General features: G+C 63.4%; 36 protein-coding genes, 2 tRNA genes and 1 pseudogene. 18 read left to right on the top strand and 21 right to left on the bottom strand.

Annotated features, from left to right (window positions below; all coding sequences use genetic code 11):
- Positions 1-69 precede the first annotated feature (69 nt).
- Positions 70-1176 (bottom strand): quinolinate synthase NadA, encoded by a 1107-nt coding sequence (nadA, locus tag IVB13_RS21750; protein ID WP_247384304.1) that lies wholly within the window; start codon positions 1174-1176, stop codon positions 70-72.
- Between the two features lie 325 nt (positions 1177-1501).
- Between nadA and IVB13_RS21755 the strand changes: the two genes are divergently transcribed.
- From IVB13_RS21755 to IVB13_RS21790, 8 genes are all read left to right on the top strand, one after another.
- Positions 1502-2755: an MFS transporter gene (locus IVB13_RS21755; RefSeq protein ID WP_085352605.1), complete on the top strand. Its 1254-nt coding sequence runs from the start codon at positions 1502-1504 to the stop codon at positions 2753-2755.
- A 40-nt stretch (positions 2756-2795) separates the two neighbouring features.
- Complete coding sequence (locus tag IVB13_RS21760) at positions 2796-3782, top strand: MDR family oxidoreductase (RefSeq protein WP_085352604.1); 987 nt, start codon at positions 2796-2798, stop codon at positions 3780-3782.
- Between the two features lie 112 nt (positions 3783-3894).
- On the top strand, positions 3895-4494 hold the full coding sequence (locus IVB13_RS21765) for a hypothetical protein (RefSeq protein ID WP_247490387.1): 600 nt from the start codon (positions 3895-3897) through the stop codon (positions 4492-4494).
- A 162-nt stretch (positions 4495-4656) separates the two neighbouring features.
- Entirely contained in the window at positions 4657-4908 is a 252-nt protein-coding gene (locus tag IVB13_RS21770) for a hypothetical protein (protein WP_007594936.1), read from the top strand.
- A gap of 207 nt (positions 4909-5115) precedes the next feature.
- Positions 5116-6849 carry a methyl-accepting chemotaxis protein gene (locus IVB13_RS21775; RefSeq protein ID WP_231188787.1) on the top strand — a complete coding sequence of 578 codons (1734 nt, stop codon included), beginning with the start codon at positions 5116-5118 and terminating at the stop codon, positions 6847-6849.
- A gap of 415 nt (positions 6850-7264) precedes the next feature.
- A complete protein-coding gene (locus tag IVB13_RS21780) occupies positions 7265-9334 on the top strand; it encodes a methyl-accepting chemotaxis protein (protein WP_247490390.1) in 2070 nt (689 codons plus the stop codon).
- Positions 9335-9540: 206 nt separating this feature from the next.
- Entirely contained in the window at positions 9541-11511 is a 1971-nt protein-coding gene (locus IVB13_RS21785; RefSeq protein ID WP_247490392.1) for a HAMP domain-containing methyl-accepting chemotaxis protein, read from the top strand.
- Between the two features lie 282 nt (positions 11512-11793).
- Positions 11794-13482: a methyl-accepting chemotaxis protein gene (locus IVB13_RS21790; RefSeq protein ID WP_247490394.1), complete on the top strand. Its 1689-nt coding sequence runs from the start codon at positions 11794-11796 to the stop codon at positions 13480-13482.
- A 3-nt stretch (positions 13483-13485) separates the two neighbouring features.
- Here the strand turns inward: IVB13_RS21790 and IVB13_RS21795 are convergent, their stop codons facing one another.
- The 6 genes from IVB13_RS21795 to IVB13_RS21820 form a co-directional block, all read right to left on the bottom strand.
- On the bottom strand, positions 13486-16194 hold the full coding sequence (locus tag IVB13_RS21795) for a DUF2339 domain-containing protein (protein ID WP_247490395.1): 2709 nt from the start codon (positions 16192-16194) through the stop codon (positions 13486-13488).
- A gap of 49 nt (positions 16195-16243) precedes the next feature.
- Positions 16244-17212 carry an NAD regulator gene (locus tag IVB13_RS21800; RefSeq protein ID WP_085352597.1) on the bottom strand — a complete coding sequence of 323 codons (969 nt, stop codon included), beginning with the start codon at positions 17210-17212 and terminating at the stop codon, positions 16244-16246.
- 118 nt (positions 17213-17330) lie between these two features.
- Positions 17331-17837 carry a protein-tyrosine phosphatase family protein gene (locus IVB13_RS21805; RefSeq protein ID WP_007607206.1) on the bottom strand — a complete coding sequence of 169 codons (507 nt, stop codon included), beginning with the start codon at positions 17835-17837 and terminating at the stop codon, positions 17331-17333.
- Between the two features lie 144 nt (positions 17838-17981).
- Complete coding sequence (locus IVB13_RS21810) at positions 17982-18596, bottom strand: HD family hydrolase (RefSeq protein ID WP_085352596.1); 615 nt, start codon at positions 18594-18596, stop codon at positions 17982-17984.
- A complete protein-coding gene (locus IVB13_RS21815; protein ID WP_085361347.1) occupies positions 18593-19219 on the bottom strand; it encodes a DNA-3-methyladenine glycosylase I in 627 nt (208 codons plus the stop codon). The genes IVB13_RS21810 and IVB13_RS21815 overlap by 4 nt, the downstream gene beginning before the upstream one ends.
- On the bottom strand, positions 19216-20097 hold the full coding sequence (locus IVB13_RS21820) for a folate-binding protein (RefSeq protein ID WP_247369285.1): 882 nt from the start codon (positions 20095-20097) through the stop codon (positions 19216-19218). Before IVB13_RS21820 ends, IVB13_RS21815 begins: the two co-directional genes overlap by 4 nt.
- Before the next feature lie 101 nt (positions 20098-20198).
- Here IVB13_RS21820 and IVB13_RS21825 point away from each other — a divergent pair, with 101 nt between their 5' ends.
- The 5 genes and pseudogenes from IVB13_RS21825 to IVB13_RS21845 all read left to right on the top strand — a co-directional run bounded on the left by IVB13_RS21825 (position 20199) and on the right by IVB13_RS21845 (position 24167).
- Positions 20199-21536 (top strand): dihydroorotase, encoded by a 1338-nt coding sequence (locus IVB13_RS21825; protein ID WP_018458826.1) that lies wholly within the window; start codon positions 20199-20201, stop codon positions 21534-21536.
- Positions 21537-22405: pseudogene (locus IVB13_RS21830) on the top strand (sulfurtransferase).
- 105 nt (positions 22406-22510) lie between these two features.
- The gene (locus tag IVB13_RS21835; RefSeq protein WP_247490397.1) at positions 22511-23215 is read left to right on the top strand and encodes an RNA polymerase sigma factor; all 705 of its coding nucleotides are present in this window, start codon (positions 22511-22513) and stop codon (positions 23213-23215) included.
- Between the two features lie 90 nt (positions 23216-23305).
- Positions 23306-23839 carry a DUF4142 domain-containing protein gene (locus tag IVB13_RS21840; protein WP_085352592.1) on the top strand — a complete coding sequence of 178 codons (534 nt, stop codon included), beginning with the start codon at positions 23306-23308 and terminating at the stop codon, positions 23837-23839.
- A 10-nt stretch (positions 23840-23849) separates the two neighbouring features.
- Positions 23850-24167: a cupredoxin domain-containing protein gene (locus IVB13_RS21845; RefSeq protein WP_204513864.1), complete on the top strand. Its 318-nt coding sequence runs from the start codon at positions 23850-23852 to the stop codon at positions 24165-24167.
- Positions 24168-24259: 92 nt separating this feature from the next.
- Here IVB13_RS21845 and IVB13_RS21850 read toward each other — a convergent pair whose 3' ends face one another.
- The 4 genes from IVB13_RS21850 to IVB13_RS21865 form a co-directional block, all read right to left on the bottom strand.
- Complete coding sequence (locus IVB13_RS21850; protein ID WP_007594892.1) at positions 24260-24526, bottom strand: hypothetical protein; 267 nt, start codon at positions 24524-24526, stop codon at positions 24260-24262.
- A 142-nt stretch (positions 24527-24668) separates the two neighbouring features.
- Complete coding sequence (locus IVB13_RS21855) at positions 24669-25046, bottom strand: TIGR02301 family protein (protein ID WP_007607220.1); 378 nt, start codon at positions 25044-25046, stop codon at positions 24669-24671.
- Between the two features lie 47 nt (positions 25047-25093).
- Positions 25094-25528 carry an NUDIX hydrolase gene (locus IVB13_RS21860; protein WP_085352591.1) on the bottom strand — a complete coding sequence of 145 codons (435 nt, stop codon included), beginning with the start codon at positions 25526-25528 and terminating at the stop codon, positions 25094-25096.
- An 18-nt stretch (positions 25529-25546) separates the two neighbouring features.
- Positions 25547-26047 carry a hypothetical protein gene (locus IVB13_RS21865; RefSeq protein ID WP_247473553.1) on the bottom strand — a complete coding sequence of 167 codons (501 nt, stop codon included), beginning with the start codon at positions 26045-26047 and terminating at the stop codon, positions 25547-25549.
- Positions 26048-26110: 63 nt separating this feature from the next.
- Here IVB13_RS21865 and IVB13_RS21870 point away from each other — a divergent pair, with 63 nt between their 5' ends.
- Positions 26111-26866 carry an SOS response-associated peptidase gene (locus IVB13_RS21870; protein WP_247473549.1) on the top strand — a complete coding sequence of 252 codons (756 nt, stop codon included), beginning with the start codon at positions 26111-26113 and terminating at the stop codon, positions 26864-26866.
- Positions 26867-26877: 11 nt separating this feature from the next.
- Here the strand turns inward: IVB13_RS21870 and IVB13_RS21875 are convergent, their stop codons facing one another.
- The 6 genes from IVB13_RS21875 to IVB13_RS21900 form a co-directional block, all read right to left on the bottom strand.
- Positions 26878-28071: a CoA transferase gene (locus tag IVB13_RS21875; RefSeq protein ID WP_247490400.1), complete on the bottom strand. Its 1194-nt coding sequence runs from the start codon at positions 28069-28071 to the stop codon at positions 26878-26880.
- A gap of 35 nt (positions 28072-28106) precedes the next feature.
- The gene (locus IVB13_RS21880) at positions 28107-29036 is read right to left on the bottom strand and encodes a glycine reductase (protein WP_247490402.1); all 930 of its coding nucleotides are present in this window, start codon (positions 29034-29036) and stop codon (positions 28107-28109) included.
- Between the two features lie 279 nt (positions 29037-29315).
- Entirely contained in the window at positions 29316-29897 is a 582-nt protein-coding gene (locus tag IVB13_RS21885; protein ID WP_085352586.1) for an NUDIX domain-containing protein, read from the bottom strand.
- Between the two features lie 9 nt (positions 29898-29906).
- Positions 29907-30350, bottom strand: coding sequence for a GNAT family acetyltransferase (locus IVB13_RS21890; RefSeq protein ID WP_247490404.1), 444 nt, complete (start codon positions 30348-30350; stop codon positions 29907-29909).
- Positions 30347-31774, bottom strand: coding sequence for an FAD-binding oxidoreductase (locus IVB13_RS21895; RefSeq protein ID WP_247490405.1), 1428 nt, complete (start codon positions 31772-31774; stop codon positions 30347-30349). The genes IVB13_RS21890 and IVB13_RS21895 overlap by 4 nt, the downstream gene beginning before the upstream one ends.
- 22 nt (positions 31775-31796) lie before the next feature.
- The gene (locus IVB13_RS21900; protein ID WP_026233666.1) at positions 31797-32786 is read right to left on the bottom strand and encodes an L-threonylcarbamoyladenylate synthase; all 990 of its coding nucleotides are present in this window, start codon (positions 32784-32786) and stop codon (positions 31797-31799) included.
- A gap of 68 nt (positions 32787-32854) precedes the next feature.
- On the opposite strand from IVB13_RS21900, the gene IVB13_RS21905 reads away from it, so the two are divergent.
- The 3 genes from IVB13_RS21905 (at position 32855) to IVB13_RS21915 (ending at position 34733) form a co-directional block, all read left to right on the top strand.
- Positions 32855-32931: transfer RNA gene (locus tag IVB13_RS21905), tRNA-Pro, on the top strand.
- A 144-nt stretch (positions 32932-33075) separates the two neighbouring features.
- Entirely contained in the window at positions 33076-34149 is a 1074-nt protein-coding gene (locus IVB13_RS21910) for a hypothetical protein (RefSeq protein WP_247490407.1), read from the top strand.
- Between the two features lie 5 nt (positions 34150-34154).
- A complete protein-coding gene (locus IVB13_RS21915; RefSeq protein ID WP_247490409.1) occupies positions 34155-34733 on the top strand; it encodes a hypothetical protein in 579 nt (192 codons plus the stop codon).
- Here IVB13_RS21915 and IVB13_RS21920 read toward each other — a convergent pair.
- Positions 34730-35986 (bottom strand): tyrosine-type recombinase/integrase, encoded by a 1257-nt coding sequence (locus IVB13_RS21920; RefSeq protein WP_247490411.1) that lies wholly within the window; start codon positions 35984-35986, stop codon positions 34730-34732. The two genes, IVB13_RS21915 and IVB13_RS21920, sit on opposite strands and share 4 nt — an antisense overlap.
- A 629-nt stretch (positions 35987-36615) precedes the next feature.
- On the opposite strand from IVB13_RS21920, the gene IVB13_RS21925 reads away from it, so the two are divergent.
- Positions 36616-36685, top strand: a tRNA-Glu gene (locus tag IVB13_RS21925).
- 148 nt (positions 36686-36833) lie between these two features.
- Here IVB13_RS21925 and IVB13_RS21930 read toward each other — a convergent pair.
- From IVB13_RS21930 to IVB13_RS21940, 3 genes are all read right to left on the bottom strand, one after another.
- A complete protein-coding gene (locus IVB13_RS21930; RefSeq protein ID WP_247490413.1) occupies positions 36834-38852 on the bottom strand; it encodes a 5'-methylthioadenosine/S-adenosylhomocysteine nucleosidase in 2019 nt (672 codons plus the stop codon).
- Positions 38833-39780, bottom strand: coding sequence for a winged helix-turn-helix domain-containing protein (locus IVB13_RS21935; RefSeq protein WP_247490415.1), 948 nt, complete (start codon positions 39778-39780; stop codon positions 38833-38835). Before IVB13_RS21935 ends, IVB13_RS21930 begins: the two co-directional genes overlap by 20 nt.
- Before the next feature lie 275 nt (positions 39781-40055).
- On the bottom strand, positions 40056-40416 hold a 361-nt coding region (locus tag IVB13_RS21940; RefSeq protein ID WP_247490417.1), incomplete at its 5' end, for a transposase.

Below are 40416 nucleotides of genomic sequence, written 5' to 3' on the forward strand. Positions count from 1 at the left end.
GCCGCCGCCGACGATGATGACGTCGTCGGAGCGGGGGAGCGTGTTGATGTTGTTTGTCATGGCTTTATCTCAATTCTTCAAATTGATCATCCGCACGACCGAGCGCCTCGCGCGTTCCGCGAGCGCGGGATCGATCGTCACTTCCTCGCGAAGCGTCAGCAGGCTCTCCAGAATGTTGGCGAGCGTGATGCGTTTCATGTGCGGGCAGATGTTGCAGGGGCGCAGCATCTCCACATCGGGCAGCTCGGCGCGGACATTGTCGGCCATCGAGCATTCCGTGATCATCACCAGCCGCCGCGGCCGCCGCTCGCGCACCCAGTTGATCATGTGCGCGGTCGAGCCCGTGAAATCGGCCTCGGCCAGCACGTCCGGCGGGCATTCGGGATGAGCGATGATCTGCACGGAGGGATCGGCCTCGCGGTAGCTGCGCAGCTCGGCGCCAGTGAAACGCTCGTGCACCTCGCAGGCGCCCTTCCAGGCAATGATCTTCACGTCGGTCTTCGAGGCCACGTAAGTGGCGAGATAGCGGTCGGGCAGGAAGATCACGCTTGGTGCGCCGAGGCTTTCGACCACCTGCACCGCGTTCGACGAGGTGCAGCAGATATCGACCTCGGCCTTCACCTCCGCGGAGGTGTTGACATAGGCAACGACAGGCACGCCGGGGAATTTTTCGCGGAGCAGGCGGACGTCGGCGCCGGTGATGCTGGCAGCGAGCGAGCAGCCGGCGCGCGTATCAGGAATAAGCACCGTCTTGTCCGGATTGAGCAGTTTCGACGTCTCCGCCATGAAGTGCACGCCGCACTGGACGATGATGCCGGCCTTCACCCTGGTGGCTTCGACCGCGAGCTGGAGCGAATCACCGCCGATGTCGGCGACGCAGTGGAAGATCTCCGGCGTCTGGTAATTGTGCGCGAGGATCACCGCGCCCCGGGCCTGCTTCAGCTCGTTGATCGCCTTGATCGTCGGGGCCATCAGCGGCCATTCGATCGGCGGGATGACACGTTTCACGCGCTCGTAAAGCGGTGCGGTGGCTCGCTCGACCTCCGGCGTCCATTCCAGTGAAGGCATCGGCAGCGAAGGTCCGGTTCGCGACTGCTTGGCCTGTGCCGGGGTGATGACGTGGCCCTGCGGCCGGTTGGCAAAGTCGTCGGGGCCGTAAATTCCAGTTAGCGGCATCCAAGCCTCCCGTGCATGTCATTTGTACTCATTTTGAGCATATATAAAGCCTGAGAAATCCGGCCGACAGGCCGGGGGATCATTCGATATGCTCGATATGAGCAAATATAAAATAACACGTCGTGTTGGGAGCCGCCAGATCTTGCCGCACACGTTTCCGTTAAGTCGCGCCCGGCGCGTCGGCTGAGGCCGCGAGGAAATGCAATGCTCCCGCGCCAGCTCTTCGCGGAATGCAATCGTTTTTGACTTGGGGTTTCCATGCAGATGCATTAAACGAGCTCGCTCGCGGCCATTTGCGAATCCGCGACCACGCACGAGGAACAGCATGTCGATACAGATGGGTGAGCTCGGTTCGGTCTCCCGTTCCTCCTCCTGGCGCACGCCGGCGATCATCATTCTCTGCGGCTGCGCGATCGGGATGCTCGGGTTCGGCCCGCGCTCGGCGCTGGGCTTCTTCGTACAGCCGATGAGCCATGAATATGCCTGGGGCCGCGACGTGTTCGGCCTCGCGATCGCGTTTCAGAATTTGCTGTGGGGACTGGGCCAGCCCGTCGCCGGCGCGGTCGCCGATCGCTTCGGCCTGTTCCGGGTGATGTGCGTCGGCGCTCTGCTCTATGCCGGGGGCTTGCTCCTGATGCGCTACTCATCGACGCCGCTGTCGCTCAACATCGGCGCTGGTGTCATGGTCGGCTTCGGTCTCGCCGGCTGCTCGTTCAATCTGGTGCTCTCGGCCTTCACCAAGCTCTTGCCGGCCGAGAAGCGCGGCCTTGCGCTCGGCGCCGGCACTGCGGCGGGATCGTTCGGGCAATTCCTGTTCGCGCCGATCGGTGTGGCCCTGATCGACAATTTCGGCTGGCAGCAGGCGCTCACCGTGTTCGGCTTCCTGATGCTGCTGATCATCCCGTTGTCGCTGGCGCTCTCGACGCCGCCGGTCGCAAGCGCGGCAAATGCGGCGCCTGCGGACCAGCAGACCTTCACCAAAGCGCTCGCGGAAGCCTTCGGCCATCGCTCCTACGTGCTGCTTGTCCTCGGCTTCTTCACCTGCGGCTTCCAGCTTGCCTTCATCACGGTGCATCTGCCGGCCTTCCTGGTCGATAGCGGCATCTCCACGCAGATCGGCGGCTGGGTGATCGCGGCGATCGGCCTGTTCAACATCATGGGATCGCTCAGCGTCGGCTATCTCCAGAACAGCCTGCCCAAGCGCTACATCCTCTCGACCATCTATTTCACCCGCGCGCTTGCGACGCTTGCCTTCATCTCGTTTCCGATCACGCCGTTCTCGGCGATTGCGTTCGGCGCGGTCTCCGGCCTGACCTGGCTGTCGACCGTGCCACCGACCTCGGCACTGGTCGCGATCATGTTCGGCACGCGCTGGTTCGCCACGCTCTATGGCTTCGCCTTCGTCAGCCATCAGGTCGGCGGCTTCCTCGGCGTCTGGCTCGGCGGCATCGTGTTCGAGCGGTTCGGTTCCTACACGCCGATCTGGTGGCTCTCGATCCTGTTCGGCGTGCTCTCGGCGCTGATCAATCTTCCGATCGTGGAGAAACCGGTCCAGCGGACGGTTGCGCAGCCTGCCTGATCGGCTAAACATCCCCTGAAACAAGTCAGGGAGTTTTGCTGTGGCGACGTTCAAGGCGATCCGGATCGACAAGGCGGACAAGGGCACCACCGCGCAGCTCACGCAGTTCGACGAAGCCGAACTGATGGAGGGCGACGTCACCGTCCGCGTGGAATGGTCGACGTTGAACTACAAGGACGGCCTTGCGCTCACCGGCAAGGCGCCGGTGGTGCGCCGCTTCCCGATGATTGCCGGCATCGACTTCGCCGGCACCGTCGAGCAGTCCTCGCATCCGCAATGGAAGGCGGGCGATAAGGTCGTCTGCACCGGCTGGGGCATGGGCGAGACCCATCTTGGCGCCTATGCCGAGAAGGCGCGGGTGAAAGGCGACTGGCTGGTCGCTCTTCCGCAGGGCCTATCGGCGCGCGACGCCATGGCGATCGGCACTGCCGGCTTCACCGCGATGCTGTCCGTGCTGGCGCTGGAGAAGCACGGAGTGTCGCCGAACAGCGGTCCGGTCGTGGTGACGGGGGCTGCTGGCGGCGTCGGCTCGGTTGCGACCGCCGTGCTCTCGAAGCTCGGCTATCACGTCATCGCCTCCACCGGACGTGCGTCCGAAGCGGACTATCTGAAAGAGATCGGCGCGGCTGAGGTGATCGACCGCAACGAATTGTCGGCGGCCGCCAAGCCCATCGCCAAGGAGCGCTGGGCGGGCGGCGTCGACAGCGTCGGCTCGACCACGCTCGCAAACCTCCTGTCGATGACGAAGTACGGCGGCGCGATCGCGGCCTGCGGCTTGGCTGCCGGCATGGACCTGCCGTCTTCCGTCGCACCCTTCATTTTGCGCGGGGTGTGCCTTCTCGGCATCGATTCCGTGATGTGCCCGATCGAGCCGCGGAAAGCTGCCTGGCAACGCCTGGCGTCCGATCTGGACCGGTCAAAACTAGCTGAAATTACTCACGAAATTCCGCTTTCTGAAGTTCCGGAGTGGGGCGCGAAAATCCTCGCCGGCCAGGTCCGCGGTCGCACCGTTGTAAAAATTGTCTAACGGCGTTCAGACTTTACCAACCATGCTGCTTCAATGTCGCCATGGTTAGTATGGTAAGCAGCAGGTAAAGAGATAAGGCATAGCCCGCTGCGGGGTTGGTTCGGAGTTGAGCATGCTTGCGCGTATTGTGTTGGGGGCGGTCACGGCGGTAGCGACGCTTACGCCGGCCATTGCTGGAAGCATGAACGCCGATGAGGCGCGCCGCTTCGTCGCCGGGAAGGTGTTTGCTTTCACCTGCTTTGACGGCACCCGGGGCGCGGGCCGCATCATGGACGACCTCGGCGCCGCCGGCGCCGTGCAGTTCTCGGGTGCAGGTCCGGTGAAACATCTCCGCCTGCCCGGCAACACGCTGCAGATCCGCGGCCAGAACGTCTGCGCCTCGATCAAGGGCATTCCGTTCGAGCCCTGTTTCGACCTTGAAAAGACCGACGATCGCAGTTTCCGCGGCTCGGTATCGGGGATGGGCTTCGCCTATTGCGACTTCCATCACCAGGGCGGCAACCAGATGCTGATGGCGCGGGCCGTCGCGCGGCCGCGCTCGCTGCGCACCTCGGAACACACGGGTTCGGTCGGCACGCCCAACACCGAAGTCGCCGCGCGTGTCGAGACCCCGCGCGTCGAGAGTAGCCGGCTCGAGCCGGTGAAGCCGCAGGTCAAATCGGAGCCCGCCAGGGACGACGCCCCGCTGGAGCTGCGCCGCTCCACCCAGTGAGTTGGTGCGCGGGACAGTCCGCGCACTTTGTCGTTGAGAGCTGCCATCAGACACGAAGCCGCCGCGCCGTAGTCATACGGACGGCGGCTTTCATGCGTTGGTAGCTGTTCGCGCCCCAGTTTGCGTACGGCCGGGGGCGCGGCCCGATAAAAGGGTTCAACGATGTCGCTGTACTTCTTCCGTATCAGCACGGGCCGCTATTCCGGTGCTGCCGACCAGCCATATGAGTTCGAGGACCGCGCCGCGGCCTGGACCGAGATGACCGAAGTCTGTGCCAATTTGCTCGGCGGCATCTCGCGCGGCCTGAAACAGGATGCCGAATGGCGCATGGAGCTGCTCGACGAGAACAAGGAGCCGGTGTTCCGGATCAGCTTGATTGGCGAGAGCCAAAAGGCCCTTGGTCGCACTGGCTAGAAATCGGGCATCCTACCGCCGCGTGTGGTTAACCTGTTAAGCGCGCGGACCGTGCCGTTTTTCAAGGGATTTTCCGGTAAGTCCGGTATTTGTCCGGGGGCGATCGTTAACCAGATCACCACACCTGAAGCTCAGTTTTTAGGCAAGGGCGATCAACGCCGAGGGCGGCCGACAATGACTTGGCCGCGCAACCCGGGAAACGCCCTCATGTCGAGACTCATCCAGAATCTGCAAATCGGTACCAAGCTCGCGCTCGCTTCGGCGTTCGGCGTTGTTCTCGTCGGCGCCATGATCGCGAGCCAGGTCATCGGCAACAACAACGTGGGGCATTCCAACCAGGCCGCGCTTGCGCAGCAGGAATTGGTGCGCGAGGCTACCGAAGCCAAGCTTGGGATACGCGGCTTGCAACTCGCCGTACGGGACATGCGTCTCGCCAACAATCAGGGTGACTTGCAAAAGGCGAGCGAGCTTCTGCTGGAGCGGTCGAAAGCACTGAACGGCGTTGTCGATTCCATGCTCAGGTTGTCGCACGCCCCGGAAAACCGCGCGCGGATGGAGAAGCTCAAGTCTACGTCGGCCGATTACCTGAAGGGCGCGCAGCAGAACGCCTCTGTTCGCAGCGAGGCCATTGCGGTTGCGGCCACGGACCCCGTCCGCGCCGCCAAGATTTCCGAGGAAGGCGCGCGCCAGATCCGCGAGGTGACGCTGCCGCTTGCCACACAGCTGGACAATTTGACCAGCGAGATTGCCGATTTCGCCAAGCACAAGAGCGATGAAGAAATCGCTGCCGCGAGCCAGGAGATGGCCGTGAGCGAGCGTCTCGGCATGGTGGTCGGTGCGTGCGCCGTGCTCGTCCTCATCGGTTCGTGGCTGATGTCCTTCCTGACCATCGCGCGGCCGATCCGCGCGCTCACGGTTGCCATGGACAAGCTCGCTGGTGGTGACTTCTCTGTTGTCCTGCCGGGTCTCGGCCGCAAGGACGAGGTCGGCGGTGTCACCGCGGCCGTCGAGAAATTCAAGGTCGTGTCGGAGCAGAAGGCGCGCCAGGAAGCGGAAGCCAAGATGCGGCAGGACCAGGTGGCGGCCGAGCAGCGCAAGGCCGATATGCGCAAGCTTGCTGATAGTTTCGAAGGCGCCGTCGGCGAGATCGTCGATACGGTGTCGTCGGCCGCGACGGAGCTCGAGGCTTCGGCCTCGACGTTGACCTCGACGGCGGAGCGGGCACAGGAACTGACGATAGTTGTGGCTGCGGCCTCCGAGGAGGCGTCGACCAACGTGCAATCGGTGGCGTCGGCCACGGAAGAGCTGTCGTCTTCAATTACGGAGATTAGCCGCCAAGTGCAGGAATCGGCGCGGGTCGCGAGCGAGGCGGTTACCCAAGCCCGAACCACGACCGACCGTGTCGGAGAATTGTCCAAGGCGGCGGCTCGCATTGGCGACGTGGTCGAGCTGATCAACACCATCGCCGGCCAGACCAACCTGCTGGCGCTTAATGCCACCATCGAGGCGGCACGCGCCGGCGAGGCCGGTCGCGGTTTTGCGGTGGTGGCTTCCGAAGTGAAGGCGCTTGCCGAGCAGACCGCGAAGGCGACCGGCGAGATCGGCCAGCAGATTTCCGGCATTCAGGCCGCGACGCAGGACTCCGTCGCCGCCATCAGCGCCATCAGCAACACCATTGAAAAGCTGTCCGAGATATCGTCCACGATCGCGGCGGCCGTCGAGGAGCAGGGCGCGGCGACGCAGGAGATCTCGCGCAACGTGCAGCAGGCGGCCGAAGGCACCCATCAGGTCTCGTCCAACATCACCGACGTGCAGCGCGGTGCAGGCGAAACCGGCTCGGCATCGTCGCAGGTGCTGGCAGCCGCGCGGTCATTGTCCGGCGACAGCAACCGCCTCAAGCTCGAGGTCGGCAAGTTCCTCGACACCGTGCGCGCCGCCTAAGAACCTCGTTCCAGACAGTTCGGAAGACGCCCTGCCTCCTCAGGCGGGCGTTTTTGCATCCTGATCTTCGCCGCGAACGTCTCGCGCATGACTTCGGCGAACGTCGGCTGCAAAAGCAAACAGTGGCGACCTCAAGCTGAAATTCACAACTTTCTGGCGAGATTATCTCTTCCATTTCAACTGTTTGGGTTGAAATCTCAGTATTTCTCCGAGCCCTCCCGTTAACCAGAATGAGTAACCCCAAGGAATAGATTCTCCGGCAAGGGCGATCAACGTCCATGCAGCCGGCAAGGACTTGGCTGCGTGTTTCCTTTGGGGGAAACGTACCATGTTGAGCCCTGCTCATCATCAGCAGGTCCGAACTCAGTCCGCCAGCGCGTGGAGTCGGCTCGGACATGTTCGGATCGGCACGATCTTGCCGATCATCATCTCTGCCCTGGTCTTGCTTGGGTTGGCCTCGGCCGGATTCATCGCCTATGAGGCCGTCCTCAAGAGGCGAGAGTCCGAGGCATTCCTGAAGGTCAATGCAGTTGCCCAACTGCTGCTGCGCAGCGCAGGACATTGGGCGATTGAACGCGGGCTGACCAACGCCGTGCTGAAGTCTCCTGATGTCGTCAGTGCCGAGCGCCGTGCGGAAATCGCAAAGGCGCGCGCGACGGCCGAAAAGGCCTTTCGCCAAGCCGTCCTCGATATCAGCGCGATTCCCGAAATGACGGCGGGGCAAAGACAGATTGCGGACGCAGCGACGAAATTCGAGGCGCTGCGTCTCCTGCGTGAGAAAGCCGACGCGGGAATGTCGCGCTCGCGCGTTGAACGCGAGCCTGACCTCGTAGATGGCTTCGCGCCAACGATTACGGAGGTGATCGACGTCGCGAGCAACCGCTTGCGGCTGACGCTCGAAACACTCACCAGCCCGCCCGTGGCAAGGCTGGCCCAGCTCATCGGCTTGCGACATCTGACAGCTCAGATGGCCGAGAATGCCGGAAGGGAGCGGGCCCTGCTGGCTGGGGTCGTCGGTGCGCGCGCGAAGCTCGGGATGGAGGGCTATGAGCGCCTTTCGGCGCTGCGGGCCAAGGTCGAACTCGCATGGGACACGGTATTGCCGGTGCGGCTGCGTTCGGACCTCGCCCTGCAGATCGGCGAGGCGATGACGGAGGTCGAGAAATCCTATTTTGGTGCCTACGGTGAAACGCGGGTGACTGTGCTCGCCGGTGGCGAAGGCGGGGACTACAGAATCACGGGACCCGAGTACTTCACGCGGGCCACCGCCGGCATCAATGCAGTGCTGAAGCTCGGTGAAGCCATTGGCGCGGCCGCTGACCGCGAAGCCACGATGCAGGCAGAGGTCAGCACTCGTAATGTTGTTTTCACGGTCGTGTTGCTCTGCGCCTCGGTGATGCTCGCTGGCCTCAGTTTCTGGATCACCTTTGGCCGGATCCTCAAGCCGCTTTCAGCCATTTCGGTTGCGATGGGTGGGCTCGCCAATGGCGACTTCACGACGGTCGTGCCTGGCACCTGCCGAGGTGACGAGGTCGGCGAGATGGCGCGGACCGTTGAAGTCTTCAAGCAAAACGGGCTCGAAGTCGAACGCATGCGGGGCGATCACGCTGCGGCCGAGAGCCGGGCAGCCGAGCAGCGCAAGGCGGAGATGCGGAAGCTGGCCGACGGCTTCGAAGCCGCGATCGGGGAGATCGTCGACACCGTCTCCTCGGCAGCGACCGAGCTCGAAGCCTCGGCGTCGACCCTCACATCGACCGCGGAGCGTGGGCAGCAGCTCACGACCATGGTTGCTGCGGCCTCCGAGGAGGCGTCCACCGACGTGCAAGCGGTGGCGTCGGCCACCGAGGAGCTGTCGTCTTCTATCACCGAGATCAGCAGGCAGGTGCAGGAATCGGCCCGCGTGGCCAACGAAGCTGTCGGCCAGGCGCGTGTCACCACTGAGCGCGTCAGCGAATTGTCCAGGGCGGCGACGCGGATCGGCGACGTGGTCGAGCTGATCAACACCATCGCGGGTCAGACCAATCTCCTGGCGCTCAACGCGACCATCGAGGCCGCGCGCGCCGGCGAAGCCGGTCGCGGCTTTGCGGTTGTGGCCTCCGAGGTCAAGGCACTCGCCGAACAGACCGCGAAGGCCACTGGCGAGATCGGGCAGCAGATCGCCAGCATCCAGACCGCGACCGAGCATTCGGTCGGCGCAATCAAGGACATCAGCGGCACTATCGAGAAGCTCTCGGAGATTTCCTCTACCATCGCGGCTGCCGTGGAAGAGCAGGGCGCGGCGACACAGGAAATCTCCCGCAACGTGCAGCAGGCGGCGGAAGGCACCCATCAGGTCTCGGCCAACATCACCGATGTGCAGCGCGGCGCGAACGAGACCGGCTCGGCGTCGTCGCAGGTGCTGGCGGCGGCCCAGTCGCTCTCTGGCGACAGCAACCGCCTCAAGCTCGAGGTCGGCAACTTCCTCGATACCGTGCGCGCAGCATGACGCGGTCGCCGTCACCAATCATCGATCGACTACAACCGCCGCGCGAAGACGCGCGGTGGTTCGCATGCGTTCGCAGTTGGATGTCGCGGCGCGATGAGCCGCACGGTTAACCTTCCGGAAAACCGATGCAGTCATGATCTCCGCAATATTCCGGGTGCCGAGTCGCCCTCCTCGTATTGCGTATCAATCGTATTGGAGCACATTCCATGAGTGGCCCTTCCATTCGTCTCACCCATAAGGTCATGGCGATCGGACTGTTCGGATTGTTGGGTCTCGTCGCCTTCGGCGCGATCTACGAGATCGGCAGTCTCTCCCAGGACGCCTCCCGCGAGATTGCTAACCGCGCTCGTGCGATCGCTGACCTCGACAAGCAGCTCTCGATCGAGATGCTGGAGGCCCGCCGCAACGAGAAGAACTTTCAGCAGCGCCGCAACGAGAGCTACGCCAAGGCACATGCCGAATTGATCGGGCCGATCAATCGCGACTTCGACGAGGTGGAGCGGCTGATGTCGGCCGGCGGCTTGGGCGCGCTGTCCGACCGGATGAAGCAGGGCCAGGACGGCTTCAAGCGATACGCGTCGGACTTTGGCGCATTGGTGGCCGCGGAGACCCGGCTCGGCCTAAACGAGACTCTGGGCCTCTCCGGCTCGCTCCGCGCCGCCGTGCACGACATTGAGGCCAAGCTCAAGGAGATCGACGATCCCAGGTCCACGAGCTGGATGCTGATGATGCGCCGGCACGAGAAGGACTTCATGCTGCGGCGCGACCCAAAATACATCGCCGAGATGAAGAAGGCCGCGGTCGAATTCTCCAAGGCGATAGAGGTCGTCGCAATCCCTACGGCAGTGATGAACGACATCACAGCCAAGCTGCAGAAATATCAATCCGAGTTCACGGCGTGGGTGGAGACGGCGCAGCAAACTGCGGCCCTCGACGCCAGCATGATGAAAACGTTCCGTGGGTTAGAACCGAGCATGATCGAGGTGCGCAACACAGTCGAAGACCTCTACAGGAAGGCCGACGTTGCGGAAGCTGCGACCCGCGATGCCGTGCGCATGTGGATGATGGTCGCCTTCGCCATTGCCGTCGTCGTGCTCGCCGCGGTGGGCTTCCTTCTGGGACGTTCGATCTCGAAGGCGCTTGCCGGCATGGTCGGCGCGATGACGCGGCTTGCGCGCGGCGAGCTTTCGATATCCGTTCCGGGCATCGGGCGCAAAGACGAGATCGGCGAGATGGCCGGTGCCGTCGAGGTGTTCAGGACCAATATGGCGGAGGCCGAGCGGCTGCGCACCGAGCAGGTCGAAGCTGAGGCGCGCGGGCGCCAGCAGCGCAAGGCCGACATGCACCGGCTCGCCGAGACTTTCGAAGGCGCGGTCGGCGAGATCATCGATACTGTTTCGTCGGCGGCAACCGAGCTGGAGGCCTCGTCAAATACGCTGACGCAGGCTGCCGAGCGCGGCAACGGGCTTGCCACGGTCGTGGCGGCCGCCTCCGAAGAGGCCTCCGCGAACGTGCAGTCGGTGTCTGCAGCGAGCGAGGAAATGACCTCCTCGATCTCCGAGATCAGCCGTCAGGTGCAGGAATCGGCCCGTGTCGCCGACGTGGCGGTCGGGCAGGCCCAGCGCACCAATGCACGCGTCGCCGAACTGTCGAAGGCCGCCGCCCGCATCGGCGACGTGGTCGAGCTGATCAACACCATCGCCGCCCAGACCAACCTGCTGGCGCTCAACGCGACGATCGAGGCGGCGCGTGCCGGCGAGGCCGGCCGCGGCTTTGCCGTGGTCGCTTCCGAAGTGAAGGCGCTCGCCGAGCAGACTGCGAAGGCCACGGGCGAGATCGGCCAGCACATCGGCGCGATCCAGACCGCGACGGAAGACTCCGCCGGTGCGATCAAGGAGATCGGCGACACCATCGCGCGGATGTCGGAGATCTCGTCAACCATCGCCGCCGCGGTCGAGGAACAGGGTGCCGCCACGCAAGAGATCTCCCGCAACATCCAGCACGCCGCGAATGGCACCTCCGAAGTCTCGGCGAACATCGGCGATGTCCAGCGTGGCGCAGGCGAAACCGGGGCGGCCTCGGCGCAGGTGCATTCGGCTGCGCAATCGCTGTCGCAGGAGAGCCACCGGCTGAAGAGCGAGGTCGCGCGCTTCCTGGATACGGTACGGGCGGCGTGACAGCCGTCGCCTTCCGCACATTGCGTCGCAAGTGGACAGGTCGCGTCGCAGCATCAGTTGGCTGTGCAGCTGCAACAGTTGGTTGCAGGAGAAATAACGACCGTCAGCGCTGTCCCGTAATTTTACGTAGGGCCCTGTTAACGCCTGCTTGCGACTATGTGTGCAATCTTACGGGACAAGAACCAGCCAGCATTGTTGAACTGACCTCCGTCTCGCCATCTTCGTGGCGGTTTGCGGCGCGGACAATTTGCGCGTTGCCAGGTAACATCGGGATTTGTCGTGATGTCGAAATTGTCGATCGTCTTCAAGCTTCTGGCCGTGTTGTCGGTCCTGGTCCTTTCGCTCGCCGGCGTTGGCGTGACGGCGATCGGCACCATGCAGAACATCAATTCCCATACGGTCGAGATCGCGGAGAGTTGGCTGCCCAGCGTGCGCGCGCTCGGCTCGCTTCGCGCCGACATCAACGAGCTGCGCGTCGCGCTCCGTCTGCATCTGATGCAGGACAGCGTTGAGGGCAAGGACGCCGCCGAGAAGCGCTTGGCCTCGCTGCGCGCGCGCATCGACCAGACCCGCAAGGTCTACGAGCCGCTGATCACTTCCGCCGAGGAGCGCTCGCTCTATGGGCAATGGAGCACGGCGTGGGCCGAGTATCTGAACGGCGTGCAGGACGTGATGGCACTGTCGCGCAAGGGCGTTGGCCGTTTCCCGGCCGACGCCAACGAGCTGCTGCAAACCAAGGTTGCGAAGATGGCCCAGGCCGCCGATCCCCTGCTCCAAAAGGGCATCGAGCTCAACAACCGCGGTGCCGAGCTTGAGACGAAGCAGGCCGCCGACAGCTACGCCATGATCTTCCGCGTGCTGGTCGGCATCATCGTGCTCTCGGTCGTGATCGCGATCGGCGCCGCCTATTACCTCGTGCGCGACGTTTCTCGCGGCATTGCCTCAATCATCCGCCCGATGCAGTCCCTCGGCGAGGGCGACCTCTCGGCCGACGTTCCGCATCGCGGCGAGAAGACCGAAATCGGTTCGATGGCAGATGCGCTGCAGATCTTCAAGGAGGCGCTGATCGCCAAGAAGGCCGCCGACGAGGCCGCTGCGCGCGACGCCGAAGTCAAGATCGAACGCGGTCGCCGCGTCGATGCCATCACCCGCAAGTTCGAAGCCATGATCGGCGAGGTGGTCGGGACCGTCTCCTCGGCATCGACCGAGCTCGAGGCCTCCGCCTCGACGCTGACCAACACCGCGCAGCGCGGACAGGAACTCGCGACCGTCGTCGCAGCCGCCTCCGAGGAAGCCTCGACCAACGTCCAGGCGGTGGCATCCGCTTCGGAGGAGCTGTCGTCCTCCATCACCGAGATCAGCCGCCGCGTGCAAGATTCGGCGCGGATGGCGGCGGAGGCCGTCGAGCAAGCGGCGCGGACCAACAACCGTGTCAATGCGCTGTCGCAGGCGGCGTCCCGCATCGGCGACGTCGTCGAGCTCATCAACACCATCGCGGGCCAGACCAATCTGCTGGCGCTGAACGCGACCATCGAGGCCGCGCGTGCCGGCGATGCGGGCCGCGGATTCGCGGTCGTCGCCTCCGAGGTCAAGGCGCTGGCCGAGCAGACCGCGAAAGCGACCGGTGAGATCGGGGCGCAGGTCTCGGGTATCCAGGCGGCGACGCAGGAATCGGTCAGTGCCATCCAGGAGATCGGCGGCACCATCGAGCGGCTCTCCGAGGTGGCTGCGGCCATTGCCGCCGCCGTCGAGGAGCAGGGCGCGGCCACGCAGGAAATCTCGCGTAACGTGCAGCAGGCCTCGGTCGGCACGCAGGAGGTCTCGTCGAACATCACCAACGTGCAGCGCGGTGCGATCGAGACCGGCGAGGCTTCGACCGAGGTATTGTCGGCGGCGAAATCGCTGGCGACCGACAGCACCCGTCTCAAGGTCGAGGTCGCGCAGTTCCTGGAATCGGTTCGCGGGGCCTGACGCTCACGTGCTCGTCTGCGGAGCCGGCGGCGGTGCGATCTGCCGCCGGAACAGGATACGCTGGTAGAGCCAGCCGATCGCGACCAGCACGATGCCGAGGCACATGAACGATAGCGCGCGGTAGACGCCCGTCAGCGTCGACATGTCGATGACGAATGCTTTCAGGATCGTCAACGCGATCACGACGGCCGATGCCAGCCGCGCCCGCTCCGAATTGACGAGAATGCCGACGCCGAGCAGCACCACGCCGAAGCCGAGCCAGCCGATCGAATAGGTATATTGCTCGGCGCCCGTCGTCGCTCCGGAGGAGAGGATCGGGCCGTGATAGAAGCGGCGGATCTCCAGCGTGACATAGGTCAGCGCGAACAGCAGCGCGCCGCCTGCAATCGTGTTGGCGTAGGCCTTGCCGCGTTCGCCGGCCACGGCATAGGACAAGAGCAGCATCAGCACCGCCGGCAGCGCGTAGCCGAGCAGCAGCAGGTTGAACACGGCGCCACCGACGTCGGTGCGCCATAGCAGCGGGTTCTCCAGGAGCAGGAGGCCGAACACGCCGACGAGCCCGCCGATCACCGTGAGCACGACCGCGCCGACATTGTGCACGACGCTGCGGCTGCGCAGTCGCAGGCGCTCCAGCCCGATCGCCAGGGCGAGCGTGATGCAGACCTGGAGGGCGAATTCGAGCAGAGAGGGTGCTGACGTCATGTTGCCGCCGGTCGCAAAATGGCGGATCTCCATGAAGGCGAGCAGCGCGGTGAACAGGATCGCGGCGCTCTCGAGCATGCGCAGCGGGGCGTCGTCGGCGCGGCGGCGCAGGAACAGGCTCGCCGCCCAGAACGATGCCGCCGGCAGGCCGTAACCCCACAACAGCCAGTTGAAGATCGGCGTGGTTCCGACGGCGTCGCCGACGATGCGCGGATCATAGCCGATCCGAGCGGTGACGAGGCCGGCGAAGATCGCGGCGAGCCAGCGCAGGAACGGGATCGGCCGCTGCATCGAGATCCAGGCGGTGCCGAGCGACATCAGCGCCAGTGCGATCGTGAGCCAGCCCTTCTCCAGCGCAAACGTCAGCGCCAGCGCCAGTGCACCGAGCGTGCCGGTCGCAAACAAGGCCGTGGAGATCATGGCGCCCGGCCGGTTCTCGCGGCGTGCAAGCGCTTCGGTGGCCGCGCCGAAGGCGGCGGCGAGCAGCACCGCGAGGATGGCGAACGGGATCGAGCGATCGAGATGCGCGATGCGTGCGTAGAGCGCGACCAGGATCGCGATCGGCGTCGCGACCCCCGCGACCGACCACACCACCGGAATGATCGCCGAGTTCGAACGTCCCTGCGCGAGGAAGCCCGCGATGCCGAAGCCGGCGGCGAAGATCGCCGCCATCACCAGATGCAGCGTCACCGCGCTATCGATCGCCGTCGGTGCGATGTCGGCCATGGGACCGCCCGGCAGCACGAGCATGTCAGGATTGGCGCGCACCGCCCATTCGGCGAACACGACGAAGACGGTCGCGGCGGCTGCGCCGAGCGCGCCGGTGGCCGCCGGCGCGCGCCAGGCGACAAGCAGCGTCGCGCCGACCAGCAGCGTGAAGGCCATCAGCGCCAGGTCCGCATGGGCGCTCGACAGCACGATCAGCATCGCGCCGAACAGATAGGCACCGAGTGAGCCCGACGAGACCGGCTCGATCTCACCGTCCTCGATCGTCGGGCCGAACATGAAGCCGCAGACCACGAGAAGAGCGGCAAGAACGAATCCTGCGATCACATGGAAAGCGTGCGGCGGGACCTGCAGGTCGCTGGTATCGAGCCCCGGAAAGATCCAGAGCACGGCGAAGGCGATTGTCGTGACCGCAAGCCAACGCCACAGCCGGATACGGGCAAGGCCGAAGCTCGCGGCGGTGACGACGGCGAGATAGATGTAGAGCGCCCAATAGTCCGGCTTGCCGCTGGAGACGAGGATCGGCGTCACGAAGGCGCCGACCACGCCGAGGCCGGCGAGCGCGGGCCCGTGCAGGAGCGCGGCAGCCAGCGTGCCGAGCGCGACGAGGCCGAGCAGCACGAAGGCGGTCGCGGGCACGAGGAAGCCATAGAGCGCGTACGCCGCGTAGATGGTCGCAAATGCCACCGCCGTACCGGCTGCGGTGAGGATAGCGGGAATGTTGGCGATCGGCAGCGCGGCGATGTTGGAGATGCTCTCCTTGCGCCGTGACCATTCGCCGGCGCCCAGCAGCGCCAGCGCGAACACGCCGCCAAGGAACACGCGCACGCCGGGGCCAAGGAGGCCAGCCTCGATCGAATAGCGCACCATGAAGAAGCCGCCGAGCGCGAGCGCCAGGCCGCCGATCCAGACTACCCAGCGCGTGCCGAGCCGTTCCTCGAACCCGGGCGCGGGTGCGGGCAGCGGCGGCGTCGCGTCGGCCTCGGTGCTCGCTTCGAGCGGAGGCGGTGAAATATCTTCGGTGACGAGCGGGGGCGGCGCCTCGGCTCTGGCTTCGGCTTGGGGCACAAGCGGCGGTGGCGCTGCGGAAGTTGTGGGGGGCGCGTCAGCCCACACATCTGCGGGGATCAGCGGCGGCTGCACGGGCCGTTGCGCGCGGAACATCTCTTCGAGCGAGCTTAGCCGTCGTCGCAGTTCAGCCGCCTGGCTGGAAGCCTTGATCGCGATGATGAAGGCGATGATCGCAATGATCAGCGCGAAGACGTCAAACGGGCCGTCAGACATAAAGCCTCCAGGCAACCGGCGGGCAGGGGCCGATCACGCATATCTCGGGTTAGCGCCGGGAGCGTACGCGCAAGCCCGGCGCGGGTCGCTCCTGAAGCACGTCGCGACGGAAGCGGTAGAGCGCCGCCGGACGTCCGCCCGTCTGTGTCGACATCACCCCGGTCGGTTCGACCAGGGCTTCCATTTCGACCAGGCGGCGGAAATTTTGTTTGTGCAGGTGTCGGCCGGAGATCGCCTCCACCGTATACTGCAATTCGGTAAGTGTGAATTCGGCGGGCAAAAGTTCAAAGACCACAGGACGATACTTCAGTTTTGCACGCAGTCGCGCGACCGCTGTCGCAAGAATCCGGCGGTGGTCGAAGCGCATGGATGTGCCGAGCGCGGACAGCGCCTTGCGCGCTAATGCCGCAGGGCGACCGTCGCGCCGCGCTTCCTCGACCAGCCCTGCCTCGTACAGGAGCTCGTAGCGGTCGAGCACGCGCTCCTCGTCCCAGGACGCGCCGTCGAGACCGAAATAGAACCGCACCCGATCCTTGCGCGGCAATGCGCGCGTCGTCTCCGGCGTCTCCTCTTCGGCCCAGCCGGTCAATGCCGGGATGATGTCGTCCGCGATGATCGCGGGCGGCCCCTCGCGCCAGTCCTCCCAAGGCAGGAAGCGATACCACGGCGCGAAGCTCGCACTCGTGGCTGCCAGTTCGCCGCCGAAGGCGCGCGTCAGTGCGAGATAGCCGATCGACACCATGTGCGCGCCGGTGTCGCCAGCCTCGGCATGCCGGCCGCGATCGCCGAACGTGTAGAGCTGCTCGACATAGCCGAGCCGCAGGCCCGTCTGTTCCTCGACCCACGCCCGCAGCCCGATCTCGAAAGTGCGATGGCTCGGCGCATCGAACGGGCCGAACGGCAGGCCGGCCAGGCCGTCACTGTCGCGCGCGGTGAGGATCAGCGGTTCGTGATCCTCGATCGCGACGATCGCGGCGGTCAGGCCGATCTCGATCGGCGTCAGCAGCTTTTCGCTCATGCGATGGCGATCGCCGGTGCGGCCATGACGATGTGGAGGCGTCTGCGTAAAGGCTCGCATGCGATTGCTCTGCTCGCAAGCGGGCGAGGGGGCACACCTGTGCTGTGGTGCGCAACTGTCATTCGAGCTCGATCACGAAGGGGCGGCCCTCGACCATCATCGCGCCCGGGCCCATCTCGTCGAGTGCGCGCAGCATGCGGCCGTTGCGCCCCAGCGCACGGTCGGCAAGGCCGACGATGCGGCGGTTCGGTGAGGCGATCGGGGACGCCGCCCGGATCTTCTTCGCGATCTCGGTCTCGTCGCGATTCGGATTGAGTGCGCACACGGCGGCAAAGGCGCTCGCGGTGGAGCGGCTGATGCCGGCATAGCAATGCACCACCAGCGGCGCGTCGCGGTCCCAGCCGCGCACGAAGTTCAGCACCTGCTCGATATGCGTTTCCGACGGCGCGACGAAGCCGTCCATCTCCTCGGTGATGTCGTCCATCGACACCTTGAGATGGTTGGCCGGCAGCACCGACACCGGCCGCGCCACCTGTTCGACATTGGCCATCACGGTCAGCACGTGGCTGGCCTTGGTGAGGCGGACGGTTTCGGGAAGGGCGGCGAGGGAGCAGACGTGGATCATGGCGGACCTTTTTCCGCAGATTATAGCGAGCGTTGGCGGGGTGGGCAAAGCGAAGCGTACCCACCACTTTCGTCTCATTGCGCAAAACAGTGGGCGGCAAGGGCCCCTTTGCCCGCCCTGCAGGACTCTAACCCACGACAACGATCACGCAAACACGGCGCCAAACCGCTCCAGAAACTGCTTCTCGGCCCGGGCAGCCGTCCAGGGGGTGAGATAGTCGCGCCGGACGCTGTCGGACAGGCCGGGATCCTTGCCGAACAGGCGCTTGGCCTCGCTCTCGCTGAAGCCGGCAAGCGTCGTTGCCTCCAGATAGGCCGCGCCGCGATCGGCGGCCTTGATCGCCAGCGTGATCTCGTCCGGCAGTACCGGCGGCAGGCCAAAGCGGATGTGAATCGCGCCGAGCAGACGTTTCTCGACCGCCTTGTAATGACCGTCGAGCACGGCCTTGAACGGCGAGATCATGTCGCCGATCACATATTCGGGCGCGTCATGCAGCAGCGCGGCAAGCCGCATGCGCTGATCCACGCGGGGATTCTCGTGCCGCATCACGGTTTCGACCAGCAGCGTATGCTGCGCGACAGAGAAGATGTGTGCGCCGATGGTCTGGCCGTTCCAGCGGGCAACACGCGCCAGCCCATGCGCGACGTCGGCGATCTCGATATCGAGCGGGGAGGGATCGAGCAAATCGAGCCGCCGGCCCGACAGCATGCGTTGCCAGGCGCGGGTGTCGGCGCCGCGGTCCGTCTTCTTCGCGCTCATTTGGCCTTGAGGCGCGGCTTGCGCTGCGACTTGCCGCAGCTCGCGTGACAATGGCAGTCGACGAGATGATCGTTGACCATGCCGGTCGCCTCCATGAAGGCATAGACGATGGTCGGGCCGACGAATTTGAAGCCGCGCGAGGCCAGCTCCTTGGAGATCTGCATGGAGAGCGGCGTCGAGGCAGGCACGCTCGCGGTGGTCTTGAAATGATTGACCTTGGGCCTTCCGTCCATGAAGTCCCACAGGAATTTCGAGAAGCCGGGGCCCTTCTCCATGATGGCGAGATAGGATTTCGCGCTTGATATCGCGCCGTCGATCTTGGCCTTGTTGCGCACGATGCCGGCATCGTTCATCAGCGCGTGAACCTTCTTCTCGTTGTAGCGTGCGATCTTTTCCGGCTGGAAATCGTCGAAGGCTTTGCGAAAATTGTCGCGCTTGCGCAGGATCGTGATCCAGGACAAGCCGGCCTGGAAACCGTCGAGGATCAGCTTCTCATAGAGCGCGCGGTCGTCATATTCCGGCACGCCCCATTCAGTATCGTGATAGGCGACGTAAAGCGGATCTTCGCCGGGCCAGGGGCAACGCGTCTTTCCGTCGGGATGCAGGCGAGGGGCACGGCTCATGCGATGGGTTGCTTCGTTGGAATGCGCACGACGTCTGGTTCCGCAAGCCTCACAGCGAGCCCACCGGCAGTCAGCGCCTGTCCCGCATCGAGCGCATCGGCGACGCGGTCGATGCGCACCAGCGCGATACCCTTTCCTTTCGCCGACGAGCCCATCGTGCCGACCGGCTTGTCGCCGGCCATGACGCTGACGCCGGGCTCAGGCGAGAAATCCTCGAGCAGCACCTTCACGCTGCGGGTGCGCGCGGTGCCGCGATGCTGCATGCGCGAGACGACCTCCTGGCCGACATAGCAGCCCTTGTCGAAATCGACGCCGGAAAGGCGGTCCATGTTGGTCTCGTGCGGGAACGCATCGCTGTACGTGAAATCGAGCCCGCCGCGCGGCACGCCGAGCGCGATGCGGTGGGCCTCGTATGCGGCGGCGTCGACGAGCTCGGCGCCGATCAGATCGGACAGCTTCTGTTTGAGATCTTCGGGGATGAGGATGCGGTAGCCGAGGTCCCCATTGCGCGGATCGGCGAAGGCGAGGTCGGGCTGGGCCGCGGGCTTGCCGTCCCAGGCCGCGAGCACGCCGAGATCGTCGGACAGGTTTTCCACCGTGACCTTGGCGCGCAGCTTGTAGAATTTCAGCTTGGTGGCGAGGCCGTCGGCAAGCGGCTTCGGGCAATCGATCAGGAACCCGCCGCCATGGCCGGCAGGCGCTTCCGTGATCAGGAAGTCCACGATGATCTTGCCCTGCGGCGTCAGCAACGCGCCGAATCGGCCCAGGCCCGGCTTCAGCTTGTCGACATCGGTCGTGACGAGGCCATTGAGGAAGTTGCGCGCATCCTCGCCCGCGACCTTGATCACGCCCCGGTCCGGAAGAAACGCTGATTTCATACGAAAATCTCTTGCGACATGTTGCTCCGAAACGTAAGCCCGCAAGGCAAAAACGACAAGACCTCAAGCCCTGCGCTTGGGGACGAGAGAGGCCTTCAGCCATGACCCAGCGTTTCGACGTGATCCTCAAGGGCGGCACTGTCGTCAACCAGGACGGCGAGGGGACCCGCGATGTCGGCGTCGTCAACGGTCGCATTGCCGAGATCGGCGCGCTGTCGCAGGCTTCCGCCGCGGAAGTGATCGACTGCAAGGGCCTGCACATCCTGCCCGGCGTGATGGATACGCAGGTGCATTTCCGCGAGCCCGGGCTGGAGCAGAAGGAAGACCTCGAGACCGGCTCGCGCAGCGCCGTAATGGGCGGCGTCACCGCCGTGTTCGAGATGCCAAACACCGCGCCGTTGACCGTGACGGAGGCCACCTTCACCGACAAGGTGAAGCGCGCCCATCACCGCATGCATTGCGACTTCGCCTTCTTCATCGGCGGCACCCGCGAGAATGTGCAGGACCTGCCGGTGCTGGAGCGTGCGCCCGGCTGCGCCGGCGTGAAGGTGTTCATCGGCTCCTCGACCGGCGCGCTCTTGGTGGAGGATGACGAAAGCCTGCGCCGCATCTTCCAGGTGATCCGGCGCCGCGCGGCGTTCCACGCCGAGGACGAATACCGCCTCAACGACCGCAAATCGCTGCGTATCGAGGGCGACACGCGCTCGCACCCGGTGTGGCGCGACGAGACCGCCGCGCTGATGGCGACGCAGCGGCTGGTGAAGCTCGCACACGAGACCGGCAAGCGCATCCACGTGCTGCATATCTCGACCAAGGAAGAGATCGAATTTTTGCGCGACCACAAGGACGTCGCCTCCTGCGAGGCGACGCCGCATCATCTCACGCTGGTTGCGCCCGAATGCTACGAGCGGCTCGGCACGCTGGCCCAGATGAACCCGCCGGTGCGCGGCGCCGATCACCGCGCCGGGATCTGGCGCGGCATCGAGCAGGGCATCATCGACGTGCTCGGCTCGGACCACGCCCCGCATACGCTGGAAGAGAAACAGAAGACCTATCCGGCCTCGCCCTCCGGCATGACCGGCGTGCAGACGCTGGTGCCGCTCATGCTCGACCACGTCAATGCGGGTCGGCTGTCGCTGGCGCGTTTCGTCGATCTCACCAGCGCCGGCCCCGCGCGCCTCTACAACATGGCCTGCAAGGGGCGGATCGCCGCCGGCTATGACGCCGACTTCACCGTCGTCGATCTCAAGCGCAGCGAGACCATCACCAACAAATGGGTCGCGTCCAAGGCCGGCTGGACCCCCTATGACGGGTTGCGCGTCACCGGCTGGCCCGTAGGCACCTTCATCCGCGGCCGCCGCGTGATGTGGCAGGGCGAGCTCGTGACGGCCGCGCAAGGTGAGCCGGTGCGGTTTCTGGAGACGCTGAGGGAGGAGTGAATGACCGAACCGACACCCCTCATCACCACCGAGCAACTTGCAGCCCAGCTCGGCGATCCCAACCTGCGCCTCTACGACTGCACGACCTACAACGAGCCGGTGCCGCCAGGCAGCGATGTGCCCTATCGCGCCGTGCCGGGCGATAAGACGTTCGAGGCCGGCCATATTCCGGGGGCCGATTTTCTCGACCTGCAAGGCGAGTTCTCCGACGCCTCTGCGCAGCAATTCTTCATGATGCCTGATGTGGCCCAGCTGGAGGCCGCCTTCGGCCGCCACGGCCTCGATGCATCCAAATCCGTCGTGCTCTATAGCATCGGCACCATGATGTGGTCGACGCGGTTCTGGTGGATGCTGCGCTCGCTCGGCGTTGAGGCGCGGGTGCTCGACGGTGGCCTCGACAATGGAAGGACGAGGGACGGCCGGTCTTAACAGGCGCCCCGAAGGGCTATCCGGCCACGGCCTTCAAGGCCACACCGCGCGCAGGCTTCTTCGTCGACAAGAATGCGGTCAAGGCACGGCTCGGAGATCCCGCGACTGTTATCGTCAACGCGCTCGGTCCCCAGTTTCATCGCGGCCTCGAGCCGAGCCGCTACGGGCGGCCCGGCCGCGTTCCCGGCAGCGTCAACGTATCAGCGGCAGCGCTCGTCAATGCGGACAAGACGCTGACGACGCTCGCCGATGCCGAGGCCAAATTCGACGCGGCAGGCGTCACCCGCGACAAGAATGTGATCCTGTATTGCGGCGGCGGCATCTCGGCGACGATCGACCTGCTGCTGCTGACGCAACTCGGCTACGACAAGCTGACGCTGTACGATGCCTCGATGGGGGAGTGGGCGAAGGATCCGGCGCTGCCGATCGAGACGGATTAGGACATTCCTTGGCCCCTCCCCCAGGGGAGGGACAGAAAGTTGGGAACCTTTCCCTTGGGGCGGCATCCAAGGTCCGGAACGAAGCCAAACGAGCAGGTGACCGCCATGCCACGGATCGCAGCCGGCCTGTCCGCCGGCGCCAAGACTTCAGAAATCAGGACATTGGAAGCCGAACTGGTCGAGCGGGCGCGGGGCCGTGACGAGGCCGCGCTGCGCGAGATCATGCAGGCCAACAACCGCAGGCTCTATCGTCTGGCGCGCGGAATTCTGCGCAGCGACAGCGAAGCCGAGGATGTCGTTCAGGAAACCTATGTCCGCGCTTTCACCCATCTCGACGGATTCCGCGGCGAGTCCGGACTGTCGACGTGGCTGTCGCGCATCGCCATCAACGAGGCACTTGGCCGGGCGCGAAGCGCCAGGCCGCAGGTCGAGCTCGGCTCGGTGCCCGAAGCGACGCTCGAGGCGCAGATCATCAAATTTCCCGCTTCTCCCCCAGGCGATCCGGAAAGGACCATGGCCCAACGTGAAATCCAGCGCGTCGTCGAGCGCGCCATCGATGAATTACCGGATGTCTTCCGCATGGTCTTCGTCGCCCGCGTCATGGAAGGGATGAACATCGAGGAGACCGCCGAGCTGCTCGGCGTCAAGCCCGAGACCGTGAAGACCCGGCTGCACCGTGCGCGGACCATGCTGCGCGACAACGTCGAAAAGGAGATCGGTCCGGTGGTGATGGATGCGTTCCCGTTCGCCGGGTGGCGCTGCGAGCGGCTGACCGTGTCAGTGCTGAAGCGGCTTGGCATCGGCGGCTGAATTTTTCGGGAACGTTTGCGCGAGAATTCCATCCAACGCCTGTGAAGCAACGCGCCGGCAAAACGTCCGGCACCACAGGAGTGTCAAACCATGTTCGTTCGTTGGACCACGGCGATCGCCGCTGCAATTTTGTTGTCGAGCCCCGCGCTGCTGCAAGGCGCCAGAGCAGCCGACAAGCTGACCGATCCGCAGATCGCCCATATCGCCTACACCGCGGGCGTGATCGACATCAACGCAGCCAAGCAGGCGCAGAAGAAAGCCAAGAATAAGGACGTGAAGGCGTTTGCCGAGGACATGCTGCGCGACCACGAGGCCGTCAACAAGCAGGCGCTCGCGCTGGTCAAGAAGCTGAACGTCACGCCTGAAGACAACGACACCAGCAAAGCGCTGTCAAAGCAGGCGAGCGAGAAGCTCGCCGAACTGGACAAGCTGAGCGGTGCGGCCTTCGACAAGGCCTATGTCGCGAACGAGGTCGCCTACCACAAGACGGTCAACGGCGCGCTGGAAACCCAGCTCATTCCGTCCGCCAGCAATGCTGAACTGAAGAGCCTGCTGCAGACCGGCCTGAAAATCTTCCAGGGCCATCAGCAGCACGCCGAGCACGTCGCGGCGGAGCTGAAATAGGGAGGCGATGATGCTGGGACGATTGTCCGCGATCGCGACAGCGGTCCTGCTCGTGGCGGTGGCCGTCCCGGCGCACGCTGCGACCGTAGAGATCACGATGGAGAATCTCGAAGTGTCGCCGAAAGACGCTTCGGCCAAGGTCGGCGACACCATTGAATGGATCAACAAGGACGTCTTCGTCCACACCGCGACAGCCAGGAACGGCGATTTCGACGTCAACCTGCCGGCGAAAAAATCAGGGACGTTGGTTCTGAAGAAGGCGGGCACGATCGATTATTACTGTCGCTTTCATCCCAACATGAAAGCGACGCTCAAGATCGAGCCGTAACGGGCTGGGAGCGTATTCCCGACCGTAGCGGAAGCTGGCCCCGCCTACGTGGCGGGGTCATTTTCGGCAAGGCTTACTGCCTGGAGAAAGACTTACTGTCTGGAAATGTCGACCGAGAATTCGCCGTTGCGGATGCGGCCGGGAAAGCCTTCGACGAACTTCGCCACCGCGTCCTCGCCATAGGTGCCGACGAGCTCGGCAAGGGCCGCAAACAGGCTCGCCTGCGCCAGGCAGTCGCCGTCGACGCCATCATGGCGCGCTTCGGCCCAGGCCTCGTTGAGATAACTCAGTGCGGCCTGCTTCTGCTCGTGATCGGGCAGCGGCGCGCGTGCGGGAGCGTAGGACACTGGATGGCTCATGAAACTCGTCGGGGCTGGGGCGCAATCCACGGCGATGCGCTGTGCGAGAGGTGTAGCACGCACGTTAACGCCCGCTAGGCCACATCTTTAGGAACGGTTAACGGCTGTGTACAAAGTCGATGACAGGGTTCCCGCCGCTGTCTCAGTTCGCGTAACGCGCCGTGAGATCGCGCGAGATCTTGGCGCCTTCCTCGATATAGCGGCGGATCGCCACCGTCGCGGCCGGCGTGCAGCTCCGGTAGGTCTGCTGAAAACCGTTATAGCCGCGGTTGAAGCCGGCGATCATGCGGGTGCGGCGTTCGCCGGCGGGGGTTTCGGCATCGATCAGCGCCTGCATCTCGCTGCGCCATTTGTTGCCCTCGTTGGACCCGCAGATGCCGCGCAGATAGTGCAGCCCGCCGAGGATCTCCGCCAGTCGCTGCAAATCGCCGTCAAACGGCGCTGCCCCGTCCTGAGCCCTCGTGGGCACCGAGGCGCAGGCGAGAATCAGGGCAAAAATGGCCAGAAATCGCGTCGACATCGGCCGGGTGTATGCCTCCTCGGGGCGATAGACGCAAGGCGGGGCCGTCAGGGGCCCATCAGCCGGTGAGCGGACTGGATGACCTCTTCCAGCCCGCCGGTCAGCTTGAGGTCGCCAAGGCTCGCCAGGGCCTTTGGGGCGATCCAGCGGTAGTCGTCGAGCTCGTCGTTGAGAACCGGCTCCCGGGCCACCCAGCGGGCGGCAAAGGACATGATCAGGTAGTGGCCGGCGCCGGCCGCGGCCGGCAGCACTTCGCGCCAGCCCGCGAGGCCAATGATTTCGATATCTAGCCCGGTCTCCTCGTCGATCTCGCGCGCCAGCGCTTGGTGCAGCGATTCGCCGAACTCGACCCGGCCGCCCGGCAGCGAATAGAACCCCTTTGCCGGCGAACGTGCGCGACGGGTCAGAAGCACCTTGCCGTCACGAAAAATCGCGGCACTGACCGCGATCTGGGGACGGGTGGGCTGAACGATCGCAGCCATGACTTCACCTGCTCGGGCTCAGTTCGCCATGATGATGTCGATGTCGGCTTCCGCGCCGCCATTGATGATGCCGCCGCAGGCCGCGATCAGCGGCTTGACCCAGTGGGCGGCCTGCTCAGCGAGGCGAACGCGGGTCGTGTCCTTCTCGACCTCGCGCATGGCCGAGCCGACCGCCGTCAGGATCGAGGTCATGGTGTCGGTGAGGTGGTCGAACTGGGCGCGCACGTTCGGGTCGGCCTTTTCATAGGCCTCGATCGCCAGATCCCGGGCCTTGAAGTTCGAGGCGGTGAAATGCTCGGCATAGGACAGCGGCGACCAGGTCAGAAAATCTTCCGCGCATTCCGGCATGTCGGGGACCATTTCCAGCAGCATCACGGCTTCATTGAAATGGTTGAGATAGTCGGTGGCAAGCCCGGTCCGCGGGTTGATGTTGGCCACGCGCAGCCGCTCGGCCCAGGCTGCAGCCTCGGGCCCCGTCTGTCCATGCATTCGCGCCGGCTGGGAGACCGTTGAGCTCATCTGCCGCAGTGTTAACGTTCGGGGTTAAAAGGACCTGAACGGACCCTATATAGGCCCTCAAGGATGTGTGGACGCTTCGTCATAACTTCGGCCCCCGCGGCTTTGCGGCAACTGTTCGGCTACATTGAGCAGCCGAACTTCCCGCCCCGGTTCAATGTGGCCCCGACACAACCGATTCCGGTCGTGCTGGCCGAGAACGGCGCGCGCCATTTTCGCCTGATGCGCTGGGGTTTGCTGCCGGGTTGGGTCAAGGATCCCAAGGGATTTTCGCTCCTGATCAATGCGCGTTCCGAGACCGTGCTGGAGAAGCCCGCTTTCAAGAACGCGATTCGCCGGCGCCGCGGCCTGATTCCGGCCGACGGCTATTACGAATGGAAGGCGGAGGGTGGCCGCAAGCAGCCCTTCTTCATCCATCGCGCCGACGGCGCGCCGCTCGGCTTTGCAGCGGTGTTCGAGACCTGGGTCGGGCCGAACGGCGAGGAGCTCGACACGGTCGCGATCGTCACGGCGGCGGCGAGCGAGGATCTCGTCACGCTGCATGATCGCGTGCCCGTCACCATCAGCCCGCGCGATTTCGAGCGCTGGCTCGACAGCCGCAGCGATGACCTCGATGCGGTGTTGCCGCTGATGACCGCCCCGCGCATCGGCGAATTCGCCTGGCACCCGGTCTCCACCCGCGTCAACCGCGTCGCCAATGACGACGACCAGTTACTCCTGCCGATCAGCGCGGAGGACATGGAGGCGGAGGCGCCGAAGAAGAAGGTGGCGCGGAAAGCGGCGGCCGGGCCGGCCGATGACGGGCAGGGGTCGTTGTTTTAGGCGCTTCGCCCTTACACGATCTCCCGCGCCCGTAGTGCTGCGATCTCCGCTGCGTCAAATCCCAGCTCGCCCAGCACCGCATCCGTATCCGCGCCGAGCTCCGGCGCCATCCGGTCGAGCCTGCCGCCGCCATGCGCGAGCTTGAATCCGCTGCCGGCGAAACGAAGCCGGCCGTAGGGCGTATCGAGTTCCTGGATCGCGCCGCGCGCCTTGATCTGCGGATGGTCGATGACTTCCTCGACCTTCCAGATGCTGGCGCAGGGCGCGCCGGCGTCTTCCAGAATGGTCTCCCATTCGCGCGCAGGCCTTGCCGCGAGCGCCTCTTCGATGATGGCGCGCAGCGCCGGCTCGTTCTCGTTGCGCGCAAACCAGTCGGCAAAGCGCGGATCGCTGAGCGTGTCCTCGCGGCCGAGCGCAGACATCAGCGCGCGATATTGCTTCTCGTTGTTGACGGCGAGCAGGATGTGACCGTCGCCGCATCTAAACAAATTCGCCGTGGCCCTGCGGCTGACGGCCTGATTCCCCGACAGCTGCTGGCGATGGCCGGCGACCGACCAGTCCGCGATCTGCCCCGACAGAAACGCCATCGTCGCCTCCAGCATGGAGACGTCAATGAGCTGGCCCTTGCCGGTGCGGTCGCGCTGGTACAGCGCGCTCGACACGCCGAACGCGGCGGTGGCGCCCGACAGCACGTCGCACACCGCAAAGCCGGCGCGGGTCGGCCCAGTCTCGGGATGACCCGTGATCGCCATGATGCCGGACAGCGCCTGCATCTTGCCGTCATAGCCGGGGCGCAGCCGGTCCGGACCGGTCTGGCCGAAGCCGGACACCGCGCAGTAGATCAGCTTCGGATTGATCGCGGACAGCGCCTCGTAGCCGATGCCGAGCTTGTCCATCACGCCGGGGCGGAAATTCTCCATGACGACGTCGACTTGCGCGGCGAGCTTCTTCACGATCGCGATCGCATCGGGCTTTTGCAGATCGAGCGTCAGGCTGCGCTTGTTGCCGTTGATGGCCTGGAACGACGGCGCCAGCCCGCGCTCCGCCCATTCGCGCGACAGCGGCGTGCGGCGCATGTCCTCGCCCTCGCGCCGCTCGACCTTGATGACGTCGGCGCCCAGTAGCGCGAGCTGGTAGCTCGCATAGGGGCCGGCCAGCACTTGCGTGAAGTCCAGGATCTTCACGCCCTCGAACGGTCGCGTCACGTCGCTCTCCCTTTTGTTTTGGTTGTCGGAGGACGTCAGGCGGCGCGATTGCCGCGCGCGATCTCCTTCTGCTTATCAAATTCGGCACGGCGGCGCGCCAGCTCTTCGGCTGAGAGCTGCGCGACGTTGTTGTAGTCGAGCTTCCAGGAAGCGTCCTCGCTCCAGCGCAGCGGCGACTGCATCGTGGTCTGCGGGCCGCTCGCGGTCTCCAGCAGTCTGAGCGCCAGCTCGAGCGTCTGCGCCTGCGAGGCGATGTCGTGCGGCTTGCCGGCGGAATTGCCGAGCGGGAAATCCGAGAACAGGAAGCGCGGCACGGCGGCGTGCTCGATGATGTCCTTGGCGCAGCCCATGATCACGGTCGGAATGCCGTTCGCCTCGAGATGCCGGGCCACCAGCGCCGTGGTCTGGTGGCAGACTGGACAGTTCGGCACCAGCACGGCGACATCGACCTTGTCGGCAAGGCAGCGCGCCAGAATTTCCGGCGCGTCGGTGTCGAGGGTGACGCGATGGCTGCGGTTGGTCGGCGCGCCGAAGAAGCGCGGGGCCACCTCGCCGATGCGCCCGGCGGCGCTTGCCTTCAAGAGCTGCGGCAGCGGAAACCAGGTGCCGTTGTCGGTGGCCGTGGTGTGCTTGCGGTCGTAGCCGATATGCGAGATGCGAAGGTCGTGGGGCTTCGCCGTGTCGCCGTCATAGACCTGGTAGAATTTCGCGCCGCCATTATACGCCGCGCCCGGCCCCTGGTCGCCCTTGGTGGGGTCGTATGGCGCGGCGGTCGTGATGATGGTGACGCTTGATTGCGACAGCGGCTTCTTCAGCGGCTGGAACGGCGCCTCGGTGTAGTGAGCCCAGCGATACGCCGTGGTGTAGCCAATCGCGGCGTAATACTCCCGCGTGCGCTGCATATAGGGAACGGGGGCGTCATAGTCGGGCGCAAAGCCGAATTCGTCGTCGCGCGAAGGGGACATGGGGCGCGTCTCCTGGTTCTTGTTGGCGACAGACTAGAGATAGTCGGGGGTGAGCTCAACGGGGGGCGGGGCAATGCAGGTCAGAATTGCACTGATAGAGCCAGGTCCGCTTTTTCCCCTTTCCCCTTGCGGGCGAGGGTGGCTCGCCGCGAAGCGGCGAGACGGGTGAGGGGTCTCTCTCCGCGTGCTCAACTGCATGAGATGCGCGCGCGGACAGAAACCCCTCATCCGCCGCTTCGCGCCACCTTCTCCTGCAAGGGGAGAAGGAAGGAAGACAACCTACCGAAACACATGCAGCGCCACATGCTGCAGCAGCATGATCGCCTTGGCGTCGATGATACGCCCGTCCGCGATCATCGCCAGCGCCTCGTCAATGCCGAGCTCCAGCACCTCGATGTCCTCGCCTTCGTGTTCGAGGCCGCCGCCGTCGCTGACCCGCATCTCCGGCTCGTACTCGGCGACGAAGAAATGCAGCTTCTCGGTGATGGCGCCGGGGCTCATAAACGCTTCGAACACCTTGTGGACGTGGTGCAGGCGATAGCCGGTTTCCTCCTCGGCCTCGGCGCGGATGCGCACCTCGGGCGAGGCGTCGTCGAGCACCCCGGCGGCGGCTTCGATCAGGAGATCGTCGTAACCGCGGATGAAGGCCGGCAAGCGGAATTGCTTCACCAGGATCACCGTGCGCCGCGCTCGGTTGTAGGGCAGCACGGCGGCGGCGTTGTCGCGCTCATAGGTCTCGCGGTGCTGCGTCTGCCATTCGCCATTGGCGCGCCGGTACTCGAACGTGGTGGTCTTGAGGGGGGTCCAGCCGTCCGAGAGCACGCGGACGTCCTTGATGCGAACGCGGTCGGATATGGTCATGCTTCGATCTCAGTTGCTTGGCGTTGTGGTGCGGCCGTCGATCCACTTCTGGAACATCACCGAGGTCGATTCCTCGAAACCCAGCGACTGGTAGAACGCATTGGCCTGCTCATTGCCGCGCCGGACCAGCAGCTGGAGCTTCAAAATTCCAGCCGCGCGCAGCCAGTCTTCGGCCGCGGCCATGATGACGCGGCCGTAGCCACGCTTCCGGCTATCCGGATCGACGGCGACGTAATAGACCCAGCCGCGATGGCCGTCATGGCCGACCATGACGGTGGCGACGATGGCGCCGTTGTCGCGGCCGAGCAGGATGGTGGAATTGTCGCGCCGTCGCGCCAGCGCGATGTCGGCATGCGGATCGTTCCACGGCCGCGTCAGCCCGCAGCGCTGCCACAGCGCGACCACGGGCTCGACTTCGGCCTCGGTGATCGCGTCGATGTTGAGCGCACTCACAGCACTTTTCCCGGGTTCATGATTCCAAGCGGATCGAGCATCGCCTTGAGCTGTCGCATCAACTCAATTGCGGTCTTGTCCTTCACGTCGGGCAACTCGTCGCGCTTGAGCACGCCGATGCCGTGCTCCGCCGAGATCGAGCCGCCCATACGCAGCACGATGGCGAACACGACCGCGTTCATCTCGTGCCAGCGCGCCAGATAGTCCGCGGTGTTGGCGCCGATGGGCTGGCTGACATTGTAGTGCAGATTGCCGTCGCCGAGATGGCCGAACGGCACCGGCCGCGCGCCGGGAATCAGCTTCACCACGGCTTCATTGGCCTCGGCGATGAAGGCCGGCACGGTGGCCACCGGCACGGAGATGTCGTGCTTGATCGAGCCGCCCTCCGGCTTTTGTGCTGACGACATTTCGTCGCGCAGCTTCCAGAAGCCAGCGCGCTGGGTGAGATTGGCCGCGATCACCGCGTCGTCGACGATCTCGTCCTCCATGGCGCGGCCGAGGATCGTTTCCAGCGGCGTCCGGGCGTCATCGCCGGGCGACGACAATTCCATCAGCACGTACCAGGCATGCTTTTGCGCGAGCGGATCGCGCACGTCGATGCCGTGGCGGATCGAGAAATCGACCGCCATCTCCGAGAGCAGCTCGAAGCTCGTCAGCGCATTGGCGGCCTCGCTTTGCGCGATCGCCAGCAGCTTCAGCGCGGCGTCCGGCGACTTCAGCCCGACGAAGGCGGTCTCGATCGACCGCGGCTTCGGAAACAGCTTCAGCGTCGCCGCCGTGATGATGCCGAGCGTGCCTTCGGCGCCGATGAACAGGTTGTGCAGATTGTAGCCGGTGTTGTCCTTCTTCAGCTTCGACAGCACGTTGAGCACGCGACCGTCCGCCAGCACCACCTCGAGCCCCAGCGCCATCTCGCGCGCGACGCCATAGGCCAGCGCGGCCGTGCCGCCGGCATTGGTCGAGAGATTGCCGCCGATGGTGCAGCTGCCCTCCGCCCCCAGCGACAGCGGAAACAGCCGGTCCACGTCCGCGGCCTTCTGCTGCGCGATCTGCAGCACGACGCCGGCCTCGCAGGTCATAGTGTTGGAGGCGGTGTCGATCTCGCGGATCTTGTCGAGCCGGCGCAGCGACACCACCACCTCGCCATTGTGCGGGGTCTGGCCGCCGACGAGCCCGGTGTTGCCGCCCTGTGGCACCAGCGCGATCCTGTGCTCGGAGGCGAGCTTGCAGATTGCGGCGACTTCCGCGGTCGAGCCCGGGCGCAGCACCAGCGGCGAGCGGCCGTGGAATAGATTGCGCTCTTCGGTGACGTAGGCCTCGATGTCGGCTACATCGGTGATGGCGTGCCTCTCGCCGACGATCTTGCGGAATTGTTCGATCAGCTCGGGCGCAAGCGGAGGGGTGGCGGGATGATTAATGTTCATTGTCTTGTCTCTTGCTTCGCTCTTATCGCGCCACAGCCGCCCGGCGCAGCCGGTCGTTGATCGCTTCGCCCAGATCCTCTTCGGGGATCGCCATCACGGCGATCGCCCGCGGCCCCCTGGCATCGAGGGCGCGAAGATAGCCGAACAGATTGGCGGCGGCTTCATCGAGATCGCCGGTGGGCGACAAATTCATGACGGCGACGGCGGCCTCCAGACCAGGCAGGCGCGCCGGGCCGAACGCCAGCAGCGCTTCGCCCGGCGCGACGTCCAGCGCATTGAGCCGCACATGGGCGTGTGGCGCGTAATGCGAGGCCAGCATGCCCGGCGCCAGCGGCTGGCTGTCTTCGCTGTCGGTCTCCGCGGGCAGTCGCGCCAGCGCTGCACCAAGCACGGCCTCGATCCGCTCGCGAGACAGCCCGCCGGGCCGCAGCAGCATCGGCGCCGCAAAACAGCCGACGATCGTCGATTCGACGCCGACCGTAACAGGCCCGCCGTCGACGATCAGGTCGATCCGCCCCGCAAGGTCGCTCTCGACATGGGCCGCCAGCGTCGGCGAGACGTGGCCGGAGATGTTGGCGGACGGCGCCACCACCGCCCCGCCAAAGGCGCGCAGGATCGCCTGCGCCACCGGATGGGCCGGAATGCGGATCGCGACCGTGTCGAGGCCCGCGGTGGCAAGCTCGGCCACCGGGCAGTTTTCCGTCTTCGGCACCACCAGCGTCAGCGGCCCCGGCCAGAACGCCTCCGCAAGGCGCAAGGCGCAGGCGTCGAATCGTCCGATCCTGCGCGCGGCCGCGAGGTCGGCGACATGCGCGATCAGCGGATTGAAGGCCGGCCGCCCCTTGGCGGCGTAAAGATGGGCGATGGCACTGGCATTTCCGGCGTCCGCCCCGAGCCCGTAGACCGTCTCGGTCGGGAACGCGACCAGCCCGCCGGCTGCCAATGTCCGGGCGGCAGCTTCCGCGCCGGCCTCGCCGGCCGGTAAAATCAGCGTTTCAAGACCCGTTTTCACAGGGATAAGATTCCTCAGCTCGGCCGCTTGCGGTGCGCCAAACCCGACGCTATAAGCCGGCCTCTTGTCGGAGTGTGGCTCAGCCCGGTAGAGCACTGCGTTCGGGACGCAGGGGTCGCAGGTTCGAATCCTGCCACTCCGACCATTTTTCAAGCACTTATAGTTTCCGGGGTGCCGTTGCGCAATGAAATGCGCAACGAAACGGCCTTTCGCCTCCGGGGGATAACGCGCTTGCTGCCTCTTCCTCAAGCGTGGGTTGTGACATATCAGCTTTCGCAGGGAGGGCTGAGTGTCGAGTCCATTTCAGAGGATTGTTCTTTTAAATCGATTGGTTGCAAGGTCGATTTCGAAGGCTCCGAGCCACGCCAAAGTTCCGATCGTCTCCGGCAAGAGCATGTTCGATGCTCTTGAGGAGCGAAAGAAAGCAACGTGGGCGATTGAATTTTTCGGCAAGTCTGAGACTGAGAGGGAGTCCGAAGAGACGGACGAAGAGCGCAAAATCCGAAGCGCCGGATTGAACTTCATCTGGCTCCGAGACTTCAAGTCTCATACACGCGATGGTTTTCGCTACTATAACCTTCTGCTGGAATACGTTGATCAACAAAAGACATCATTTTCGGTAGTCGATACCGCAAATTTGAATGGGCGGGATATCTCAGGCCACGAGAATGAACGCGGATGCGTGTCAGCGCATGTGGTCGTTCGCACCCCAGTCGTCGCCGTTGACAGTGGCGACTACCGATGTGTGATTGAGGTTGCACACTCGATAAACCGGAAAATGATCGAAGATTTCCTGTGTCGGCAACTTCGCCGATGGGCAACGCAGGATGAGCTTTCATTTGATGTGGCGGTGCCAGATCCGAAACGCGGAAATGTGCTCAAGCCCTACCGATACAATCCCCGCCTGGAACTTCACGCCGACGTCGGTCGAAACGTCGGGTTTGCCACTGGACCGGGTGCTGAAATTTCCTATTTAACGTTTACGAAGAGCCATGAAAAGCAATCGATCGCCGGTAAAACCCATGTGATCAATGAGGAATTTGACGCCCAAGTCCAATTGAAGGTGTCCGCCAAGCAGGGACCGAAGGACCCCAAAGCGCGTTTCGAATGGATGAACGCCCTGCGAAGCTACTACACACAGCGCGGGTACAAGACTAAGGTGTCATTCCGGCATGTAAACGGTACGATGATCACCGGGGCGTTGCCGAATGCACTTGCCGGCGCTTCGGATCTGATGATCTGCACGAAAGATGTAATATCTCTCCAGGCGGCCAGAGAGTGGTACACGACGGTCAACCGCGATGTCGTGAAACAGATGGAAGCCTTGCTGGACAAAGACGCGCTATGGAAAGGTCACGGATAGAGTATTTGGATGTAGAACAGGGCGGTACGCATTCGCGGCTGCGCCTGCTTGCTCCGATCCGCTACCTTTCTATCCGTCATCCAGAGAAGCGGCGCTATGACGTGGTCATTCCATTATGCGTCGCACTGGCGGCATGGATCGTTTACGTAGGCGTCCAACCACGCGCCCCACTGTTTGGCGATGCTGGTTTGTTGCGGTTTGCCAGAGACCTGTTGATCATGGCTGTACCATTCATGGTGGGAGCGCTGGCGGCAGTATCGATGGGCGCGCCAGGTAACAACATTGATCGAAGGCCAATGGGATTTGAGCTTTGGCTGGACAATGACGCTCTGACTATGCGCCAATTCCTTTGCTTTCTGCTAGGTTATCTGAGCTTCTTGGGCCTTGTGACCCTATTCGCTGTCGTAGGCGCTGCCTTGATGAGGGAGGCGGTTATCAGTTGGACAGCAAGTGCTCCGTTAGCTCGAACAGCGGTCTGGGCAATCGGCAGCTTGATCCTGTCTATGCTTCTATCTTTCTTGTCGGTGACCGTATTTTGGTCGCTCTATTTTCTGACAGATGTTGCTAACCGCAAGGGGAATTAGCGTCGTCCCCCAAACGCTTCGGCTGCCTCTTCCTGGAAATCTGGATGGTGATGGCCATAGTTGGCTTCCAGCTGCTCCACGGTCATCCCAAGCCAGCCAGCGGCCTCCCACATATCGACGCCAGCTTGCATGAGCCAAGTCGCGGCGGTGTGGCGCAGGGAGTGGCGAACCACATCATCGCCCAGCCCCGCATCCTCCAGAATTCCTTCCCAAGCCGACCTGATCTTCCCCGCAAGCGGCTGGCCATCGTGCATGCGGTTGACGACGAAGCGTATCTGCTCGCCGTTCCTCATGACGCCCGCCGCTCTGAGTTCGGAGGAGCGCCTCTCGTCGATTTTACGCCAGCGGACTAGGTGAGGGCGCAGCCGGCTGGCGATCTTCGCAGGCGGGCGTCGCTTCTTGGTCGACCGCTCCAAGGCTCCCTTACCTTGGTACACCATCGCGTCCAGATTCATCCAAGGATGAGTCGTTGTCGGTAGCCACTGCGTGCGGCGGATCGTCTCTTCGCGACGCGCGCTGTAAATACCCACCAACGTGAAACGCGCCGCCGGATAGCGACGGCGGATGATCCACCGCTCACGTCTGAAGAGCTTGCCATCTTCACTTCGCTTCCAGGTCTCTCGCTCATTGTCCCACACGTAACCAATCGCTGCTCCAAGCAAGCGAGCGGCTTCATTGCGGGTTAGCCATCGGTGACGCCCCTCTGCCTTTGGAGGCAAAGTGATCTTTGGGACCACGCTAAGTGTGTGTTCTGCGTGATAGGCGTTCAACGCAGCCCGCAAATCCTCAAGTCGGCGTCGCGCGGTCTGATCCGAGACCGAGCTGTTGCGGGGCTTGATACCTGCCTTTCTGTTGTTCTCGTTCGGCGTGCCCGTAGACCAGTCTACGAAATCGCGACAGAGTTGGGCTTTGAGCTCGCTGACCGTCTTGTCGCCAAAGAAGGTGTTGAGGTCGAGCAAGCGAATGAGCAGCAGATCGTGTTGTGCCCACGCGCGTTGGTCGCCCTTATCCTTGGGGCGCTTTGAAATTTCGTAAGCGGTGAGTACATCAGCTATGGCGAGGGCGCACGGGTCAGTGGCACCGATTGTACTAGTGTGCCGCCCGCCGATGTATGTTTCGAGTGCCTTCGCAGCGCCATCAATGTCGTCGCGGCTGCAGCCTGTGCGGATCTGGCGGCCGCGATCGAGGATGATCCAGGTCTCATCGTCCTCTCGGAACCAGAGTCGCGGTGGCTTGGCTTTGCGGCCCGGCATGACGGCTTGACCAGTTTGCGGATGGCGCGGGGTGTGGTCAAATCTTTGCCTGCAACTTTGGCAATTTCAAGAGTCCCACTCGCTGCGGCCCTGCGCAACGATGATAAGGTCAATGGACCGTGCGGAAAAAATACGGTGGCGGCCTCGACCAGTGTCATCACTTCGTCCTCCCCCCATTGTGCAGGATCGGGTCGGGCTTTCGCGCGAGCGAGTCTATCGTTCTTACGCTTCGGCATATCTTGAACGCGGTACTTGTCAGTGCGGCGAGGCCTTCGGATCGGCCACCCGTCGAAGGTGTATGCGAAATCTGCTCTTCGAGAAGCGCGCCTCTGCATACGTGCGGCAATTGGCGGTTTCCGAGTGCAATTCGGACAATTCGAGACTCTTAATCAGCGGGTCCCAGGTTCGAGCCCTGATGCGCCCACCAAGTCCTTCAAGCACTTAGCCGACTTCACCGTTTGAGAAGTGCCAACTAAAACGGTTTTTCAAACGGTGTTTTTGCGCGCCGGTCGAACGGCCCGCTCTCTACAATGTGATCGGCGCAGGGGCACACGCCGCCAGCGGTCGATCGTTCAGAGAGGCAAGCGACAAAAGTGAAAGTGTCCTCCACCGCCGAACTCGTTTTGCGATGATCATCAATTGGATTGACTTAGCACTCTCAACGCTGAAACAGGGGTTCGATTCCCCTAGGGAGCGCCAGCGGCTCTAGAAGCGCTGAGAATTCAAAAACATCTAGCAAATCATGGCTTTGACTGCGCATTTTGACAACGGCCCTATGGTGTAATCTGGGACCGGCAACGGGGTGGTGGCTAGACCTTATCGAGCTATGAACTGCTGGTGCGTACTCTCAAAACCATTCAATTGGCATCTCTTCTACGAGGGCCCGGGTATAGGCGGCGGCAACGAGAGCTGCATAATTTTGCCAAATGTCGTTCTTGTGCTCGTCGCAGTAATCACAAATTCCTCTAACGACAAACACATCCTTCGCGTGAGACCACGCTGCATTCTGTAAGCCACTAGCCTCCATCTCGACGGCGCGGATGTTGAATTCATCGCGAAGTTGATCGCGGGTCGCATCGTGCTTAAGCAGCGTATCGGCCGTTCCGATGGCGCCCCCAAATACTCTCGGCACGTCGTCCGTGTTCGATGGCGGGTGCACCACGAGCTTCCCGTTCGCGCGCAGGATGTCCGTGTCGGCAGGCGGGCGAGAGAAATATTCCCCGAGCTTAATTAACCCATGCGCCAAGATTGTCTCCCACGGACGCTCGCTCATCAACTCACGTGTTGCTATCTGAGCTGCTGCCTGTAGCAATTTCGCCGATGGACGTTGCAGCGAACTCCGTATTTTTCGCCCTTCTCGAGTTTCTTTCACAAAGTCATACTCGATAATCCCGGCGTTGCTCGAAAATACGATGTCTCCTAAACGTACGTGTTCATCTGCCTTCTCTGGATTGGGACAGCCACCCGCGATGCCAACCATCACAACGTGCTCAATGGTCGGGAAGGACCGAAGAGCGTTCGTTGTGACCGTAGCTGCGTTTGCCTTGCCAACCCCAGCCGAAGCCAAAATAATGTCCCGTCGATCGGACGCGTTTACAAATGCTCCGACGCAATAAAGGTTACTGTCATTCTCTTTTCCTAGCGAGTTCGTCTCATCGAGCGTTGCTCGCACGGCCGCGTTCTCCTTCGGTAGTGCGGTGATAATGAGAACTTTTGCGGCGCTCGCGCGTTCAGCCACTCCAATGGGGCGTGCGCTAGATTGCTTTTCAATGCGAAACAAATCTTGCCCTTCTGCATCATATTCGATGCGCTTCATCGCAAGGTAAAGTGATGTGTTGCGTGCAGCGGCTTCCAGTCGAGCACGCGTGAGAGAGCCAGCAGCGGCGGCTTGGTAGGCCTGCAGGGCAGGTCCGGCGTACGCACTACAGTTGTCAGCATTTCTTGCCATGTGTTCCAGCAGGCGTTGCTTGACACGATCGGCATCCTCATCGTTGAGCCAATCCATGACGAGAGTTTCTAGGCCGTCGAAATACACGCTCCGTAGTCCCGTAGCCAATCCCACTCGTGCTTCCGCTGATGGATCTTCAGAGCCAAGCACTAAGAAGTCATAATTATCCTGAGCGGTTTGGACGTCCTTTACGGCTAGCTGATAGACGTACTTTCTAACATTTGGTGGTTTCGCATCAACATCGTGCAGCGGGAGCCGCAAGTTTTTCAAAGTCAGCCTGGGGTTTTCGTATGTCGCCCAAACTGAGTATTGAGCAACGATGGGGTCTGGATGCGAATTCAGTTCCCCAATAGCGTCATAGTTCGCCACATTGAGCGAAAATAGATGCTCGGGCGCCTTATCTAGGCCGACAAGTATTCCTGCCAGACGCAATTCAGGTTCATCAGCATAATCAATGTGTACGCGGGCGATGCGAAGTTCGCTTTGAAAGTGGCCGCTGTGTTGTACAGCAGCCAAGAGAATTGCGCCTTCTATTGGTAGGTCTGCACGTTGGAGCTCCTGCCGAGCTTGCTCCACCGGCAACAGCGCACACAGCGCAGAAACGCCCGCTGCTAGGATGTCAGGATCGTTCCGGTTTCGCTGAATTGCCTCGGTAATTGCCCTCACGTTGTGTTGGCTACCGACCAAAGCGAGAGCGTTGAGCGCCCACCGTTTGACCTTCGGGGCTTCATCGTGCAGCAGGCCCATCAGGTGGATAGCTATTCGCTCAGGATCGCGATGTTGCAACCCCTGTCGATAGAGCTTTGAGAGGCGTTGCAGGCCAATTTTCTTGCTCTCGGGATCGCGATCACCAATGAGCAGCTCTACATAGGCGGCTTCCGTGGGATCGAGGTATCGACTATTCCGCCGAGGCTGCATCGGAACACCGCGCCTCGCTCCACAGCAGGCCACCTATGTTTTCCAGGATCAGCCGGGACCAAGGATCGAAGTCCTCATAATGATTTACCGGAGAATGCAAATTGTGCCACGCCAGATCATTGATGGCTAAACGCCGAGTGATTGGTTCGAGCCATTCCGGCGCGTGAAAAGCAACAACGCCCAGTAGGTTTGAGGGATTTGGGTTTGTCTCTTGCGAGCAAACGAAGCCTTTCAGTTCCGCCCCGCCCGAAAGGTCACGATCTGCGCCAAGGTGGAGGTCAACCCAGAGCGCCCGCATGCCACTCGACACGATGCCATGATCGGCTTGATCGAAAAGGGTTAGATCATCGTGGACCACAGGACAGAAAAAGCCCAGCGAGCGCTTCTGCAAGAAGTTATCACGATCCTCACGATACCGACCATGGCGGTAAGTGAGAACGAGATCATCGCGAAGCACTAGTACGAATGACCAAACCAAAACATCATTGACTTCTCGCTCATGCGAACTTGAGGCATAGTGATAGCGTCGCGTCTGCAACAGCCGAAGCACGTCGCTTGGCTCGACGATTGCACGATTGCACAATACGTCTGCGCTGGACCGGTCGAAGGCGAGCGCTTGATGGTAGGCGAGTTCCCTACGTCTGCGCCTTGCTACGATCGGCGTCCGGTAATCTGCAGGTATTTCCGGATCGGTCAGGAACTCTCGCAAGAAAAAATAGCCCGGCCGGGTGCGGAAGAACGCACTGCGCTCTCTGTGGAAGAGAATGTCCTCGCTCAAACGCGCTTGCAGGGTCTTGTGCTGGGTCTTCCCATACAGCGAGGATGGCACGATGCCAGCTGAGAGACCTCGCCTTAGTATTTCCCGTGGCGGCAGCGGTCGCCGTGCTTCGCGCAGCACGCGGCTTGCGATGTCTAGATAGGCGTCCACGGGCGATTGTTTCCGGTGAGGCGTACAACGCTAACAGGTATGCGCCACGCCATCAATCGCGCAAGCTCACGGTTTCCCCAGTGCCGAAGTATTGCGGCGTGGTAGCACGATGTGGTAGCAACTGCGCAGCAGTAAGGCTTGTTTTCTGTTGTTTTTCAATGCCTTGGGTAGGCGTTCTTAGTTTCCCCTAGGGAGCGCCATCCGTCAAGTAAAATCCATAATTTCTATGGAGTTACCGACGGTAGCTGGCTAACAGTAAGCGCTTAGCCGCAACCCTATTGAGGCTGGCTTGACGTTTTGCGGAATCGCCACGGCATGAGGTCTTCGATGCGGCTATGGGGATGGCCGTCGATGATCGTCTCGAGTGTTTCGGCGATGTAGGCGGCCGGGTTGACGTCGTTGAGCTTGCAGGTGGCGACGATCGAGGCGAGCAAGGCCCAGTTTTCGGCTCCGACCTCATGACCGGCGAAGAGCGCATTTTTTCTGGTCAGGCAGACTGGCCGGATGGCGTTCTCGACAGGGTTCGTGTCGAGCTCGAGGCGCCCGTCTTCGAGGAAGCGGGTCAAACCTTGCCAGTGATTGAGCGCGTAGCGGATGTCCTCGGCGAGCGTCGAACCGCTGGAGATCATCGACAGC

The organism is Bradyrhizobium sp. 17 (assembly GCF_023073515.1).
Taxonomy (GTDB): Bacteria; Pseudomonadota; Alphaproteobacteria; order Rhizobiales; family Xanthobacteraceae; genus Bradyrhizobium; species Bradyrhizobium canariense_D.

What these genes read in the sequence shown, in the direction of transcription:
- nadA (WP_247384304.1), bottom strand. Translation starts at nt 1,176, where the DNA reads ATGCCGCTAACTGGAATTTACGGCCCCGACGACTTTGCCAACCGGCCG.
- IVB13_RS21815 (WP_085361347.1), bottom strand. Translation starts at nt 19,219, where the DNA reads ATGAGCCGTGCCCCTCGCCTGCATCCCGACGGAAAGACGCGTTGCCCC.
- IVB13_RS21920 (WP_247490411.1), bottom strand. Translation starts at nt 35,986, where the DNA reads ATGCCGGGCCGCAAAGCCAAGCCACCGCGACTCTGGTTCCGAGAGGAC.
- IVB13_RS21860 (WP_085352591.1), bottom strand. Translation starts at nt 25,528, where the DNA reads ATGGCTGCGATCGTTCAGCCCACCCGTCCCCAGATCGCGGTCAGTGCC.
- IVB13_RS21930 (WP_247490413.1), bottom strand. Translation starts at nt 38,852, where the DNA reads ATGCAGCCTCGGCGGAATAGTCGATACCTCGATCCCACGGAAGCCGCC.
- IVB13_RS21895 (WP_247490405.1), bottom strand. Translation starts at nt 31,774, where the DNA reads ATGAACATTAATCATCCCGCCACCCCTCCGCTTGCGCCCGAGCTGATC.
- IVB13_RS21825 (WP_018458826.1), top strand. Translation starts at nt 20,199, where the DNA reads ATGACCCAGCGTTTCGACGTGATCCTCAAGGGCGGCACTGTCGTCAAC.
- IVB13_RS21775 (WP_231188787.1), top strand. Translation starts at nt 5,116, where the DNA reads ATGTCGAGACTCATCCAGAATCTGCAAATCGGTACCAAGCTCGCGCTC.
- IVB13_RS21870 (WP_247473549.1), top strand. Translation starts at nt 26,111, where the DNA reads ATGTGTGGACGCTTCGTCATAACTTCGGCCCCCGCGGCTTTGCGGCAA.
- IVB13_RS21850 (WP_007594892.1), bottom strand. Translation starts at nt 24,526, where the DNA reads ATGAGCCATCCAGTGTCCTACGCTCCCGCACGCGCGCCGCTGCCCGAT.
- IVB13_RS21865 (WP_247473553.1), bottom strand. Translation starts at nt 26,047, where the DNA reads ATGAGCTCAACGGTCTCCCAGCCGGCGCGAATGCATGGACAGACGGGG.
- IVB13_RS21885 (WP_085352586.1), bottom strand. Translation starts at nt 29,897, where the DNA reads ATGACCATATCCGACCGCGTTCGCATCAAGGACGTCCGCGTGCTCTCG.
- IVB13_RS21795 (WP_247490395.1), bottom strand. Translation starts at nt 16,194, where the DNA reads ATGTCTGACGGCCCGTTTGACGTCTTCGCGCTGATCATTGCGATCATC.
- IVB13_RS21855 (WP_007607220.1), bottom strand. Translation starts at nt 25,046, where the DNA reads ATGTCGACGCGATTTCTGGCCATTTTTGCCCTGATTCTCGCCTGCGCC.
- IVB13_RS21880 (WP_247490402.1), bottom strand. Translation starts at nt 29,036, where the DNA reads ATGTCCCCTTCGCGCGACGACGAATTCGGCTTTGCGCCCGACTATGAC.
- IVB13_RS21845 (WP_204513864.1), top strand. Translation starts at nt 23,850, where the DNA reads ATGCTGGGACGATTGTCCGCGATCGCGACAGCGGTCCTGCTCGTGGCG.
- IVB13_RS21835 (WP_247490397.1), top strand. Translation starts at nt 22,511, where the DNA reads ATGCCACGGATCGCAGCCGGCCTGTCCGCCGGCGCCAAGACTTCAGAA.
- IVB13_RS21785 (WP_247490392.1), top strand. Translation starts at nt 9,541, where the DNA reads ATGAGTGGCCCTTCCATTCGTCTCACCCATAAGGTCATGGCGATCGGA.
- IVB13_RS21840 (WP_085352592.1), top strand. Translation starts at nt 23,306, where the DNA reads ATGTTCGTTCGTTGGACCACGGCGATCGCCGCTGCAATTTTGTTGTCG.
- IVB13_RS21755 (WP_085352605.1), top strand. Translation starts at nt 1,502, where the DNA reads ATGTCGATACAGATGGGTGAGCTCGGTTCGGTCTCCCGTTCCTCCTCC.
- IVB13_RS21790 (WP_247490394.1), top strand. Translation starts at nt 11,794, where the DNA reads ATGTCGAAATTGTCGATCGTCTTCAAGCTTCTGGCCGTGTTGTCGGTC.
- IVB13_RS21810 (WP_085352596.1), bottom strand. Translation starts at nt 18,596, where the DNA reads ATGAGCGCGAAGAAGACGGACCGCGGCGCCGACACCCGCGCCTGGCAA.
- IVB13_RS21770 (WP_007594936.1), top strand. Translation starts at nt 4,657, where the DNA reads ATGTCGCTGTACTTCTTCCGTATCAGCACGGGCCGCTATTCCGGTGCT.
- IVB13_RS21765 (WP_247490387.1), top strand. Translation starts at nt 3,895, where the DNA reads ATGCTTGCGCGTATTGTGTTGGGGGCGGTCACGGCGGTAGCGACGCTT.
- IVB13_RS21805 (WP_007607206.1), bottom strand. Translation starts at nt 17,837, where the DNA reads ATGATCCACGTCTGCTCCCTCGCCGCCCTTCCCGAAACCGTCCGCCTC.
- IVB13_RS21820 (WP_247369285.1), bottom strand. Translation starts at nt 20,097, where the DNA reads ATGAAATCAGCGTTTCTTCCGGACCGGGGCGTGATCAAGGTCGCGGGC.
- IVB13_RS21800 (WP_085352597.1), bottom strand. Translation starts at nt 17,212, where the DNA reads ATGAGCGAAAAGCTGCTGACGCCGATCGAGATCGGCCTGACCGCCGCG.